46 protein-coding genes and 2 pseudogenes are annotated in these 57,671 nt (G+C 71.0%); 36 read left to right on the forward strand and 12 right to left on the reverse strand.

Annotated features, from left to right (window positions below):
* Together ACIBBH_RS22600 and ACIBBH_RS22605 are read left to right on the forward strand one after the other, a co-directional pair.
* The coding region (locus tag ACIBBH_RS22600; RefSeq protein ID WP_399407603.1) for an adenosylhomocysteinase at window positions 1-95 on the forward strand (95 nt) is incomplete at its 5' end.
* Window positions 96-378: 283 nt separating this feature from the next.
* On the forward strand, window positions 379-1,200 hold the full coding sequence (locus ACIBBH_RS22605; protein WP_399407265.1) for an SDR family NAD(P)-dependent oxidoreductase: 822 nt from the start codon (window positions 379-381) through the stop codon (window positions 1,198-1,200).
* Between the two features lie 380 nt (window positions 1,201-1,580).
* Here the strand turns inward: ACIBBH_RS22605 and meaB are convergent, their stop codons facing one another.
* The 4 genes from meaB to ACIBBH_RS22625 form a co-directional block, all read right to left on the reverse strand.
* Window positions 1,581-2,576, reverse strand: a complete 996-nt coding sequence (meaB, locus tag ACIBBH_RS22610; RefSeq protein WP_399407267.1) for a methylmalonyl Co-A mutase-associated GTPase MeaB — start codon at window positions 2,574-2,576, stop codon at window positions 1,581-1,583.
* Between the two features lie 6 nt (window positions 2,577-2,582).
* Window positions 2,583-4,757 carry a methylmalonyl-CoA mutase gene (gene scpA, locus ACIBBH_RS22615; RefSeq protein ID WP_399407269.1) on the reverse strand — a complete coding sequence of 725 codons (2,175 nt, stop codon included), beginning with the start codon at window positions 4,755-4,757 and terminating at the stop codon, window positions 2,583-2,585.
* Window positions 4,757-6,565: a methylmalonyl-CoA mutase family protein gene (locus ACIBBH_RS22620; RefSeq protein WP_399407271.1), complete on the reverse strand. Its 1,809-nt coding sequence runs from the start codon at window positions 6,563-6,565 to the stop codon at window positions 4,757-4,759. The genes scpA and ACIBBH_RS22620 overlap by 1 nt, the downstream gene beginning before the upstream one ends.
* Window positions 6,566-6,679: 114 nt before the next feature.
* Complete coding sequence (locus tag ACIBBH_RS22625) at window positions 6,680-7,174, reverse strand: MarR family winged helix-turn-helix transcriptional regulator (protein WP_399407273.1); 495 nt, start codon at window positions 7,172-7,174, stop codon at window positions 6,680-6,682.
* A 97-nt stretch (window positions 7,175-7,271) separates the two neighbouring features.
* On the opposite strand from ACIBBH_RS22625, the gene ACIBBH_RS22630 reads away from it, so the two are divergent.
* From ACIBBH_RS22630 to argF, 13 genes are all read left to right on the forward strand, one after another.
* On the forward strand, window positions 7,272-7,787 hold the full coding sequence (locus ACIBBH_RS22630) for a YceI family protein (RefSeq protein ID WP_399407275.1): 516 nt from the start codon (window positions 7,272-7,274) through the stop codon (window positions 7,785-7,787).
* A 344-nt stretch (window positions 7,788-8,131) separates the two neighbouring features.
* Window positions 8,132-8,521 (forward strand): cell division protein SepF, encoded by a 390-nt coding sequence (locus tag ACIBBH_RS22635; protein WP_399407277.1) that lies wholly within the window; start codon window positions 8,132-8,134, stop codon window positions 8,519-8,521.
* 120 nt (window positions 8,522-8,641) lie between these two features.
* The gene (locus tag ACIBBH_RS22640; protein ID WP_399407279.1) at window positions 8,642-9,943 is read left to right on the forward strand and encodes an AAA family ATPase; all 1,302 of its coding nucleotides are present in this window, start codon (window positions 8,642-8,644) and stop codon (window positions 9,941-9,943) included.
* 97 nt (window positions 9,944-10,040) lie between these two features.
* The gene (locus ACIBBH_RS22645) at window positions 10,041-10,382 is read left to right on the forward strand and encodes a nucleotide pyrophosphohydrolase (RefSeq protein ID WP_399407281.1); all 342 of its coding nucleotides are present in this window, start codon (window positions 10,041-10,043) and stop codon (window positions 10,380-10,382) included.
* Between the two features lie 222 nt (window positions 10,383-10,604).
* Window positions 10,605-11,075, forward strand: coding sequence for a DUF6099 family protein (locus ACIBBH_RS22650; protein ID WP_399407283.1), 471 nt, complete (start codon window positions 10,605-10,607; stop codon window positions 11,073-11,075).
* A gap of 98 nt (window positions 11,076-11,173) precedes the next feature.
* On the forward strand, window positions 11,174-12,094 hold the full coding sequence (locus ACIBBH_RS22655) for an LLM class F420-dependent oxidoreductase (RefSeq protein ID WP_399407285.1): 921 nt from the start codon (window positions 11,174-11,176) through the stop codon (window positions 12,092-12,094).
* Between the two features lie 98 nt (window positions 12,095-12,192).
* The gene (locus ACIBBH_RS22660; RefSeq protein ID WP_399407287.1) at window positions 12,193-13,662 is read left to right on the forward strand and encodes a 3' terminal RNA ribose 2'-O-methyltransferase Hen1; all 1,470 of its coding nucleotides are present in this window, start codon (window positions 12,193-12,195) and stop codon (window positions 13,660-13,662) included.
* Window positions 13,659-16,205: a polynucleotide kinase-phosphatase gene (locus ACIBBH_RS22665; protein ID WP_399407289.1), complete on the forward strand. Its 2,547-nt coding sequence runs from the start codon at window positions 13,659-13,661 to the stop codon at window positions 16,203-16,205. Before ACIBBH_RS22660 ends, ACIBBH_RS22665 begins: the two co-directional genes overlap by 4 nt.
* Before the next feature lie 95 nt (window positions 16,206-16,300).
* Window positions 16,301-16,423, forward strand: a complete 123-nt coding sequence (locus ACIBBH_RS22670) for a hypothetical protein (RefSeq protein WP_399407291.1) — start codon at window positions 16,301-16,303, stop codon at window positions 16,421-16,423.
* Window positions 16,424-16,428: 5 nt separating this feature from the next.
* On the forward strand, window positions 16,429-18,285 hold the full coding sequence (locus ACIBBH_RS22675) for a RiPP maturation radical SAM C-methyltransferase (protein WP_399407293.1): 1,857 nt from the start codon (window positions 16,429-16,431) through the stop codon (window positions 18,283-18,285).
* Window positions 18,282-18,824, forward strand: a complete 543-nt coding sequence (locus ACIBBH_RS22680; protein ID WP_399407295.1) for a DUF5825 family protein — start codon at window positions 18,282-18,284, stop codon at window positions 18,822-18,824. The genes ACIBBH_RS22675 and ACIBBH_RS22680 overlap by 4 nt, the downstream gene beginning before the upstream one ends.
* Before the next feature lie 92 nt (window positions 18,825-18,916).
* Window positions 18,917-20,140, forward strand: a complete 1,224-nt coding sequence (locus ACIBBH_RS22685) for an arginine deiminase (protein WP_399407297.1) — start codon at window positions 18,917-18,919, stop codon at window positions 20,138-20,140.
* A gap of 61 nt (window positions 20,141-20,201) precedes the next feature.
* A complete protein-coding gene (argF, locus tag ACIBBH_RS22690) occupies window positions 20,202-21,209 on the forward strand; it encodes an ornithine carbamoyltransferase (protein WP_399407299.1) in 1,008 nt (335 codons plus the stop codon).
* A gap of 78 nt (window positions 21,210-21,287) precedes the next feature.
* On the opposite strand, the gene ACIBBH_RS22695 is transcribed toward argF, so the two are convergent.
* Entirely contained in the window at window positions 21,288-21,740 is a 453-nt protein-coding gene (locus ACIBBH_RS22695) for an ATP-binding protein (RefSeq protein ID WP_399407301.1), read from the reverse strand.
* 308 nt (window positions 21,741-22,048) lie between these two features.
* On the opposite strand from ACIBBH_RS22695, the gene ACIBBH_RS22700 reads away from it, so the two are divergent.
* On the forward strand, window positions 22,049-22,876 hold the full coding sequence (locus ACIBBH_RS22700; protein WP_399407303.1) for an enoyl-CoA hydratase family protein: 828 nt from the start codon (window positions 22,049-22,051) through the stop codon (window positions 22,874-22,876).
* 7 nt (window positions 22,877-22,883) lie between these two features.
* Window positions 22,884-25,172 (forward strand): bifunctional salicylyl-CoA 5-hydroxylase/oxidoreductase, encoded by a 2,289-nt coding sequence (locus ACIBBH_RS22705; RefSeq protein ID WP_399407305.1) that lies wholly within the window; start codon window positions 22,884-22,886, stop codon window positions 25,170-25,172.
* Between the two features lie 42 nt (window positions 25,173-25,214).
* On the opposite strand, the pseudogene ACIBBH_RS22710 reads toward ACIBBH_RS22705, so the two are convergent.
* The 3 genes and pseudogenes from ACIBBH_RS22710 to ACIBBH_RS22720 all read right to left on the reverse strand — a co-directional run.
* Window positions 25,215-25,454: pseudogene (locus ACIBBH_RS22710) on the reverse strand (phosphoadenosine phosphosulfate reductase family protein); the annotation flags it as partial.
* A gap of 28 nt (window positions 25,455-25,482) precedes the next feature.
* Entirely contained in the window at window positions 25,483-26,295 is an 813-nt protein-coding gene (locus ACIBBH_RS22715; protein WP_399407307.1) for a PaaX family transcriptional regulator C-terminal domain-containing protein, read from the reverse strand.
* Between the two features lie 15 nt (window positions 26,296-26,310).
* Window positions 26,311-27,903 carry an AMP-binding protein gene (locus ACIBBH_RS22720; RefSeq protein WP_399407309.1) on the reverse strand — a complete coding sequence of 531 codons (1,593 nt, stop codon included), beginning with the start codon at window positions 27,901-27,903 and terminating at the stop codon, window positions 26,311-26,313.
* 145 nt (window positions 27,904-28,048) lie between these two features.
* Between ACIBBH_RS22720 and ACIBBH_RS22725 the strand changes: the two genes are divergently transcribed.
* From ACIBBH_RS22725 to ACIBBH_RS22740, 4 genes are all read left to right on the forward strand, one after another.
* Complete coding sequence (locus tag ACIBBH_RS22725; RefSeq protein ID WP_399407311.1) at window positions 28,049-29,176, forward strand: acyl-CoA dehydrogenase family protein; 1,128 nt, start codon at window positions 28,049-28,051, stop codon at window positions 29,174-29,176.
* On the forward strand, window positions 29,173-29,571 hold the full coding sequence (locus ACIBBH_RS22730; RefSeq protein WP_399407313.1) for a RidA family protein: 399 nt from the start codon (window positions 29,173-29,175) through the stop codon (window positions 29,569-29,571). Before ACIBBH_RS22725 ends, ACIBBH_RS22730 begins: the two co-directional genes overlap by 4 nt.
* A 67-nt stretch (window positions 29,572-29,638) precedes the next feature.
* Window positions 29,639-29,944, forward strand: a complete 306-nt coding sequence (locus ACIBBH_RS22735; RefSeq protein WP_399407315.1) for a hypothetical protein — start codon at window positions 29,639-29,641, stop codon at window positions 29,942-29,944.
* 38 nt (window positions 29,945-29,982) lie between these two features.
* Window positions 29,983-30,513 carry a DUF488 family protein gene (locus tag ACIBBH_RS22740; protein WP_399407317.1) on the forward strand — a complete coding sequence of 177 codons (531 nt, stop codon included), beginning with the start codon at window positions 29,983-29,985 and terminating at the stop codon, window positions 30,511-30,513.
* Between the two features lie 89 nt (window positions 30,514-30,602).
* Here ACIBBH_RS22740 and ACIBBH_RS22745 read toward each other — a convergent pair whose 3' ends face one another.
* Entirely contained in the window at window positions 30,603-32,132 is a 1,530-nt protein-coding gene (locus ACIBBH_RS22745) for a helix-turn-helix domain-containing protein (RefSeq protein WP_399407319.1), read from the reverse strand.
* A 64-nt stretch (window positions 32,133-32,196) separates the two neighbouring features.
* Window positions 32,197-32,394, reverse strand: coding sequence for a DUF4236 domain-containing protein (locus ACIBBH_RS22750; protein ID WP_399407321.1), 198 nt, complete (start codon window positions 32,392-32,394; stop codon window positions 32,197-32,199).
* A gap of 312 nt (window positions 32,395-32,706) precedes the next feature.
* On the opposite strand from ACIBBH_RS22750, the gene ACIBBH_RS22755 reads away from it, so the two are divergent.
* The 4 genes from ACIBBH_RS22755 to ACIBBH_RS22770 all read left to right on the forward strand — a co-directional run bounded on the left by ACIBBH_RS22755 (window position 32,707) and on the right by ACIBBH_RS22770 (window position 36,114).
* A complete protein-coding gene (locus ACIBBH_RS22755; protein WP_399407323.1) occupies window positions 32,707-35,505 on the forward strand; it encodes an aconitate hydratase in 2,799 nt (932 codons plus the stop codon).
* A gap of 134 nt (window positions 35,506-35,639) precedes the next feature.
* On the forward strand, window positions 35,640-35,768 hold the full coding sequence (locus ACIBBH_RS22760) for a hypothetical protein (RefSeq protein ID WP_399407325.1): 129 nt from the start codon (window positions 35,640-35,642) through the stop codon (window positions 35,766-35,768).
* A complete protein-coding gene (locus ACIBBH_RS22765) occupies window positions 35,765-35,899 on the forward strand; it encodes a hypothetical protein (RefSeq protein WP_399407327.1) in 135 nt (44 codons plus the stop codon). Before ACIBBH_RS22760 ends, ACIBBH_RS22765 begins: the two co-directional genes overlap by 4 nt.
* Window positions 35,899-36,114, forward strand: a complete 216-nt coding sequence (locus tag ACIBBH_RS22770) for a hypothetical protein (RefSeq protein WP_399407328.1) — start codon at window positions 35,899-35,901, stop codon at window positions 36,112-36,114. The genes ACIBBH_RS22765 and ACIBBH_RS22770 overlap by 1 nt, the downstream gene beginning before the upstream one ends.
* 226 nt (window positions 36,115-36,340) lie before the next feature.
* Here the strand turns inward: ACIBBH_RS22770 and ACIBBH_RS22775 are convergent, their stop codons facing one another.
* Entirely contained in the window at window positions 36,341-36,718 is a 378-nt protein-coding gene (locus tag ACIBBH_RS22775; RefSeq protein ID WP_399407330.1) for a hypothetical protein, read from the reverse strand.
* Window positions 36,719-37,013: 295 nt separating this feature from the next.
* On the opposite strand from ACIBBH_RS22775, the pseudogene ACIBBH_RS22780 reads away from it, so the two are divergent.
* A pseudogene (locus ACIBBH_RS22780) lies at window positions 37,014-37,349 on the forward strand (cellulose binding domain-containing protein); the annotation flags it as partial.
* 301 nt (window positions 37,350-37,650) lie between these two features.
* On the forward strand, window positions 37,651-40,914 hold the full coding sequence (locus ACIBBH_RS22785) for a GH92 family glycosyl hydrolase (protein WP_399407332.1): 3,264 nt from the start codon (window positions 37,651-37,653) through the stop codon (window positions 40,912-40,914).
* A gap of 69 nt (window positions 40,915-40,983) precedes the next feature.
* On the opposite strand, the gene ACIBBH_RS22790 is transcribed toward ACIBBH_RS22785, so the two are convergent.
* Window positions 40,984-44,787 (reverse strand): GH92 family glycosyl hydrolase, encoded by a 3,804-nt coding sequence (locus ACIBBH_RS22790; RefSeq protein ID WP_399407334.1) that lies wholly within the window; start codon window positions 44,785-44,787, stop codon window positions 40,984-40,986.
* A 377-nt stretch (window positions 44,788-45,164) separates the two neighbouring features.
* Between ACIBBH_RS22790 and ngcE the strand changes: the two genes are divergently transcribed.
* From ngcE to ACIBBH_RS22835, 9 genes are all read left to right on the forward strand, one after another.
* A complete protein-coding gene (gene ngcE, locus ACIBBH_RS22795) occupies window positions 45,165-46,616 on the forward strand; it encodes an N-acetylglucosamine/diacetylchitobiose ABC transporter substrate-binding protein (protein WP_399407336.1) in 1,452 nt (483 codons plus the stop codon).
* Window positions 46,617-46,645: 29 nt separating this feature from the next.
* Window positions 46,646-47,572: a carbohydrate ABC transporter permease gene (locus ACIBBH_RS22800; protein WP_399407338.1), complete on the forward strand. Its 927-nt coding sequence runs from the start codon at window positions 46,646-46,648 to the stop codon at window positions 47,570-47,572.
* 4 nt (window positions 47,573-47,576) lie between these two features.
* Entirely contained in the window at window positions 47,577-48,500 is a 924-nt protein-coding gene (locus ACIBBH_RS22805) for a carbohydrate ABC transporter permease (RefSeq protein WP_399407340.1), read from the forward strand.
* A gap of 481 nt (window positions 48,501-48,981) precedes the next feature.
* Window positions 48,982-50,181: an ROK family transcriptional regulator gene (locus ACIBBH_RS22810; protein ID WP_399407342.1), complete on the forward strand. Its 1,200-nt coding sequence runs from the start codon at window positions 48,982-48,984 to the stop codon at window positions 50,179-50,181.
* Window positions 50,182-50,315: 134 nt separating this feature from the next.
* Window positions 50,316-51,404, forward strand: coding sequence for a sugar ABC transporter substrate-binding protein (locus ACIBBH_RS22815; protein ID WP_399407344.1), 1,089 nt, complete (start codon window positions 50,316-50,318; stop codon window positions 51,402-51,404).
* A gap of 250 nt (window positions 51,405-51,654) precedes the next feature.
* Window positions 51,655-52,446, forward strand: a complete 792-nt coding sequence (locus ACIBBH_RS22820; RefSeq protein WP_399407345.1) for an ATP-binding cassette domain-containing protein — start codon at window positions 51,655-51,657, stop codon at window positions 52,444-52,446.
* On the forward strand, window positions 52,443-53,792 hold the full coding sequence (locus ACIBBH_RS22825) for a sugar ABC transporter permease (RefSeq protein WP_399407347.1): 1,350 nt from the start codon (window positions 52,443-52,445) through the stop codon (window positions 53,790-53,792). Before ACIBBH_RS22820 ends, ACIBBH_RS22825 begins: the two co-directional genes overlap by 4 nt.
* 271 nt (window positions 53,793-54,063) lie before the next feature.
* Window positions 54,064-55,992: a 1-deoxy-D-xylulose-5-phosphate synthase gene (gene dxs, locus ACIBBH_RS22830; protein ID WP_399407349.1), complete on the forward strand. Its 1,929-nt coding sequence runs from the start codon at window positions 54,064-54,066 to the stop codon at window positions 55,990-55,992.
* 144 nt (window positions 55,993-56,136) lie between these two features.
* Window positions 56,137-57,663, forward strand: coding sequence for an amino acid permease (locus tag ACIBBH_RS22835; protein WP_399407351.1), 1,527 nt, complete (start codon window positions 56,137-56,139; stop codon window positions 57,661-57,663).
* Window positions 57,664-57,671 lie beyond the last annotated feature (8 nt).

Raw genomic sequence — 57,671 nt, forward strand, 5'->3', positions numbered from 1 at the left:
TCGGCGTCAGGCTCACCACGCTGCGCCCGGAGCAGGCCGCGTACATCGGCGTGGACGTCGAGGGCCCGTACAAGCCGGACCACTACCGCTACTGATCCCTCACCCGAGGAGGAAGCCATGAACCGCGACCACCAGCAAGAAGCCCAAGCACCCGTGCTGCACCTGGCCGGGGTGGACGAGGATCCGGCCGAGTCCCACATCGTCCGGGGCATCGACTGACACGGCCGCCTTCCCGGCGTGGCGACGCCGAGGCCGCCGACCGCATCGCGTGACCGGCCAGGTCTGTCCCGCCTGGCTTGGCCGGAGGATCGCCCCCTCGAGTCCGCCCGGTCTAAGATCGGACGCGCTTGCTGATCTCGGAGGGGAGCCTGAACGACAGTGACGGACAGGCGAGTTGTCATCGTGACCGGCGGCGGTACGGGCATCGGGGAGGCCACCGCCCGGCTGCTGTGCGAGGGCGGCCACCACGTGGTCGTCTCCGGGCGGCGGACCGAACCGCTGCGACGTCTCGCCCGGGAGACCGGGGCGTTGGCGTATCCCTCCGACGTGGGTGACCCCGACGCCGCCGACGGCCTCGTCCGCACGGCCCTGGCCGCCCACGGCCGGCTCGACGGCCTCGTGCTGAACGCGGGCATCGGGCGCGGCGGCGCTGTCGGGGACCTGTCGCTGCGGGACTGGGACGAGGTGATGCGCACCAACGTCACCGGCCCGCTGCTGCTCCTGCGTGCGGCGATCCCGCAGCTGTTGGACACGGGCGGATCGGTGGTCGCGGTCGCCTCGGTGTCCGCACTGCGCAACGGCGCGAGCAACGCCCCCTACGCCACGTCCAAGGCGGCGCTGCTGCAGCTGTGCCGCTCCGTCGCCGTCGACTACGGACGTCAGGGGGTACGCGCCAACGTCGTCTGCCCCGGCTGGGTACGGACGGAGATGGCCGACCGGCGCATGGCGCGCTTCGCCGAGGAAGCGCGCCTGGAGGACGGCACCGTGGAGACCGCCTACGAGGAGGCGACCAGGCTCCTTCCCATGGGCCGGCCGGGCGAGCCGCGTGAGATAGCGGAGACGATCGGCTGGCTGCTCTCTCCGGCGGCGTCGTACGTCAACGGCTCCGTGCTCACCGTCGACGGCGGGGCGACGGCCCTCGACCCCGGGACCCTCGCGTTCGACTTCCATGTGGCGCCACGCGGCGGTGGGCAACCCTGACCGGGAGCGCGCGAAGTCCTCGGCCGTCAGCGGGGAGAACTCCGCCGGGGCCGCCGCAGGAGTCCGGCGGGCGGCTCTCGTCGGTCAGGTCGCCGTCCGAGGCCGGTGTGCCGTGGGTGCCCGGGACGTCGCAGGCGGTCAGCGCGGCGCACGCGGCGAGGAGAAGGGCAAGGGGGTGGATCTTCGCATCAGGCCAGTGGATCAGGCCGGGTTCACGGGTGCGGTGGTGGAGCCCACAGTTCCCGGGTGCCGCCCGGGGCGGGGCCGGGCGGCACGTCCGCTCTCGGCGAGCTGCCCGCGGGCTCACCGGCGGTGTCGCGCCGGGGTGACCGCCGAGGAGGCGATCACCGCTCCGTGGAATGCCGCGCGCGACGGTCCCGTCAGGGGGAGCCGGTCGTCCCCCGGAACGCCCCCAGAATCCGTTCCGCCGCCAATGTCGCCGTCAACGAGCCCTCCCGCACCGCCTGTTCCAGACCGGGCGCGACCTCCCGTACCGCCGGATCGGCGTGCAGCCGGCCGAGGAGTTCGTCGCGGACCATCGCCCAGGTCCAGTCGACCTGCTGGTCCCGGCGCTTGGCGGCGAGCCGTCCGGTGGAGTCCAGCAGGGTGCGGTGCTGTTCGAGCCGCTCCCAGACGGTGTCCAGGCCGGTCGACTCACGCGCGCTGCAACTGAGCACGGGCGGCGTCCAGAAGGCGTCCTTGCCGTGCATCAGCCTCAGCGCGCCCGCCAGTTCGCGGGCGGCGGCCCGGGCGTCGCGCTCGTGCGGGCCGTCCGCCTTGTTGACCGCGATCACGTCCGCCAGCTCCAGGACGCCCTTCTTGATGCCCTGGAGCTGGTCGCCGGTGCGGGCCAGCGTCAGCAGCAGGAAGGAGTCCACCATGTTGGCGACCGTCGTCTCCGACTGGCCGACGCCGACGGTCTCCACCAGGATCACGTCGTAGCCCGCCGCCTCCATGACCACCATGGACTCCCGGGTCGCCTTCGCCACCCCGCCCAGCGTGCCCGCGCTGGGGGAGGGGCGGACGAAGGCGTTCGGGTCCACCGCGAGGCGTTCCATGCGGGTCTTGTCGCCCAGGATCGAGCCGCCGGTGCGGGTCGAGGACGGGTCCACGGCCAGCACCGCCACCCGGTACCCCAGCGAGGTCAGCAGCGTGCCGAACGCGTCGATGAACGTCGACTTGCCCACGCCCGGCACGCCGCTGATGCCGATCCGCCGCGCCCGGCCGCTGTGCGGGAGCAGCTCGGTGAGCAACTCCTGTGCCAGCGCCCGGTGCTGCGGCCGGGTGGACTCGACGAGGGTGATGGCGCGGGCCACGATGGCCCGCTTCCCCTCGAGCACACCCTTCACATACGTGTCGAGATCGATCGCTGCCATGGGGCTCTACAGATCGTGGCCGAGATCGGCCGACAGCCGCTTCACCAGGTCGTACGCGGCGTCCGGGATCACCGTCCCGGGCAGGAACACGGCCGCCGCGCCCATCTCCAGCAGCACCGGCACGTCCTGCGGCGGGATCACCCCGCCAACCACGATCATGATGTCCTCGCGGCCCTCCTCGGCGAGCCGCTCGCGCAGCGCCGGTACGAGGGTGAGGTGACCGGCGGCCAGCGACGACACCCCGACCACGTGCACGTCCGCCTCGACCGCCTGGCGGGCCACCTCGTCCGGCGTCTGGAACAGCGGGCCGACGTCCACGTCGAAGCCGAGGTCGGCGAAGCCGGTGGCGATCACCTTCTGGCCGCGGTCGTGGCCGTCCTGGCCCATCTTGGCGACCAGGATGCGCGGCCGGCGCCCCTCGGCCTCCTCGAACGCGTCCACCAGGGCACGGGTGCGGTCCACGGACGGCGACTCCCCTGCTTCGTTGCGGTACACGCCGGAGATCGTACGGATCTGGCTCGCGTGCCGGCCGTACACCTTCTCCAGGGCGTCGGAAATCTCGCCGACGGTGGCCTTGGCGCGGGCCGCGTGCACCGCCAGCTCCAGCAGGTTGCCGTCGCCGTCGGCCGCCCGGGTCAGCGCGTCCAGCGCGTCCCGGCAGGCGGTCTCGTCCCGCTCCTCCCGCAGCCGCCGCAGTTTCTCGATCTGCTGGGCGCGCACGGAGGAGTTGTCGACCTTGAGGACCTCGATCTGCTCGTCGCTGTCCACCCGGTACTTGTTGACGCCGATCACCGGCTGCCGCCCGGAGTCGATGCGGGCCTGCGTGCGGGCCGCGGCCTCCTCCACGCGCAGCTTGGGGATGCCCGCGTCGATGGCCTGCGCCATGCCGCCCGCCTGCTCGACCTCCTGGATGTGCGCCCAGGCCTTGCGGGCGAGGTCGTACGTCAGCTTCTCCACGTACGCGCTGCCGCCCCACGGGTCGATGACCCGGGTCGTGCCGGACTCCTGCTGGATGAGCAGCTGGGTGTTGCGGGCGATGCGCGCCGAGAAGTCGGTGGGCAGCGCGAGGGCCTCGTCCAGGGCGTTGGTGTGCAGCGACTGGGTGTGGCCCTGGGTCGCCGCCATCGCCTCCACGCACGTCCGCGTGACGTTGTTGAACACGTCCTGCGCGGTCAGCGACCAGCCCGAGGTCTGCGAATGCGTGCGCAGGGACAGCGACTTGCTGTTCTTCGGGTCGAACTGGCTGACCAGCTTGGCCCACAGCAGCCGGGCCGCGCGCAGCTTGGCGATCTCCATGAAGAAGTTCATGCCGATCGCCCAGAAGAACGACAGCCGGGGCGCGAACGCGTCCACGTCCAGGCCCGCCTCCCGGCCCGCCCGGAGGTACTCCACGCCGTCCGCGAGCGTGTAGGCCAGCTCCAGGTCGGCCGTCGCGCCCGCCTCCTGGATGTGGTAGCCGGAGATGGAGATGGAGTTGTAGCGGGGCATCCGCTGGGAGGTGTAGGCGAAGATGTCGGAGATGATCCGCATCGACGGCTTCGGCGGATAGATGTAGGTGTTGCGGACCATGAACTCCTTGAGGATGTCGTTCTGGATGGTCCCGGCCAGTTTCTCCGGCGGTACGCCCTGTTCCTCCGCCGCCACGATGTACAGCGCCAGCACCGGCAGCACGGCGCCGTTCATCGTCATCGACACCGTCATCTTGTCCAGCGGGATCCCGTCGAACAGCTGCCGCATGTCGTAGATGGAGTCGATGGCCACGCCCGCCATGCCGACGTCACCGGTCACCCGCGGGTGGTCGCTGTCGTAGCCCCGGTGGGTGGGCAGGTCGAAGGCGACCGACAGGCCCTTCTGGCCGGCCGCCAGGTTGCGCCGGTAGAACGCGTTGGACTCCTCGGCGGTGGAGAAGCCCGCGTACTGGCGGATCGTCCAGGGCTGGTTGACGTACATCGTCGGGTACGGGCCGCGCAGGTACGGCGCGATGCCCGGGTACGTCCCCAGGAAGTCCAGGCCCTCCAGGTCACGGCCGGTGTACAGCGGCTTCACGCCGATGCCCTCGGGCGTCTCCCAGAGCGGTTCTTCGGCGCCGGCGGCCCGCTTGACGGCCGTACGCCACTCCTCGGCACTGCCGTCGACGGCCGGCGTCCCCAGCTCGATGCCGGAGAAGTCGGGGATTCCCATCAGGACACTCCCATGCGGTCGAGGGTCGCGGACAGGACGGCGACGGCGTCGCAGCCCGCGAAGACGTGACTGTCGACGCCGGCGTACTCGGCGGGACGGCCCGCCAGGAACACGTGCCGGGCGCCCGAGGCCTTCAGGGACTCGGCGACCTGCTCGGCCCGCTCCGCGTAGAGCGCGTCGCTGGAGCACAGCACGGCCTCGGTGGCACCGCTGTCCTCGAAGCGGCCCTTGGTGACCGGCTCTATGCCGCCCGCCTGGAACAGGTTGGCGGCGAACGTCGAGCGCGCGGTGTGGGCGGCGGCCGGTCCGATCGTGGCGAGGAAGATCCGGGGACGGGCGCCGGTCGCCGCGAGGTGGGCGTCGGAGCGGGCGCGCAGGGCCTCGTACGCCTCGTCGCGGCGCACCCGCGGCAGCCCGCCGGACGGCGGTTCGGGGGCGGGCTCGCGCTCCACCGGCTTCTCGGCCAGGAGCGGGAACTCGCTGACGCCGGTGATGGGTTCGCGCCGCTTGGCGAGCTTCTTCGAGCGCTCCGCCCAGGTCGTCGCCAGGTCCGTGCGGATGCGCCCGGAGCGCAGGGCGGCGGCCGGGCCGCCGTCGCCCTCGATCGAGCGGAAGTACCGCCAGCTCGCCTCGGCGAGCTCGTCGGTCAGCCGCTCCACGTACCAGGAGCCGCCCGCCGGGTCGATCACCCGGGCCAGGTGGGACTCCTCGACCAGGATCGTGGAGGTGTTGCGCGCGATACGGCGGGCGAACGCGTCCGGCAGGCCCAGCGCGTGGTCGAACGGCAGCACGGTCACGGAGTCGGCGCCGCCCACCCCGGCGGCCAGCGTGGCCACCGTCGTGCGCAGCATGTTCACCCACGGGTCGCGGCGGGTCATCATCACCGGCGAGGTCACGGCGTGCTGCACCTGCGCGCCCGCGCCCGGCGCCCCGCACACCTCCGCCACCCGCGCCCACAGCCGACGCGCCGCGCGCAGCTTGGCGATGGTCAGGAACTGGTCGGCGGTGGCCGCGTACCGGAACTCCAGCTGCCCGCAGGCCTGCTCGACGGTGAGGCCCGCCTCGGTCAGCTCCCGCAGGTAGGCGACACCGGTCGCCAGGGACAGGCCCAGCTCCTGCGCGGCCGAGCCGCCGGCCTCGTGGTAGGGCAGCGCGTCCACGGTGAGCGCGCGCAGCCCCGGGTAGTCCTCGGCGCACCGCTTGGCGAGCGCGGCGGCCGGCGCGAAGTCCAGGGCGGTGCCGGTGCGGGCCTGGTACCCCAGCGGGTCGGCGCCGAGACCGCCGCGCACCGCCTTCGGGTCGACGCCCTTGTCGTCGTACAGCCGCAGCAGCACCTCCGCGGCGGCCTCCACGTCCCGGCCCGCGTCGAGCACGACCGGCGCCAGGTCGAGGTAGACCCCGTCCAGGACCCGGCCGATCGAGGCCACCGGGATGCCGCCCTCGCCCACCACGAGCCAGAGCGAGGTGACGCCGTTCTCCAGGTCGGTCAGGACCGCGCCGTCCTCGGCCGCCGCGTGCCGCTGGCGTACGTCCCAGCCGCCCGCGGTGTTGCCTTCGGGGCGGCCGCCGCGTACGAACGGGGCGAAACCGGGCAGGCCGGGGTCGGGCGCGGCATCGCGCGCGGTGTACAGGGGGCGGGTGCGCAGCCCGTCCTCCAGCGTGGTGGACAGGGCGTCCTCAGCTGCCGCGCCCGAGACTTCCTTGCCCGACTTGCGCAGCACACCCTCGACCAGGGCTTGCCACTGCTCGTGTGTCGCGTCAGGGAACTCGGCGGCCAGTGAGAGCCCGTCGTCAGGCAGGACCGTCATGGCTCGGATGCTAGGGCAGGGCGCTTGCGTGAGAGCAGCGCAGGGGTTGTGACGTTGCCCTCGCGTCGACTGTGACCTGGGCCTCCCCGGGCCCGTACGGCCGGTTCCGGGCGGTCAGGGCGCCTCGTCCGCGAGGTCCGGAACCAGCGCGCACAGGGCCGCGCGCTGGGTCGGGCCGATGGTCTGGGCGAGGGCCTGTCCGACGGTCTCCGCGAGCAGGACGGAGGTCTCCCGCAGGCGGCTGCGGGCCTTGTCGGTGAGGGTGACCTCGACGCCCCGCCTGTCGCCGCACACGGACTTGCGGGTGACCAGGCCGGCGTGCTGGAGGCAGGCGATCTGGTAGGTGAGCCGGGTCTTGGGGCGGCCCAGGAGGTCGGCGACGCGGGTCATGCGCAGGCCTCCCGGCTGCTCGGCGAGCAGGCAGAGGATCAGGAACTCGTCGTGCGAGACGTCGAGGGCCTCCTTCACCACCGAGCGCAGCCGCTGCTCCACCGCCCCCGTTGCCGCCAGCAGGACCATCCAGGCGCGCAGCTCGTCCGGGAGCAGTCCGCCGCCCTCCGTCGAAGGGCATTCGGGCTGGTCGGCGGGGTGCTCGTCACGGGCGGCCATGACAGCGATCCTACCTGTTGTTCAAATTTGGATGATGGGCTAGCGTGAGCTCGTCCAAATTTGAACCAACCTTGAACCGTCGAAGTGGAGCACCCCCATGACCGTTGCCGTGGAAACAGGTCTCTGGCAGCTGGACCCGACCGCCTCCGCCGTTGCCCTGCGCCACCGGACCTTCTGGGGTCTGGTCACCGTGAAGGGCACCTTCACCACCGTCGGCGGCCGGGGCACGGTCGCGGCCGACGGCTCCGCCACCGGCACCGTGACCCTGGACGCCGCCTCCCTGGACACGGGGAACGCCAAGCGCGACACCCACCTGCGCTCGGCCGACTTCTTCGACGCCGACCACCACCCGGAGATCACCTTCGCCGTCCGCGGCGCCGAACTCCGCGACGGCGACGCCGTGCACATCACCGGTCAGCTGACCGTCCGCGGCATCAGCAGGCCGCAGAACCTCACCGCGCGCCTGACGGGCGTGGCCGCGGACGCGCTCACGCTGGAGACGGAGTTCACCGTGGACCGCGACGAGTTCGGCATGGCCTGGAACCAGCTCGGCATGATGCGGGGCCTGACGACGGTGGCCGCCACGCTCCGCTTCTCGCGCGCGACGGCCTGACGTTCCCCAGCGCCCCGCCTCGGCGAGCCGCACGTCGTGGCTGGACAGCGTCTGCGGGTCCGCGGTGAAGGCGCGCAGCCGGACGCGGACGCCCGGGCGGGGGGGCGGCGAACCGCCCGCCCGGCTGGAGGTGAAGAGTCCGGTGTGAGAGCGGTAAGAAGCCTCGGTCCGGCAGGAACCGGGGGAGAACGGTGTGGACGGATGATTTCTCCCATGTCCCGCCTTGTGGTTGAACGCGGCCGGCGGATCGGTCGCGCTTCGTGTCGCTGTTGGGCCGAACGGGTGACTTGGCGTAAGAATTGACCGGTGCAGGCAATGAGTGCGAGTCAGGTCGGGGGGAGCCGGTGAACCGTTACGACGTCACCGATGAACAGTGGGAAGGGCTCGCCCAGGTCGTGCCGCTGCGGGGCCGTGACGCCTGGCCGTCCGCGGTCGGCCACCGGTCCCTGCCGGACGCGGAGACCGAGACCCGCCGCCGGTTCGTGGTCCTGCGGGTCAACGTGTTCGCGGACGCCCGCGAAGTGGCCGAGACGCTCATGGCGGGCGTTCCCGTCCTGCTCGACCTGTCCAGCGCCGAGACCGAGGTCGCCAAGCGCGTCCTGGACTTCAGCACCGGCGTCGTCTTCGGTCTCGGCAGCGGGATGCACCGCGTCGACCGGAACGTGTTCCTGCTCACTCCGCCGGGTACGGAGGTCAGCGGGCTGATGGAGGGGGCGGGGATGTCGGGCACGTGAGCCCGGGCCTGCGGCGCGGGAAACTCCCAGGGCGCCTGGCAGCGTCCCTGGTCCCCCGATCGTAGGAAGGTCTTGGGGACGGAACGGTTCGCCGTGCCGGCGGAGCCCTACGGTCCGGACATGGCCGTGTCCTCCGCTTCGTCCGCATCCGTCCCGCCGCCCACCGGGGCTGCCGATCCCGGCCCCCGGGCCGGGGCGACCCGGCCGCCGAACCCCCCGCCGTCCGCCGCCGACCGGCGACGGGCGCCCGCGCTGGTCCCGCCCGTAGCGCCGGCGGACCCGGCCCGTACCGGGGGCGGCGTCGAGTTCCCGGACCGGCCGCGTCTCACCGAGCTGCGGCTCTCCGCGTTCGCCGGGCACCGCAGGGCCCGGTTTCCGCTCGGGCCGCTCACCCTCGTCGCCGGGCCCAGCGGCAGCGGCAAGTCGACGGCGCTGGAGGCGTACGAGGCGCTGGCCCGGCTCGGAGGCGGCGCCCCGCTCGCGGAGGTGTTCCCGGACCCGGTCGCCTGCGTGCCGGAGCGGGCCCGGCCCGATGCGCAGCGGCGCCGCGGCTTCCGCATCGGCTGTACGGCCGACGGCGCCGAGGGCCCGGTCCGGCTCGACGTCGCCGTACAGGCGGAACCGGAACTGCGCATCGTGGGCGAACGGCTGACGGCAGGCGGGGTGGTCCTGCTCGAGACGGCCCTGCGCGATCCGGGGCGCAGGACGGTGCAGGCCGCCTGGCACACGGCGGGCTCGTCGCCGGTGACCCGCGCCCCGCTCCCCGACGACCGGCTGGGCACGCCGCTGCTTCCGCTGCGGGTGGCCGGCAAGACGGACGGGCAGCGCCAGGTGCTCGCCGCCGCCGAACAGGTGGTCGTCGCCCTGCGCTCCGTCTTCGCCTGCCACCCCCGGCCCGACGGGATGCGGGCCGCCGTCCCCATGGGCTCCGGCCGGCTCCTGTCCGGCTGCGACAACCTCGCCGACGTCCTGTGGCGCACCCGGTCCGAGTGCGGCCGCCGGCACGCGCAGCTGGTCGCGGCGGTACGCGCCGGATGCGCGGGCCCCGTCACCGACCTGCTCGCCGAACCGCTCGGCGACGGCACCGTCCGCGCGGTCCTGGACCGGGGCGACGGCATCCGTACGCAGCTCGGGCGGCTCGGCGACGGCGAACTCAGGTTCCTGGCGCTGGCCCTGGTCCTCCTCACGGGACCGGGCGTCCTGGACGTCGACCCGCCCGGCGAGATCCCCCCGGCCATGCGGACGCTCACCGTCCTCGCCGACGGTCTGGACCGGGCGCTGGACAGCCGGCAGCGGGCGGAGCTGTTGCGGCTCGCGGTGTGGACCTGCGGAGCGGGGCACATCCGGTTCCTCGGGACGGTCAGCGACGCGTCCTGGGCCGCGGGAGTGGAGGGCGTCACGGTGGTGGAGCCGGCGCGCTGACGGGAGTCCGGGGCGGGTATGTCCGGTTTCCCAGGAGGGTCACCGACCCGTCCTCGCCGCCGCGGGCGGACGGCATCCCGGTGGTACACCTGGAACCGTGACGGAACACCTGGACCTGGCGAAACTGCAGCGCCGGCTGGCCGAGTTCGCGGCCGCGCGGAACTGGCAGCCGTACCACACCCCCAAGAACCTCGTGGCCGCCCTCAGTGTGGAGGCCTCCGAACTGGTCGAGATCTTCCAGTGGTTGACGCCCGAGGAGTCGGCCCGCGTCATGGACGACGCCGACACGGCGCACCGCGTCACGGACGAGGTCGCCGACGTGCTCGCCTATCTGCTCCAGCTGTGTGAGGTGCTCGGCATCGACCCGCTGGCCGCGCTGGACGCGAAGATCGACCGGAACGAGCGGAGGTTCCCGGCGCCGGGAGGCGGGGGCGCGTAGGCCCGCCACGCGCGCGGCGTCGAACACGGAGCGTCACATGCCGGAGTGCCCTACTCCGTTCTTACTCTCCGGAGTCAAAAAGCCTGCCGAATCCGAATTGTTGTCCGCAGATTTCCGTCTTCCTCTGGCTTTTCGTCTCAACACCCTTCACTCTGGGTAGTGAAGAAGGTGAGTTCGGGCGGACGGACGTGCGAGAGCACGTCGGACGGACGGGGGCAGCGCATGGACGCGGTGCGACTCATCGTGACGAGCAGGCGTGCCCTGGCGGCCAGCGGCGAGGTACCGGAAACCCTGACGGAGGTGTGGCAGGCACAGGCCCTGGCCCAGGCGATCGGCAGTCGACTCGCGGTCTCCGGCCCACCGGAACTGCGCGGTGAGGCACTGGGCCTGACCGAGCTGGCGGGCCGGGGCTGCGGCGTCCTGGACACACCGGCCCTCGACCCCGGCGACCTGCGCGCCGCCCAGCTCACCGAGCTGGACGACGCCCGCCGGACCCTGCTGTGCCTGGGCGGCCTGCTCGGCGAGGTCGGCATCGCCCTCGTCGGCATCGCCAGCGCCGCGGCCGACGAGGCGACGTACTGGCAGTGCATGGAGGCGATCGACGCGGCGGACGAATCCCGGGACCGCGTCCTGGAGATGCTGCGGAAGCTGGCGGCCAGGGAGGAGGCGTTGCCGGAGAGGGAGGCGGGATGAGGGCGTGACGTCCCGGCTCCGGCCGTCCCCGTTCGCGCGGACGGGGACGGCCCGGTACCGGTGGGGTTGACGGGACCGCAGCCGTGCAGGATGGAGGCATGGACCTCCGAATCTTCACCGAGCCCCAGCAGGGGGCCACCTACGACACCTTGCTCACCGTGGCAAAGGCCACCGAGGACCTCGGGTTCGAGGCGTTCTTCCGCTCGGACCACTATCTCCACATGGGCGACGTGGACGGCCTCCCCGGCCCCACCGACGCCTGGATCACCCTCGCCGGCCTCGCCCGGGAGACCAAGCGCATACGTCTCGGCACGCTGATGACCGCCGGCACCTTCCGGCTGCCCGGCGTGCTCGCCATCCAGGTCGCGCAGGTCGACCAGATGTCCGGCGGCCGGGTCGAACTGGGCCTGGGCGCCGGCTGGTTCGAGGCGGAGCACAAGGCGTACGGCATCCCGTTCCCGAGGGAGAGGTTCGCCCGCCTCGAGGAGCAGCTGGCCATCGTCACCGGGCTGTGGCAGACCAAGGCCGGCGACACCTTCGACTTCCACGGCGCGTACTACGACCTCACCGGCTCGCCCGCGCTGCCCAAGCCCGCCCAGGAGAAGATCCCGGTCCTGATCGGCGGCAACGGCGCGACCCGCACCCCGCGGCTGGCCGCCCGGTACGCCGACGAGTTCAACATGCCGTTCGCCTCGGTCGAGGACAGCGAGCGCCAGTTCGGCCGGGTGCGCGCCGCCGCCGAGGAGGCCGGCCGCCGGGACGAGCTGACGTACTCCAACGTCCTCGTCGCCTGCGTCGGCAAGGACGACCAGGAGGTCGCCCGCCGGGCCGCCGCGATCGGCCGCGAGGTCGACGAGCTGAAGACCAACGGCCTGGCGGGCTCCCCGGCCGAGGTCGTCGACAAGATCGGCCGGTACGCCGAGATCGGCTCCCGGCGCATCTACCTCCAGATCCTCGACCTCGCCGACCTCGGCCACCTGGAGCTGATCTCCGCCCAGGTCCAGTCGCAGCTGTCCTGACCGCATCGCGCGGGCGGAGTTCCCGTCCCCGCGGGAGACGGCTCCGCCCGTTATGAAAACCGCTGGTCACCGAGGGCTGAGCCCGGGAGACTCGGGGCATGTTCCTGACCATCGGCACCACCGGCACCCCGGAACGCCCCGCCACCGACCTCGGCTTCCTGCTGCACAAGCACCCCGAGAAGGCGCAGGCGTTCTCCACCTCCTACGGCACGGCGCACGTCCTCTACCCCGAGGCCGCCGCCGAGCGCTGCACGGCGGCGCTGCTGCTGGAAGTGGACGCGGTGGCGCTGGTGCGGCGCGGGAAGGGCAAGGGGCGTGGCGGGGCTCCCGACGCGGCGCTCGCGCAGTACGTCAACGACCGGCCGTACGCCGCCTCCTCGCTGCTCGCCGTGGCGCTGAGCGGCGTCTTCTCCAGCGCGATGCGCGGGGTGTGCAACGCCCGGCCCGAGCGGGCCGCCGAGCCGCTGCCGCTGCGCATCGAGGTGCCCGCGCTGCCCGCCCGCGGCGGCCCCGCCCTCGTACGCCGCCTCTTCGAGCCGCTCGGCTGGGCGGTGACCGCCGAACCCGTCGCGCTGGACGCCGCGTTCCCGCAGTGGGGGGAGTCGCGGTACGTGCGGCTCGTGCTGGAGAGCTCGGAGCTCACCCTCGCGCAGGCGCTGCGGCACCTGTACGTGCTGCTGCCCGTCCTCGACGACGCCAAGCACTACTGGGTGTCGTCCGACGAGGTCGACAAGCTGCTGCGGGCCGGGGAGGGCTGGCTGCCCGGCCACCCGGAGCAGCAGCTGATCACCAGCCGGTATCTGTCCCGCCGCTGGTCGCTGACCCGGCAGGCGAGGGAACGGCTGGAGCTGGTGCGGCTCGCGGAGGCGGACGACACCGAGGTCGAGGCGATCGACAACGCCGTCGCGGACGAGGGGGAGACGGAGGAGAAGCCGACCCCGCTCGCCGTGCAGCGGCGGGACGCGATCATCGAGGCGCTGGGGGAGTGCGGCGCCGCCCGGGTGCTCGACCTCGGCTGCGGCCAGGGCCAGTTGGTGCAGGCACTGCTGAAGGACGTGCGGTTCACGGAGATCGTCGGCGTGGACGTGTCGATGCGGGCGCTCACCATCGCCTCCCGGCGGCTGAAGCTGGACCGGTTGGGGGAGCGGCAGGCGTCCCGCGTCCGCCTCCTCCAGGGTTCCCTCGCCTACACCGACAACCGGCTCAAGGGCTACGACGCCGCCGTGCTCAGCGAGGTGATCGAGCACCTCGACCTGCCCCGGCTGCCCGCCCTGGAGTACGCGGTGTTCGGCTCCGCCCGGCCCCGGACGGTCCTCGTGACCACGCCGAACGTCGAGTACAACGTGCGCTGGGAGACCCTCCCGGCCGGGCATGTCCGGCACGGCGACCACCGGTTCGAGTGGACCCGGGAGGAGTTCCGGGCGTGGGCCGAGGCGGTGGCCGGACGGCACGGCTACGGCGTGGAGTTCCGGCCCGTCGGGCCCGACGACCCCGAGGTGGGACCGCCCACCCAGATGGCCGTGTTCGAGATCAGGAACGTGAACGAGAAGGAGGCGAAGGCCGCATGACCACCGAGCCGCAGGTGAAGGGGCGCACCCTGCCCGTCACCGACCTCTCCCTCGTGGTGCTGATCGGCGCCTCCGGATCGGGCAAGTCCACCTTCGCCCGCAGGCACTTCAAGCCGACCGAGGTGATCTCGTCCGACTTCTGCCGCGGTCTGGTCTGCGACGACGAGAACGACCAGAGCGCGTCCCGGGACGCCTTCGACGTCCTGCACTACATCGCCGGCAAGCGGCTGGCCGCCGGCCGCCGCACCGTCGTCGACGCCACCAGCGTGCAGCAGGACGCCCGCCGGCAGCTGATCGACCTGGCCAAGAAGTACGACGTGCTGCCCATCGCCATCGTGCTCGACGTGCCCGAGGAGGTGTGCGCCGAGCGCAACGCGGCCCGCACCGACCGGGCCGACATGCCGCGCCGCGTCATCCAGCGGCACATCCGCGAACTCCGGCGATCCCTGAGGCACCTCGAGCGCGAGGGCTTCCGCAAGGTGCACGTGCTGCGGGGCGTGGACGAGGTCGACAACGCCACCGTCGTCACCGAGAAGCGGTTCAACGACCTCACCCACCTCACCGGTCCCTTCGACATCATCGGCGACGTCCACGGCTGCTCGAACGAACTCGAGGCCCTGCTCGCCAGGCTGGGCTACACCGACGGCGTCCACCCGGAGGGCCGTACCGCCGTCTTCGTCGGAGACCTCGTCGACCGGGGCCCGGACACCCCGGGCGTGCTGCGCCGGGTGATGGGGATGGCCGAGTCCGGCAACGCGCTGTGCGTGCCGGGCAACCACGAGAACAAGTACGGGCGTTACCTCAAGGGCCGCAAGGTCCAGCTCACTCACGGGCTCCCCGAGACCGTCGCGCAGATGGAGGGGGAGAGCGAGGAGTTCAAGGAGCGGGTCCGCGCGTTCCTCGACGGGCTCGTCAGCCACTACGTCCTCGACGGCGGACGGCTCGTCGTCTGCCACGCCGGTCTGCCGGAGAAGTACCACGGCCGGACCTCGGGGCGGGTGCGCTCGCACGCGCTGTACGGCGACACCACCGGCGAGACGGACGAGTTCGGCCTGCCGGTGCGCTACCCCTGGGCGGAGGACTACCGGGGCCGTGCGGCCGTGGTGTACGGCCACACTCCGGTCCCGGAGGCCACGTGGCTGAACAACACCATCTGCCTGGACACCGGCGCCGTCTTCGGCGGCAAGCTGACCGCGCTGCGCTGGCCGGAGCGCGAGCTGGTCGACGTACCGGCCGAGCGGGTCTGGTACGAGCCGGCCAAGCCGCTGCGCAGCGAGGCGCCCGGCGGGCACGACGGGCGGCCGCTGGACCTGGCGGACGTGCACGGCCGCCGGATCGTGGAGACCCGGCACGCGGGGCGGGTCTCGGTCCGCGAGGAGAACGCGGCGGCGGCCCTGGAGGTCATGAGCCGGTTCGCGGTGGACCCGCGACTGCTTCCGTACCTCCCGCCGACCATGGCGCCGACCGCCACCTCGCACGTCGACGGCTACCTCGAGCACCCGGCCGAGGCCTTCGCGCAGTACGCGCAGGACGGCGTCGCGCGGGTGGTGTGCGAGGAGAAGCACATGGGCTCCCGGGCGGTCGCGCTGGTGTGCCGGGACGCGGACGTGGCGCGGAAGCGGTTCGGCGTGGACGGGCCCACCGGGTCGCTCTGTACCCGCACCGGCCGGCCCTTCTTCGACGACCGGGAGGTGACCGAGGAGATCCTCGGACGCGTGCGGTCGGCGGCCGACGCGGCCGGTCTGTGGGAGGAACTCGCCACCGACTGGCTGCTGCTGGACGCCGAGCTGATGCCGTGGTCGCTGAAGGCGTCCGGCCTGCTGCGCTCGCAGTACGCGGCCGTGGGCGCCGCCTCCGGCGCGGTGTTCCCGCCCGCCCTGGCCGCCCTGGAGGGCGCGGCGGCGCGCGGGGTCGACGTCACCGCGCTGCTGGCACGGCAGCGGGAACGGGCCGCCGACGCCGCCGCGTTCACCGACGCCTACCGGCGCTACTGCTGGACCACCGACGGCCTGGACGGCGTACGGCTGGCACCGTTCCAGCTCCTCGCCGTCCAGGGCCGCAGTCTGGCCGCCGTGCCGCACGACGAGCAGCTCGCGCTGATCGACCGGCTCGTCGAGCACGACGGCACCGGGCTGCTGCAGACCACGCGGCGCCTGTACGTCGACACCGGCGATCCGGAGTCGGTGCGGGCGGGTGTCGACTGGTGGCTGGAGATGACCGGCCGGGGCGGCGAGGGCATGGTCGTCAAGCCGGTCGGCGCGGTGGTGCGCGCAGAGAACGGCCGGCTGGTCCAGCCGGGCATCAAGTGCCGGGGCCGCGAGTACCTGCGGATCATCTACGGACCCGAGTACACCCGCCCGGACCACCTCGACCGGCTGCGGCAGCGGTTCCTGGGCCACAAGAGGTCCCTCGCGATCCGTGAGTACGCGCTGGGCCTGGAGGCGCTGGACCGGCTCGCGGACGGTGAGCCGCTGTGGCGGGTGCACGAGGCGGTGTTCGGCGTGCTCGCGCTGGAGTCGGAGCCGGTGGACCCCCGACTGTGAACCCCGGACGGTGAATCCCGCCCGCGAGGTGTCCCAGAACACCCTTGTGCCACACAGGTAACCGTCCATATGGTGGACTCCCGTATGGCGCAAGGGTGTTCGAAGCGACGCGTCCCTGGGGAGTGGTGCACATGGAGATCAAGAAGGTCGTCGTCCGCGAGGACGACCGGAGCACCAGTCGCCGGCCGGCGATCCTGGAGAAGCGGCCGACCCGCTGACCGGTATGCGTATCCATCTGGTGACGATGCCCTGGCATCCGATCGACCTGCCCTCGCTGCAACTGGGCCTGCTGCACCGGCTGGTGCGGCAGGCCCGCCCGTGTGACGAGGTGAGCGAGTTCCACGGCTCGCTGCGCTGGGCGGAGTTCCTGCTGGAACGCTCCGGCGGACGGCTGCGGCCCGGCGACTACGTGGAGGTCGGCAGCGACTCGATCTTCCACGGCCTCGGCGACTGGGTCTTCTCCGGCGTCCTGTACGACGACCCCGGCTGGGGCGAGGCGCGACTGCGGGACTACGCGGCCGAGCGGGGCGTCTTCATCGACACCGCCCTCGCCATGCGCCCGTACGCGGCGGAGTTCATCGCCGGGTGCGCGGCCGAGGTGCTGGCGGCCGAGCCCGATGTCGTCGGGTTCACCAGCACCTTCATGCAGAACGTCGCCTCGCTCGCCCTGGCCCGGGAGCTCAAGCGCCGCCGCCGCGGGCTCACCGTCGTCTTCGGCGGCAGCAACTGCGACGGGCCGATGGGACACGCCCTGCACCGCAACCATCCCTTCGTGGACCACGTGGTGCGCGGCGAGGGGGAGTACGCCTTCCCCGCCCTCTTACGCCACCTGGACGAGGGCACACCCCCCGCAGACGTACCCGGCCTGTGCTGGTGGGACGGCGACACGTCCCGCGCCAACACCGAGACCCGGCGCACGGTGGCGCCGGCCGACATACCCTCGCCGGACTACGACCAGTGGCAGGCCGCGCTGGACGCCTCCCCGGTGGTGGAGTACGTCCATCCGAAGCTGGTCGTCGAGGGGGCGCGGGGCTGCTGGTGGGGCGAGAAGCACCACTGCACCTTCTGCGGGCTCAACGGCTCGTCCATGGCCTTCCGCGCCAAGCCGGGTCAGCGGCTGTGGCACGAGATCGACCACCTCGTCAGGCGCCACCGCATCCTCGACGTCGTCACCGTCGACAACATCATCGACATGGCGTACTTCCGCGACTTCCTGCCCCGCGTCGTCGACAGCGGCTGGGACCTGCGGCTGCACTACGAGGTCAAGTCGAACCTCACCCGCGACCAGATCGGCCTCCTCGGCCGCTCGGGCACCGTGCACATCCAGCCCGGCATCGAGAGCCTGGGCAGCCGGGTCCTCGACCTGATGGACAAGGGCGTCACCGGCGCCCGCAACGTCCGCACGCTCAGGGAGTGCGAGAACCATTCGCTCACCTGCTCCTGGAACCTCCTCTACGGCTTCCCGGGCGAGACCGCCGAGGACTACGACCCGGTGATCGACCAGCTCCCGGCGCTCGTCCACCTCCAGCCGCCCAGCGGCGCCCACCGCATCCAGCTGGAGCGGTTCAGCCCGCACTTCACCGACCCGGGCCTCGGCTTCGGCAAGCGGCGCCCGGCCGAGATGTACCGGCACGTCTACGACCTGCCCGAGGAGGAACTCACCGACCTGGTCTACCTGTTCGACACCGAGGACGCCGGCATCGGCGGCCCGGTCGAGCGGCGCCTGAAGGAGGCGGTCGCCGAGTGGCGGGCCGGACACGCGCACTCCCGCCTGGAGTACGAGGAGGACGGCGCCGACCTCCTGGTGCACGACCGCCGGCACGGCCGGCCGCCCACCACCCACCGCTTCACCGGCTGGCCCGCGACCGCCCTGCGCCGCCTGGAGGACGGCCGCACGGAGCCCGCCCTGCGCCGTCTGCTGACCGCCGACGGCCACGACGTCCCCGCCGCTGCGCTCACGGCCTGGCTCGAAGAAGCCCTCTGCCTCGGCCTGTTGTTCCGTGACGGCCGGACATACGTCTCCCTGCCCACCTGGGACGCGCCGGTCCGCCTGCCCGACGGCACCGGGGTGGCCGGATGACCGGGCTGCCCACCGCCGTCCCGCACCGCGTCACCGGCCGCTGGGTCGAGGTGACCGAGCCGCTGCGGCTGGGTGCGGGGGGCCGGGAGACGGCGGAGGCGGTGCGGTTCCTGCGGGAGTGCCAGGGGCTGGGCCTCACCGTCGCCTGGGAGGCGGCCGGTGCGGAGATCCCGTACGACGTCCGGCACCTGCGCCACTTACCGCCCCCCGGGGAACACCCGGGCGAGGCGGACGAGTTGCGCGACTGGCGCGCCGGCCACTCCCACGGGCTGCTCTACCACCGGCGCGGCCCGGACTTCGTCACCGTCCTCGACCGCAGGCAGCCCGGCAGCGCGGCCCGGCTCACCCTCGACCACCCCGACCTGGTCGCCGCCTTCCGTACGCTGCTGGAGCCGACGCCCCTCGCCGCACTGGACTCCGCCCGGCGAACGGCCACCGACCTGCTGGCGGCCGAGCGCCTGGCGCTGATCACCGAGGGCTGGGCGGTGACCCTGCCACCGCGGATCCGGCGCTGGCCCGTGCCGTGCACGGCGATCTGAGGAGTCGGCCGACCAGGATTGTCGTCAGTGGGACGAGAACAAGAAGGTGAAATGCGAGGGTGAAACGAGAAGCCGGTGGTCAGGATGGAGGCATGGGATTCCATGTCGACTCCGAGGCCGGGCGGCTGCGCCGCGTCATCCTGCACCGGCCGGATCTGGAGCTCAAAAGGCTCACCCCCAGCAACAAGGACGCCCTCCTCTTCGACGACGTGCTGTGGGTGCGCCGGGCGCGCGCCGAGCACGACGGGTTCGCCGACGTGCTGCGCGACCGCGGGGTCACCGTCCACCTCTTCGGCGACCTGCTCGCCGAGACCCTGGACATCCCCGAGGCGAGATCGCTCGTCCTCGACCGGGTCTTCGACGAGAAGGAGTACGGTCCCCTCGCCACCGACCACCTGCGGGCCACCTTCGAGTCCCTGCCCGCGCGGGAACTGGCCGAGGCCCTGGTCGGCGGCATGACCAAGCGGGAGTTCCTGGAGGCGCACGCGGAGCCGACCTCCGTCCGCTTCCATGTGATGGACCTCGACGACTTCCTCCTCGGCCCGCTCCCCAACCACCTCTTCACCCGCGACACCTCCGCCTGGATCTACGACGGGGTCGCCATCAACGCCATGCGCCTGCCCGCCCGGCAGCGCGAGACCGTGCACTTCGAGGCGATCTACCGGCACCACCCGCTCTTCCGTGACGAAACGTTCCGCGTCTGGTCCCGGGGGCAGGCCGACTACCCGTCCACCATCGAGGGCGGCGACGTCCTGGTGATCGGCAACGGCGCCGTCCTCGTCGGCATGAGCGAGCGCACCACTCCGCAGGCCGTGGAGATGCTGGCCCACAAGCTGTTCGCGGCGGGCTCCGCCGGCACGATCGTGGCCCTCGACATGCCCAAGCGGCGTGCCTTCATGCACCTCGACACCGTGATGACCATGGTCGACGGCGACACCTTCACCCAGTACGCCGGGCTCGGCATGCTCCGCTCGTACACCATCGAACCGGGCGTCGGCGACAAGGAGCTCAAGGTGACCGACCACCCGGCCGAGCACATGCACCGCGCGATCGCCGCCGCGCTGGGCCTGAGCGAGATCCGGGTGCTCACCGCCACCCAGGACGTGCACGCCGCCGAGCGTGAGCAGTGGGACGACGGCTGCAACGTGCTGGCGGTCGAGCCGGGGGTCGTCGTCGCCTACGAGCGCAACTCCACCACCAACACCCATCTGCGCAAGCAGGGCATCGAGGTGATCGAGATCCCGGGCAGCGAGCTGGGGCGGGGACGCGGCGGCCCGCGCTGCATGAGCTGTCCCGTCGAACGGGCGGCCGTATAGAAATGTCGAGCATCGTATAGACTTCCAGAGTTCCCCGTTCCCGTCCCCCCGGAGCGCCCCCATGGCGACAGTCCCGACCGCCCTCGCCGGCCGCCACTTCCTCAAGGAGCTGGACTTCACCGAGCAGGAGTTCCTCGGTCTGGTCGAGCTGGCCGCCGAGCTGAAGGCCGCCAAGAAGGCGGGGACCGAGACGCAGTACCTGCGGGGCAGGAACATCGCGCTTATCTTCGAGAAGACCTCGACGCGCACGCGCTGTGCGTTCGAGGTCGCCGCCGCCGACCAGGGCGCCTCGACGACGTACCTCGACCCGTCGGGCTCGCAGATCGGGCACAAGGAGTCGGTGAAGGACACCGCGCGTGTGCTCGGCCGGATGTTCGACGCCATTGAGTACCGGGGCGACAGCCAGGCCCGTGTCGAGGAGCTGGCCGCGTACGCGGGCGTCCCCGTCTACAACGGCCTCACCGACGACTGGCACCCCACCCAGATGCTCGCCGACGTGCTGACCATGACGGAGCACTGCGCCAAGCCGCTCAGCGGGATCAGCTTCGCCTACCTCGGCGACGCCCGCTTCAACATGGGCAACTCCTACCTGGTCACCGGCGCCCTGCTCGGCATGGACGTGCGCATCGTCGCGCCCAAGGAGTACTGGCCCGCCGACGACGTCGTCGCCCGGGCCCGCGAACTGGCCGAGGGCAGCGGTGCCGGCGTCCTGCTCACCGAGGACATCGCCGAAGGTGTCGCCGGCGCCGACTTCGTCGCCACCGACGTCTGGGTCTCCATGGGCGAGCCCAAAGAGGTCTGGGCCGAGCGCATCGGCGCGCTGACGCCGTACTCCGTGACCATGGACGTGCTGCGCGCGACCGGCAACCCGGACGTGAAGTTCCTGCACTGCCTGCCGGCCTTCCACGATCTCGGCACCAAGGTGGGACAGGAGATCCACGAGACCTACGGACTGGCAGCGCTGGAAGTCACCGACGAGGTCTTCGAGTCCGCCCACTCGGTCGTCTTCGACGAGGCGGAGAACCGGCTGCACACCATCAAGGCGATCCTGGTCGCCACCCTGGCCTGATCCACTTCGCCAGGTCGCACGCCCTCCACGGGCGCCGGAACTCGCGGCTGGCCGCCGCCGAGGCGGCCGGGGCCCAGGTCACGCCGGACGCCGCTGAGCCGGTACCACAGGGAGTCTGAACCACACCGCCTTCCCCGCCTCGGTGGGCCGGTGACCGCAGGACGAGCTGAGGGCCTGAATCAGCAGCAGGCCGCGCCCGCCCTCCTGCCAGGGATCGGGTTCCTCGATGACGGCACGGGTGAGACGGCCGGGCGGCGCCGGGTCCGGATCGTGCACCTCGACCCGGCAGCCGGTCGGCGCCACCTCCACCACCAGTTCGATCGGGCCGGTGCCCGCGGTGTGCTCCACCGCGTTGGCGACCAGTTCCGCCGTGAGCAGTTCCGCGGTGTCGCAGTCGGCCGCGTGCTCCTGCTCGGCCAGCGCCGTGCGGACCAGCGCACGGGCCACGGGCACCGCGGCGGCGGTGTGCGGCAGCGCGATGCGCCAGGAGGCGGGGGCTGAGGGGCGTTCGTACAAGGCGGGTCCGTTCATGGAGCAGGCTGTCCTGCTTTCAACCTCAGAAATGGTACGGGGCCCGGCTACAGCGTTCCTCGACGGGCACCGCACGGAGCCTTCGGCCCCGGTACCGGGCGGCTTACCCGGTCCAGCGCCCGGCCTCGCGCCCCTGGTCCCGCTGTTACCGGAGTGTCGACGTCCCGTGACGGACGTGACCGGACCCGGGGGCGCGGGCACGTGCTGTCGCGTAGTCGTGACGATAGTCACAAATAGGTGATAGCTTCTCGGGGTAGAGCCAAGCAGAGCTACGTGAGGCACCGCCGCCCCCGAGGAGGCCGCACGTCATGAGTCCCTTCACCGGCTCCGCCGCCCGCACCTCCCACTGGGAGCACCTGCGCGTCGAGCTCGCCGACGGGGTCGCCACCGTCACCCTGGCCCGCCCCGACAAGCTCAACGCCCTCACCTTCGGCGCCTACGCCGACCTGCGCGACCTGCTCGCCGAGCTGTCCCGGGAACGGTCGGTCCGGGCCCTGGTGCTGGCCGGCGAGGGGCGCGGCTTCTGCTCCGGCGGTGACGTCGACGAGATCATCGGCGCGACCCTCGCCATGGACACCGCCCAGCTGCTCGACTTCAACCGGATGACCGGGCAGGTCGTCCGGGCCGTACGGGAGTGCCCGTTCACCGTGATCGCGGCCGTGCACGGGGTGGCGGCCGGGGCGGGAGCCGTGCTGGCGCTGGCCGCCGACTTCCGCGTCGCGGACCCGAGCGCCCGCTTCGCCTTCCTCTTCACCCGGGTCGGCCTCTCCGGCGGCGACATGGGCGCGGCCTACCTGCTGCCGAGGGTCGTCGGCCTCGGACACGCCACCCGGCTGCTGATGCTGGGCGAGCCGGTGCGGGCGCCGGAGGCCGAGCGGATCGGCCTGATCAGCGAACTGGCCGAGGAGGGCGGCGCCGACGCGGCCGCGCGGGCCCTGGCCCGCCGCCTGGCCGACGGCCCGGCCCTCGCGCACGCCCAGACCAAGGCCCTGCTCACCGCCGAGCTGGACATGCCCCTGTCGGCGGCCGTCGAGCTGGACGCCGCCACCCAGGCGCTGCTGATGAACGGCGAGGACTACGCGGAGTTCCACGCGGCCTTCACCGAGAAGCGCCCGCCGAAGTGGCGGGGGAGGTGACCCGGCCGTGAAGGTCGCGGTCATCGGTGGCGGTCCCGGGGGCCTGTACGCGGCGGCGCTGCTCAAACGCCTGGACCCGTCCCGCGAGGTCACCGTCTGGGAGCGCAATGCCCCCGACGACACCTTCGGGTTCGGAGTCGTCCTCTCCGACGAAACCCTCGGCGGCATCCAACACGCCGACCCGGTGGTCTACGAGGCCCTCCAGAGGGACTTCGTCCGCTGGGACGACATCGACATCGTCCACCGGAACACCCGGCACACCTCCTCAGGACACGGCTTCGCCGCGCTGGGCAGGCACCGGCTGCTGGAGATCCTGCACGAGCGCTGCCGCTCCCTCGGCGTGGACCTGCGCTTCTCCAGCGAGGCGCCCTACCCGGCCCGGCTCTCGGAGGCGTACGACCTCGTCATCGCCGCCGACGGTGTGCACAGCACCACCCGCGAGGCCTACGCCCATGTGTTCCGGCCCCATGTGGCCAGCCACCACTGCCGCTATATCTGGCTCGCCGCCGACTTCGCCTTCGACGCCTTCCGCTTCGAGATCGCCGAGACCGAGCACGGCGTGATGCAGCTGCACGGCTACCCCTACGCGGCCGAGGCCTCCACCGTGATCGTGGAGATGCGCGAGGAGGTGTGGCGGGCCGCCGGGTTCGAGGAGATGGACGAACAGGAGTCCCTCGAGCGGTGCGCCAAGACATTCGCCGACGCGCTCGGCGGGCGCCCGCTGCGCTCCCACAGGTCCGCCTGGACCACCTTCCGCACGGTCGTCAACGACCGCTGGTCGTACGGCAACGTCGTCCTCCTCGGCGACGCCGCCCACACCGCCCACTTCTCCATCGGCTCCGGCACCAAACTCGCCGTCGAGGACGCCCTCGCCCTCGCCGCCTGCCTGGAGGAACAGCCGTCCCTGACCGAGGCGCTGACCGCCTACGAGGAGGAGCGCAGGCCCGTCGTCGCCTCCACCCAGCGCGCCGCCCGCGCCAGCCTGGAGTGGTTCGAGAACCTCCGGCTCTACCTCGGCCAGCCGCCCCGCCAGTTCGCCTTCAACCTCCTCACCCGCAGCCGCCGCGTCACCCACGACAACCTCCGGCTGCGCGACGCCCACTTCACCGAGGCCGTGGAGCGCGCGTTCGGCTGCCCGCCCGGCACGCCCCCGATGTTCACCCCGTTCCGGCTGCGCGGCCTGACCCTGCGCAACAGGGTCGTCGTGTCGCCCATGGACATGTACTCGGCCAAGGACGGCGTCCCCGGCGACTTCCACCTCGTCCACCTCGGCGCCCGGGCCCTCGGCGGCGCCGGGCTGGTGATGACCGAGATGGTGTGCGTGAGCGAGGAGGGCCGGATCACCCCCGGCTGCACCGGCCTCTACACCGGCCGGCAGACCGAGGCCTGGCGGCGGATCACCGACTTCGTGCACACGCACGCGCCCGGCACGGCGATCGGCGTGCAGCTCGGCCACTCCGGCCGCAAGGGCTCGACCAGGCTGATGTGGGAGGGCATCGACGAGCCGCTGCCCGACGGCAACTGGCCGCTCGTGGCCGCCTCCCCGCTGCCGTACAAGCCGGGCAGCCAGACCCCGCGCCGGCTCTCCCGCGCCCAGCTGACGGACATCCGCGAGCAGTTCGCGGCCGCCGCCCGGCGGGCCGCCCGCGCCGGGTTCGACCTGCTCGAACTGCACTGCGCCCACGGCTACCTGCTCTCCGGCTTCCTCTCCCCGCTGACCAACCTGCGCACGGACGCCTACGGCGGCTCACTCGCCGGGCGGCTCCGTTTCCCGCTGGAGGTCTTCGACGCCGTACGCGGGGTGTGGCCGCAGGAGAAGCCGATGACCGTGCGGATCTCCGCCACCGACTGGGCCGAGGGCGGTACCACCGGCGAGGACGCCGTGGAGATCGCCCGCGCCTTCGCCGCGCACGGCGCCGACGCGATCGACGTGTCGACCGGGCAGGTGGTCGCCGAGGAGAGGCCGGAGTACGGGCGGTCGTACCAGACGCCGTTCGCCGACCGCATCCGGAACTCGGTGGGCGTCCCGGTGATCGCGGTCGGCGCGATCTCCTCCTGGGACGACGTCAACTCCCTGATCCTGGCCGGCCGTACGGACCTGTGCGCACTGGCCCGCCCGCACCTGTACGACCCGCACTGGTCGCTGCACGCGGCGGCCGAGCAGGGGTACGAGGGCCCGGGCGTCGTCTGGCCCGCGCCGTACCGGGCGGGCAGCCGCCGCCCGCGGACCGGACGTACGGACGCCCCCAAGCCCCGCCTCACCCTGGGCGGCCGGCCTCCGCCGTGCCCGCGGTGAGCGTCGCGCCGTCCGCCGGGTCGATCACCATCGCGGCCCTGCGGCGACCACACGGTCCCGGTACTCCAGGACCTCGGAAGTTGTGTCCCGTGTCGACGTGCGGCAGCGGGAAGGGGATCGCCGCGGGGGCGAACGCCTTCGGCGCCAGATGCAGCATGACGATGGAGTCCTCGCCCCGGAGAACGGGATCACCGGGTTCTCGGACTCACCCGCCGCCTCGCGGAAGATGATCTGCACGGCCTCGGACTCCAGCGCGTCGAGACGCGACAGGGAGTGGCTCACACCTTAGGGGCGCATGATGTGGTTGGGATCACACCCCGACAAAGGCCGCCCCGGCGTCCCTGAGCCGCTCGTGCAGCCCCCGGAACACCGCCACCGAGCGCGCCCCCGGCCAGCCGGCGGGCAGCAGCCGGGCGGGCAGCCCGGGGTCGGTGTACGGCAGGTGGCGCCAGGAGTCCAGGGCGAGGAGGTAGTCGCGGTAGGCCTCCTCCGGCGGGGTGGCCGTGCGCCGCTCCCAGGCGTGCAGCACGGGGGCGTGCTCGTCGAGGAACGCCTCGTGCGCCTTGGCGATCGCCGCCAGGTCCCACCAGCGGGCCACCGCGTCGACGGTGGGCGCGAACCCGAGGTGCTCGCCCCTGAAGAAGTCCACGTACGGGTCCAGCCCGAGGCGCCGGAGGGTGTGCCGGGTCTCCTCGTACAACCGGGCCGGGGCGATCCACACCCCCGGGGCCGCCGTGCCGAAGCCCAGGCCGGCCAGCCGGGAGCGCAGCACGTGCCGCTTCTGCCGCTCCGACTCCGGCACCGAGAACACCGCGAGCACCCATCCCTCGTCCTCGGGGGCCGTGGTCGCGTAGATGCGCCGGTCGCCGTCGTCGAGCAACTGGCGGGCCCCGGGGGAGAGTTCGTACCCGGCCGCACCCTCGGCGGTCCGGGCCGGCAGCAGCAGGCCGCGCCGTTTCAGGCGCGACACCGACGAGCGCACGGAGGGCGCGTCCACGCCGACCGCGGCCAGCAGTCTGATCAGCTCGGCGACGGGCACCGGGCCGGGCATGAAGCGGCCGTACGCGCCGTAGAGCGTGACGATGAGGGACCGGGGGGCGTGCTGCTCGGACACATTGATCATTTTAGGTCTTCGGCATCACTGCCGGTCGCCTTCGGTGCGCAGGCGAAAACGCTGGACCTTGCCGGTCGCGGTGCGCGGCAGCGCGTCCAGGAAGTCGATCTCGCGCGGGCACTTGTACGGCGCCAGCTCCGACTTGACGAACGCGCGCAGCGCCTCGGCGTCCCGCTCCGCGCCCTCCTTCAGCACGGCGTACGCCACCACCACCTGCCCGCGCGCCACGTCCGGCCGGCCCACGACCGCCGCCTCGACCACGTCCGGGTGACGCAGCAGCGCGTCCTCCACCTCCGGGCCGGCGATGTTGTACCCGGCGGAGATGATCATGTCGTCGGCGCGGGCCACATAGCGGAAGTACCCATCGCTTTCCCGTACATACCTGTCACCGGTGATGTTCCAGCCGTCGCGCACGTACTCCCGCTGCCGCGGGTCGGCGAGGTAGCGGCAGCCGACCGGTCCGCGCACCGCCAGCAGGCCCGGCTCGCCGTCGGGCACCGGCTCGCCGCGCTCGTCCTGCACACGCGCGTGCCACCCCGGTACCGGCATGCCCGTCGTCCCGGGCCTGATGTGCTCGTCGGCGGCGGAGAGGAAGATGTGCAGCAGCTCGGTGGCGCCGATGCCGTTGATGACGCGCAGGCCGGTGCGCTCGTACCAGGCCCGCCAGGTGGCGGCGGGCAGGTTCTCGCCGGCCGAGACACAGCGCCGCAGCGACGACAGGTCGTACCCGGCCGGCTCCTGGAGCATCGCGCGGTACGCGGTCGGCGCGGTGAACAGCACCGACACGCGGTGTCCGGCGACGGCGGGCAACAGCTGCTTGGGGCCGGCCTGTTCGAGCAGCAGGGCGCTGGCCCCGGCCCGCATCGGGAAGACCACCAGCCCGCCGAGCCCGAAGGTGAAGCCCAGCGGGGGACTGCCCGTGAAGACGTCGTCGTCACGGGGCCTGAGCACATGCCTGGAGAAGGTGTCCGCGACGGCGAGCACATCCCGGTGGAAGTGCATGCACCCTTTCGGCCGACCGGTGGTGCCGGAGGTGAACGCGATCAGCGCCACGTCGTCGGAGGCGGTGTCCACGGCCGGGTACGGCGTGCCGGGCGCCGTGCGGTTCAGCAGGTCGTCCGGCGCGTCACCGCCGTACGTCGTGATCCGCAGGCCCGGTATCCCGGCCTTCGCGAGGTCGTCCACCGCCCGGACGTCGCACAGCGCGTGCTCCACCCGGGCGATGCCGCACATCGTCGCCAGCTCGTGCGGGCGCTGCTGGGCCAGCACGGTGACGGCGACCGCGCCCGCCTTCAGCACCGCCAGCCAGCAGGCCGCGAGCCACGGCGTGGTCGGGCCGCGCAGCAGCACGCGGTTGCCGGGGACCACGCCGAGGTCGCGGGTGAGGACGTGGGCCACGTGGTCGACCCGGGCGCGGAGGTCGCCGTACGTCCACGACGGGCCCGAGAGCGTGTGGAACACCGGACGGCCGGGGTCGGCGTGGTCCAGCAGCTCGGCCGCGCAGTTCAGCCGGTCGGGGTACCGCAGCTCCGGCAGGTCGAAGCGCAGCTCGGGCCACTCGCCGGGCGGCGGGAGGTGGTCGCGCGCGAAGGTGTCGACGTGGGCCGAGACGTTCATGGCGGTGCGCCCCCTTGCCGGGTCGGCCAGGGCTAGCCCCAGGCGGGCCGGCATCAGGAGCGTATCGTGTCGGTGACGACAGTCAACGGTACGCGATACCGTCGGGCGAGGGGTCGTGGCGGCCCGTCGTGGAGGGAGACCGGCAGTGCCCGCATTCTCACTCGCACCCGAACAATCCGCCTGGTGCGCCGACCTGCGCGCCCTGGCCGCCGAACGGCTGCGCCCGCTCGCCGAGAAGGGCGAGCCGGGCCGCGTCAACCGCCCGCTCGTCACCGAACTCGGCCGACTCGGCCTGCTCTCCCGCCTGTTCACCTGCGGTGCCCTCGGCCTCTGCCTGATGCGCGAGTCCCTGGCCTACGCCTGCACCGAGGCCGAGACCGCCCTCGCTCTCCAGGGCCTGGGCGCCCACCCCGTCCACGCCCACGGCGCCCCGGCCCAACGGGAGCGCTGGCTGCCCCGCGTGGCCGACGGCGGCGCGGTGGCCGCGTTCGCCCTGAGCGAGCCGGGGGCGGGCTCGGACGCGGCGGCGCTGTCGCTCACGGCGGAACCCGACGGCCCCGCCCGCTGGCGGCTCACCGGCGAGAAGTGCTGGATCTCCAACGCCCCCGGGGCCGACTTCTACACCGTGTTCGCACGCACCACCCCCGGTGCCGGCGCCCGCGGCGTGACCGCCTTCCTGGTGCCCGCCGACCGGTCCGGGCTGACCGGCACCGCGCTGGAGATGCTCTCGCCGCACCCCATCGGCAGCCTCGGCTTCGACGCCGTACCCGTCACCGCGGACGACGTCCTCGGCGAGGTGGGCCGCGGCTTCCGGGTGGCCATGGGCACCCTCAACCTCTTCCGCCCCAGCGTCGGCGCCTTCGCGGTCGGCATGGCGCAGGCGGCGCTGGACGCCACCCTCGCCCACACCGCGCGACGCGACGCCTTCGGCGGCAAGCTGAGGGACCTTCAGGCCGTCGCCCACCAGGTCGCGGAGATGGCGCTGCGCACGGAGGCGGCCCGTCTGATGGTGTACGCGGCGGCGACCGCGTACGACGACGGCGCCCCGGACGTCCCCAGGCGCTCCGCGATGGCGAAGCTGCTCGCCACCGAGACCGCGCAGTACGTCGTCGACGCGGCCGTCCAGCTGCACGGCGCCCGTGCCCTGCGCCGCGGCCACCTCCTCGAACACCTCTACCGCGAGGTGCGCGCCCCACGCGTCTACGAGGGCGCGAGCGAGGTCCAGCGAGGCATCATCGCCAAGGAGTTGTACGCCACCGTGGAGGCACGATGACCGTCGAGCGTGTCAACCCGCCCGAGCTCTCCCCGCCGACCGGCTTCTCCCACGCCGTCGTCGCCGCGGGTGGCCGCATCGTCTTCCTGGCGGGCCAGACCGCGCTGGACCCCCACGGCAAGGTCCGCGGCGACACCCTCCCCGGACAGTTCGAGCAGGCCCTCGCCAACCTCCTCACCGCCCTGCACGCGGCCGGCGGCACCCCCGCCGGCCTCGCCCGCGTCACCGTCTACACCACCGACGTCGCCGCGTACCGCGTCCACGCGCGCGAACTCGGGGGCATATGGCGGCGGCTGGCCGGCCGTGACTACCCTGCGATGGCCGTCGTGGAGGTCGTACGCCTGTGGGACGACCAGGCGATGGTGGAACTCGACGGGTTCGCCGTGCTGCCGTAGCCAGGGGCAGTCTCACCTGCGACCTGCGCGCCGACCACCGGGTGATCTGCCGCCGGCACCGGACGGCGTGAACGAGCTGATCGTGGAGTTCCTCGACCGCATCGGCCTCACCGACGTCACGCTCGCCGAGAGCGACTGCGGGCGTGCCCAGACGGTGGCGGCCCGGCATCCCGAGGGGCTCGCCCGGCTCCTCCTGATCTCCTGCGAGGCCTTCGGCAACCGCCCGCGCGGCCTGCCCGGCGAGCCGATCACCCCGGGGTGCCGGGTGCCCGGCGGTGTCGAGCTGCTGGTGCGCGTCCTGGGCGGTGTTCTTCGCGCAAGGTGGCGCAGGCACGTCACGGCGAGACAGCTCGGAACATGTGCGAGAGGGTGAGTGAGGGGGCGGGATGCTACGCGCCAAGGGACCGGCACATGACTGCACCTCTGCTGACGTTCGGGCACAGCACCGCGAGCCGTGAACGGTTGACCACCCTCCTGCACGGCGCCGGGGTCGTGGCAGTCGTCGATGTGCGCACCGCCCCGGGCAGCCGGCGGAACCCGGATGCGGGCAAGGAAGCGCTCCGGGACTGGATGCCCGGACAAGGGATCGCCTACCGGTGGGAGAAGAGACTCGGCGGCTTCCGCAAAGCCGCGCCGGACTCGCCGGACGTGTTCTGGGAGAACGCCTCCTTCCGGGGGTACGCCGGACATACGAGGAGCGCTGACTTCCTTGCCGCGATGGAAGAACTGCTGGCGCAGGCAGCGACGGTGCGTACGGCGGTCATGTGCAGTGAGGCGGTGTGGTGGCGGTGCCACCGGCGGATCATCGCGGACTTCGCCGTACTCGCCCGGCGGGTCCCGGTGCTGCACCTCGCACACGACGGGCGGCTCAGCGAGCACAGGCCGACGGCCGGGGCCCGCCTGCGCGACGACGGCCTGATCGTCTACGACCACGAACCTTGAGGCCCCGGACGACAGCGGCTCACAGGTGCCGCCGCGTCCCTCCCGGCCTGCATCCGGCAGGTCGGACGGGGTACGGCGGCACCCGCCCGTCAGATGTCCCGGAAGATCTCGATCTGTGCCCCGATCGAGTTGAGGCGCTCGGCGAGGTCCTCGTAACCCCGGTTGATGACGTACACGTTGCGCAGCACCGACGTGCCCTCGGCCGCCATCATCGCCAGCAGGACGACCACGGCGGGGCGCAGCGCGGGCGGGCACATCATCTCGGCGGCGCGCCAGCGGGTCGGGCCCTCGACCAGGACCCGGTGCGGGTCGAGGAGTTGGAGACGGCCGCCGAGGCGGTTGAGGTCCGTCAGGTAGATCGCGCGGTTGTCGTAGACCCAGTCGTGGATCAGCGTCTGGCCCTGCGCGACCGCCGCGATCGCCGCGAAGAAGGGGACGTTGTCGATGTTCAGGCCCGGGAACGGCATCGGGTGGACCTTGTCGATCGGCGCCTCCAGCTTGGAGGGCCGGACGGTGAGATCCACCAGGCGCGTACGGCCGTTGTCCGCGAAGTACTCCGCGCTGCGGTCGTGGTCGAGGCCCATCTCCTCCAGGACCGCCAGCTCGATCTCCAGGAACTCGATCGGCACCCGGCGCACCGTCAGCTCCGACTCGGTGACCACGGCGGCGGCCACCAGGCTCATCGCCTCGACCGGGTCCTCGGAGGGGGAGTAGTCCACGTCCACGTCGATGTCCGGCACGCCGTGCACGGTGAGCGTGGTGGTGCCGATGCCCTCGACCTTGACGCCCAGGGCCTCCAGGAAGAAGCAGAGGTCCTGGACCATGTAGTTGGAGGACGCGTTGCGGATGACCGTGACGCCGTCGTACCGGGCGGCGGCCAGCAGCGCGTTCTCGGTGACGGTGTCTCCGCGCTCGGTCAGTACGATCGGCCGGTCCGGCCGCACCGAGCGGTCCACCACCGCGTGGTACTGGCCCTCGGTGGCCGCGATGTCCAGCCCGAACCGGCGCAGCGCGATCATGTGCGGCTCGATGGTCCGCGTGCCCAGGTCGCAGCCGCCGGCGTACGGCAGCTTGAAGCGGTCCATGCGGTGCAGCAGCGGGCCGAGGAACATGATGATGGACCGCGTCCGTACGGCGGCCTCCGCGTCGATCGCCGCGACGTCCAGCTCGGCCGGCGGCACCAGCTCCAGGTCGACGCCGTCGTTGATCCAGCGGCTGCGCACCCCGATGGAGTTGAGCACCTCCAGAAGGCGGTACACCTCCTCGATGCGCGCCACCCGGCGCAGCACCGTGCGCCCCTTGTTGAGCAGCGAGGCGCACAGCAGGGCCACGCAGGCGTTCTTGCTGGTCTTCACATCGATGGCGCCGGAGAGCCGGCGGCCGCCGACCACGCGCAGGTGCATCGGGCCCGCGTAGCCCAGCGACACGATCTCGCTGTCCAGGGCTTCACCGATTCGGGCGATCATCTCAAGGCTGATGTTCTGGTTGCCGCGCTCGATGCGATTGACGGCGCTCTGACTGGTGCCGAGCGCCTCCGCGAGCTGCGCCTGTGTCCAGCCTCGGTGTTGCCGGGCGTCACGGATGAGCTTACCGATGCGTACGAGGTAGTCGTCTGCCATGGGGTTGAGGCTATCTCAGATATGAGATGGCGCCTGTTGGGGGGTCCGTTCGGGTGACGGGCCGTCAACCCTTCCTGGCCGTATGGGTCCGCCGCCATCCGAAAGGTCCGAGCAAATCCACCGATGTCGTACGACGTCCCGTGCTGCTGTGCGTGTGCCGCGGTCCGTTCTTCCCGCCCGTGGTGAGGGACCAGGAGCGCTTGTTGATGTTGAGGCGCACGCCGGGAAGGATCCGGAAGCTCTTGCGGAACGTGAGCGGCATGGGGCTGCCTCCGTTCGGGATCGTCCGGTTTCACGTTCCCTTCGGGTACCCCGACTTCGCGTACTGATGGGCGAGGAGCGCGGGCTCGTCGAAGCGGGGCGTCGGCGCCCGGCCCGGCCTCCGGCGGCCCGGGCATGACCATCCCGCCCCCATGTACTAGAGTTATCTCGACATCGAGATATCTGCCGAAGGTGCACCGCAGCCGCCACCCCGGTAAGGGCTACCTAACTTAGCCTTGCCTTAGCGGATCGGCCGAGATGCCGTGGCGGCAGGATCGTGGTGAGTACGCGCACATCAATGAAGGAGACTGTCGTGTCGGCGAACAGCTTCGACGCCCGCAGCACGCTGCAGGTGGGCGACGAGTCGTACGAGATCTTCCGGCTGGACAAGGTGGAGGGCTCGGCCCGCCTGCCGTACAGCCTCAAGGTCCTGCTGGAGAACCTGCTCCGCACGGAGGACGGCGCGAACATCACCGCCGACCACATCCGCGCCATCGGCGGCTGGGACTCCCAGGCACAGCCCAGTCAGGAGATCCAGTTCACGCCGGCCCGCGTGATCATGCAGGACTTCACCGGCGTGCCCTGTGTCGTCGACCTCGCCACCATGCGCGAGGCCGTCAAGGAGCTCGGCGGCGACCCGGCGAAGATCAACCCGCTGGCCCCGGCCGAGCTGGTCATCGACCACTCCGTGATCGCCGACAAGTTCGGCACCAACGACGCCTTCAAGCAGAACGTCGACCTGGAGTACGGCCGCAACAAGGAGCGCTACCAGTTCCTGCGCTGGGGTCAGACCGCCTTCGACGAGTTCAAGGTCGTCCCGCCGGGCACCGGCATCGTCCACCAGGTGAACATCGAGCACCTGGCCCGCACGGTCATGGTCCGCAACGGGCAGGCCTACCCCGACACCCTGGTCGGCACCGACTCGCACACCACCATGGTCAACGGCCTCGGCGTCCTCGGCTGGGGCGTCGGCGGCATCGAGGCCGAGGCCGCCATGCTCGGCCAGCCGGTCTCCATGCTCATCCCGCGCGTCGTCGGCTTCAAGCTGACCGGCGAGCTGAAGCCCGGCACGACGGCCACCGACCTCGTGCTCACCATCACCGAGATGCTCCGCAAGCACGGCGTCGTCGGCAAGTTCGTCGAGTTCTACGGCGAGGGCGTGGCGGCCACGAGCCTCGCCAACCGCGCCACCATCGGCAACATGTCGCCGGAGTTCGGCTCCACCGCCGCGATCTTCCCGATCGACGACGAGACCATCAAGTACCTGAAGCTCACCGGCCGCTCCGAGCAGCAGCTCGCGCTCGTCGAGGCCTACGCCAAGGAGCAGGGTCTCTGGCTGGACCCGAAGGCCGAGCCGGACTTCTCCGAGAAGCTGGAGCTCGACCTGTCGACGGTCGTGCCCTCCATCGCCGGTCCGAAGCGCCCGCAGGACCGCATCGTCCTCGCCGAGGCCGCCCAACAGTTCGCGAAGGACGTCCTCAACTACGTCGAGGCGCCCGTCGCGCAGCAGGCCGCCGCCGCGGCCTCCCCGGTCGACGAGGCGAGCGACGAGTCCTTCCCGGCCTCCGACGCCCCGGCCTACGGCCACCAGGAGAACGGCGCCGGCGCCCCGCAGCACGCCGCCGGCACCGGTGCCGCCGTCCCGTCGAACCCGGTCACCGTCACCGCCCCCGACGGTACGAAGTACGAGCTGGACCACGGCGCGGTGACGGTCGCGGCCATCACCTCCTGCACCAACACCTCCAACCCGTACGTCATGGTCGCCGCCGCCCTCGTGGCGAAGAAGGCCGTGGAGAAGGGCCTGACCCGCAAGCCGTGGGTCAAGACCACCCTCGCCCCCGGCTCCAAGGTCGTCACCGACTACTTCGACAAGGCGGGCCTGACCCCGTACCTCGACAAGGTCGGCTTCAACCTCGTCGGCTACGGCTGCACCACCTGCATCGGCAACTCCGGCCCGCTGCCGGAGGAGGTCTCCAAGGCCGTCAACGACCACGACCTCGCCGTCACCTCGGTCCTCTCCGGCAACCGCAACTTCGAGGGCCGTATCAACCCCGACGTCAAGATGAACTACCTGGCGTCCCCGCCGCTGGTCGTCGCGTACGCCCTCGCGGGCTCGATGAAGGTGGACATCACCCGGGACGCCCTGGGCACCGACCAGGACGGCAACCCGGTCTACCTGAAGGACATCTGGCCCTCCGAGGCCGAGGTCAACGACGTCGTGGCGAACGCCATCGGCGAGGACATGTTCAACAAGTCCTACCAGGACGTCTTCGCGGGCGACGCCCAGTGGCAGGCGCTGCCGATCCCGACCGGCAACACCTTCGAGTGGGACCCGCAGTCCACGTACGTCCGCAAGCCCCCGTACTTCGAGGGCATGACGATGGAGACCACCCCGGTCTCGGACATCACGGGCGCCCGTGTGCTGGCCAAGCTGGGCGACTCGGTCACCACCGACCACATCTCCCCGGCCGGCGCGATCAAGGCCGACACCCCGGCGGGCAAGTACCTGACCGAGCACGGCGTCGAGCGCCGCGACTTCAACTCGTACGGTTCCCGCCGCGGCAACCACGAGGTCATGATCCGCGGTACGTTCGCCAACATCCGCCTGCGCAACCAGATCGCGCCGGGCACCGAGGGCGGCTACACGCGTGACTTCACGCAGGAGGGCGGCCCGGTCTCCTTCATCTACGACGCCTCGCAGAACTACCAGGCCGCCGGTATCCCGCTGGTCGTCCTGGCCGGCAAGGAGTACGGCTCCGGCTCGTCCCGCGACTGGGCGGCCAAGGGCACGGCCCTCCTCGGCGTCAAGGCCGTCATCGCCGAGTCCTACGAGCGCATCCACCGCTCCAACCTCATCGGCATGGGCGTGCTCCCGCTGCAGTTCCCGGAGGGCCAGTCCGCCGAGTCCCTCGGCCTGACCGGCGAGGAGGCCTTCTCCATCTCCGGCGTCACCGAGCTCAACGAGGGCACCACGCCGCGCACGGTCAAGGTCACCACCGACACGGGCGTCGAGTTCGACGCGGTCGTCCGCATCGACACCCCGGGTGAGGCCGACTACTACCGCAACGGCGGCATCATGCAGTACGTGCTGCGCAGCCTGATCCGCAAGTAAGCGGTCCGGTACGGCAGTCGAGGGCCGCGCCCCCGGTCATGGGGGTGCGGCCCTTCGCCGTGTCCGCCCCAGGTCATCACCGGCCCTCAGGGTGAACACAGGGTTCCCCCAGGACACCGGGACACAATCGCTGCATGACGGGCACCCCTGGCCCCCGGACCGGCCGCCTCCGCGTGCTGATCGCCGACGACGAGCCCGGCCTCCCGATCCCCACCCTGCGCGGCACGGGGTACGGCGTCCGGGCCGGGGAGGACGGGAGATGACCGCCGGACTCCCGGCCAGGCTGAGGGCCCGCTCACTGCGCACGCGGCTGCTGGTGTTCATCACCGCCACGCTCGTCTGTGTGTGCGCCGCGCCGGCCCTCACCACGGTCTTCGCCCAACGGCCTACCTGATGGGCAATCTGGGCGACCGGGTGAACTATGCGGCCGAGCGCAGTGTGGGCGGCGCGGCGCCGCACCCGCGGCTCAGCGGCGACCTGACCTTCCTCAGCGAGAGCGGCCGTCCGGCGGGCATGCTCGCGGCCCGGCTCGACGCGAACGGCGGGATCCTCTCCGCGGTGGACCCGCCGACCGGTCCCGTTCCCTGCGCTCGTCCGCCCACCCGGTGACGGCGCCCGACCGCTCCACCCAGGAGGCGCCCTGCGGCAGCCCGTCGGGCTTCGGCGCGACCCGTTCGGCGAGCACGACGACCGGCCGCACGCCGCCGTCCCCGGCCTCGTCGGCCCGCACCGTGCTCCGTCCCCCACGGGTCGGCAGGCGCCATCCCCTCCGTGATCTCCCTCGCCCGGGAGCGAAGCGGCCGGCCCGTGACCGTGCCCGCTCCCGAAGACGCGCTCACTGATCCGAGTAGCTGATGTCCCCGACCGTCCAGGCACTGACATCCGCCAGGGCGACCCGGTACATGCCGCCCGTGTCCGGGATGCCGAAGCTGCCCTGGAGGATCCGCGCGACGTGGAAGTGCAGGTGGGTGGGGCGGGCGTGCGGCTTTGGCGGCTCACCGCTCCCGTCGGACGAGACGAACGCGCTGGAGAAGGAGCCCAGTTGCGAGGAGCCCCGCAGCACCTCTGCCACGCGCTCCTTCCACATGGCCTCGGGGGCCAGCCGTCCCGTGATGACGGCTCCCGGGACCACCACGGTGAGAGACATCCGACTGTGTTGCTCCGACTCGACCATGGCGGCGATGTCGACGAGCAGGTCATCAGGGTGTGACATGGTTCAGGAGACTACTACGACGGCCTGTACGGAATCCGATCGGCAAGGGCGAGCACCGGGATCAGGCAGCCGCACACACCGACTCCCTGCGGCTCGAAATCGGCGAGCCCGGCGACGGCAGGACCGTTTACATCTGACGCGCCGCAAGCTAGCTTCCCAGGGAAGTGGGGTGGGAGCGCTCCCATCGACGGACCGGAACCCGTCTTCGGGCTCGCTCCCGCCCCGCCCAACCCACCTCGCACCCGCAACCCGCACGGCCGTCAACCCGGGCTGATATGTCATGTCTACGACAATAACCGAGCTCTCGCCCGGCACCTGCGCGGCCACCCGGAAGGCCACCGGCAGCTGCCCCGGCGGCTACCGGCCCGAGGTGACCGTCACCGACAGCGGCGACGTGCCGATGCTCGGCTGGATGGTCGACTGGACGCTGCCGAGCGGGCAGCCGGTGGTCGGTCTGTGGAACGGCAGCGCGACGTACGGCGGACAGGGCGTGAGGGTCCACAGCGTCGACCGGAACGGCTCGTTGAGTCGGGGGCAGAGTGCGACGTTCGGCCAGAGGGCGACGTTCGGGTACGTCGTGCAGGGCTCGGGCGGTGACAGCACCACGACCCTTCCCCGTCAGGTTGGCTGAACGACTGCTCCGTGCGGGCCCCGAAGGGGGTGGGGCCCGCACGGAAGTTGCGTGGCTTGAGGCGACGGCGTGATGCGACAACGTTGTCTGATTGGTCTGTGCATGACGCTCCGACACGACTCTACCGCCGCAGCAGACAACGATGTCAAGGTATTCGGAGAATCGCCCCACCGGGTGATCCCCGCGCGTGCCCGCGGAAAGCGCACGCGGTCTTCCGCGGTACGGCCGGCGCACGCTACTGTCCCTGCGGCTTGTGCGACCCGTGGTGCGCGACCCGTCCGTCAGGAGGAAGGGCCGCGTCATGCGTTTCCGTCCCACGTCCCTGCTGCTGGCCGCGGTGCTCGCGACCAGCACCACCCCCGCCCTCGCGGCGACCGCCGCCCCGCCAGACCTCGTCAAGGACCCCACGGCGTACGTCGATCCGCTGATCGGCACCAAGAACGGCGGCGACGTCTTCCCGGGCGCCGTCGTCCCGTTCGGCATGCTCTCCTTCAGCCCGGAGAACACCCGCGGCGACGCGACCAGAACGGCCGCGCCCGGCGGCTACCAGTACGACGCCACCCGCGTCCGCGGCTTCAGCCTGACCCACATGTCCGGTACGGGCTGCGCGGGCGGCAGCGGCGACATCCCGTTCTTCCCGTACGCCGGTGAGGTCACCTCCTCCCCGGCGAGCGACACCAAGGACGCCGTCTACGCCGCCGACTTCAGCCACGCCGACGAGACCGCCGAGCCCGGCCACTACAAGGTGGGCCTCGCCTCCGGCGTCACGGCCGACCTCACGGCGACCGCGCGCACCGGTACGGCCCGCTTCACCTTCCCGGCCGGCAAGCCGGCCTCGCTGCTCGTGCGCACCGCCAACTCGGAGGTCGGGTCCACCGATTCGACGGTGACCATCGATCCGGAGGCCCGTACGATCTCCGGTTCCGTGACGTCCGGCGACTTCTGCGGTTACCTCGACCCCGAGGGGCAGCGCGCCTACTACACCCTCTACTTCACCGCCCACTTCGACCGCGCCTTCCAGGCCACCGGCACCTGGCGGGACGACACCCTGAACCCCGGCTCGACGACCGCCTCCGGCGGCACCGGCGGTTTCTCGCACGGCGGGCGGCCGGTCGCGGGCAAGGGGGCGGGCGGATACGTCGAGTTCGCGCCCGGTACCGACCCGGTGAACGTGAAGGTCGGCATCTCCTACGTCAGCCAGGCGGGCGCCGAGGCCAACCTCATGGCCGAGAACCCGCCGCGGCGCTCCTTCGAGGCGGTGCGGGACGCGGCCCGCCGGGCCTGGCGCGACCGGCTCGACGCGATCCGGGTGGGCGGCGGCACGGACGCCGACCGCACTACCTTCTACACCGCGCTCTACCACTCCCTGCTGCACCCGAACGTCATCAGCGACGCCGACCGCCGCTACCGGGGCAGCGACGGCAAGGTACACGAGGTGGGCCGCGGCCGGGGGGCCCAGTACGGCACCTTCTCCGGCTGGGACGTCTACCGCGATCAGGTGCAGCTGCTCACCCTCCTCGACCCGCGCACCGGCTCCGACATCGCCCAGTCGCTGTACGAACTCGCCCGGCAGAACGGCGGGGTCTGGGACCGCTGGCTGCACGGCGCGAGCGGCACGCACGTGATGAACGGCGACCCCTCGCCCACCGCGCTGGCCGGTATCCGCGCGTTCGGCGGCACGGACTTCGACCTGGACGGCGCGCTGGACTCCCTGGTGAAGGCGGCCTCGGTCCCGACGGAGCAGGACCTGTCGGCGGTGGGCAAGCCGGTGCTGTCGGTCGGCCAACGCCCCTCCCTCGACAAGTACCTCCAACTGCACTACATGCCCAGCGTCTCCAACGCCTGGGGCGGTGCCGCCGAGACCCTGGAGATGTCCACCGCCGACTTTTCACTCTCCCAACTGGCGGCGGCGGCAGGGGAGAAGGACACGGCGGCCGCCTTCGCGCGCCGCGCCCAGTGGTGGCAGAACAACTTCAACATCGCCGCCGGTCCGAGCGGCGGCTACATCGCCAACCGCAAGGCCGACGGCAGCTGGGTCACCGGCTTCACCCCCGACACCGGCAACGGCTTCGTGGAGGGCACGGCGGCCCAGTACACCTGGATGGTGCAGCACAACCCGGCGGGCCTTTTCGCGGCGATGGGCGGCACGGACAAGGCGCTGGCCCGGCTCGACGACTTCTTCCACGACGCCGACGGCGGCTGGGCCTTCACCGGCAGCGGCGGCACCAAGTCCGAGCTGGACAACGAGCCGTCGCTCAACGTCCCCTACCTGTACGACTACGCGGACGCCCCCTACAAGACGCAGGAGACCGTCCGCGCGGCGATGCGGCAGCTGTGGTCGACCGAGCCGGGCGGCATCCCCGGCAACGACGACCTGGGCGCGATGTCGTCCTGGTACGTCTTCTCGGCGCTCGGCATGTACCCGCAGGTGCCGTCCCGGGCCGAACTCGTCCTGGCCTCACCGCTGTTCGAGCGCGCGGAGATCGACCGCCCGTACGGCAACGACATCTCCATCCGGGCGCGGGGGGCGGCGGCCGACGCGCCGTACGTCCAGTCCCTGAAGGTCAACGGCCGCACCAGTGACCGGCCTTGGCTGCCCGCGTCCTTCGTCCGGGACGGCGGCCGACTGGACTACACCCTCTCCGGCATCCCGAACCGCACCTGGGGCACGGGCGAGGCGCCGCCGTCCTTCCGGGCGGGCGAGCAGCCGTACCAGATCGGCGTCGGCCCGACCGCGGCCACCCTGGCGCCCGGCGGCAGCACGAAGGCCGTCATCCGCGCCCTGTCCCTGGACGGGGGCACCGGCCCCGAGGTCCGCTTCCGCGTCGTGACCCCGGACGGAATCGAGGCCACGCCCGCCGAGGGCACCGTGACCGACGGCTCCCAGGAGGTCACCCTCAGCGCCGCCGACGGCATCCGGCAGGGCTTCTACGACGTCAGGATCACGGTCACCTCGGGCGACACGTCGTACGAGCAGCCGGTCTCGCTGACCGTGGCCGCCCCCGGAACCCCCCTCGCCGCCTACAACAACACCGGTATCTCGGACGACACCGGCGACCACGACGAGGCCGACTACGACGGCGGCGGCTGGAGCTACTCCCGCCAGGCCCTCGCCGAGGCGGGCCTGACCCCCGGGCACCGGGGAACGGTCGAGGGCCTCACCTTCACCTGGCCCGACTCACCGGCCGGCCGCCCCGACAACGCGTCGGCGGCCACCCAGACGATCGAACTCCCCACCCCCGCCGCCAAGCTGTCCTTCATCGGCAGCGCGGTCAACGGCAACCAGCAGACCAAGGCGACCGTCACCTACACCGACGGCACCACCGACACCCTCGACCTCTCCTTCACCGACTGGACCGTCGGCGGCGGCGCCGGCACCGTCCAGTACGGCAACGAGACCGTCGCCAAGGCCGCGTACCGCAACGTCGCGGGAGCGGACAAGGACCCGGTGGCGACGTACGTCTTCGCCACCAAGCCGTTCGAGGCCCCGGCCGGGAGGACCATCAGGAGCGTCCGGCTCCCGGACAACGCGGACCTGCACGTCTTCACCCTCGCCACCGGCTGAGAGCCGGCCGTACAACGGAACGGGCGGGCCCCGCGAGGGACCCGCCCCTTCCGCTGCCGTCGGCGGGGGTCAGGCCAGCAACTCCACCTCCGCCAGCGTCGACTCCCCGCCGAGCACCAGCCGGTATCTCTCATGGGCGCCCGGCGACGCGATGGTGAACGCCCGGGTCTGCCGGTCCCAGCGGAACGACTGGGCGGAGCGGTGGTCGAGGGTCTGCCAGGTCTCGCCGTCGTCGGAGCCCTGGAGGGTCCAGGCCGTGGGGGCCTTGGTGCGGTCGGTGGAGGACGTCAGGGTGTACTGGACGGACTTGACGGAACCGTCCACCGGCAGGTCCACCGAGGTGACCGTCGCGTCCGTCGCCGAGGTGTTGTCGAACAGTGGGCCGTCGCCCTTCAGGACGTCCGCGCGGGGCGTGGGGACCTGGTCGTCCTGGGTGATGGAGACGGGCGCCGCGTTCCGGCCCGAGCCCCAGGTGGACGGCCTGGAGCCCAGGTGGAAGTCGAGGACGGCGCCCTTGGCGAGCAGGGAGTGCGGGAGGGACGTCGAGGTCCACGGGCGGCCGTTGACGGTCAGGCCCTGTACGTAGACGTTCTTCGCGCTGTTCCCCGGCGCCCGCACCACCAGGTCCCGGCCGTTGTCCAGGTGGACGGTCGCCTTCTTGAACAGCGGGGAGCCGATGGCGTACTCGCCGCTGCCCATGACCAGCGGGTAGAAGCCGAGCGCGGAGAAGAGGTACCAGGCCGACTGCTCGCCGTTGTCCTCGTCGCCGTGGTAGCCCTGCCCGATCTCGCTGCCCGTGTAGAGACGGGAGAGCGCCTCGCGGACGTGGCCTTGCGTCTTCCAGGGCTGGCCGGCCGCGTCGTACATGTAGATCACGTGGTGCGCGACCTGGTTGGAGTGACCGTACATCCCCATCCTGACGTCCCGCGCCTCGGTCATCTCGTGGATGACACCGCCGTAGGAACCGACGAAGTCGGGGGAGGCCGTCTCCGGGTTGGCGAAGTACGCGTCGAGCTTGTCGGCGAGGCCGTCACGGCCGCCGTAGAGGTTGGCCAGGCCCCGGCTGTCCTGCGGGGCGGTGAAGGCGTAGCCCCAGCCGTTGGTCTCGGTGTAGTCGTAGCCCCACACGCGCGGGTCGTACCGCGGCGACTCCACCCGCCAGTCGCCCTTCTCGTCCCGGCCCTGGAAGAAGTCCGCCTTGCTGTCGAAAAGGTTCACGTAGTCCCGGGCGCGGTTGAGGAAGTACTCCGACTCCTCCTTGTAGTGCTTCTCGCCCGTCCGGCGGTACAGGGCCTGGCCCATCCTCGCGATGCCGTAGTCGTTGACGTAGCCCTCCATCGCCCACGACAGGCCCTCGTGCGTGTCCGTGCTGGTGTAGCCGAGGAAGGGTGAGGTGCTCATGCCCTTGCGGCCCACGCCCGACATCGGCGGGACGACGGTCGCGTTCTTCAGGGCCGCGTCATAGGCGGCCTCCGCGTCGAAGCCGACGCCCTTGACGTACGCGTCGGCGAAGGCCACGTCCGAGGAGGTGCCGGTCATCAGGTCGGCGTAGCCGGGGGAGGACCAGCGGGAGGTCCAGCCGCCGTCCTTGTACTGCTGGACGAAGCCGTCCGCCATCTCGCCCGCCTGCCCCGGTGTCAGCAGCGCGTACGCCGGCCAGGTGGTGCGGTAGGTGTCCCAGAAGCCGTTGTTGACGTACACCTTGCCGGCCACGATCTTCGCGCCCGTGTGCGTCGGGGTGTCCGGGCCCGGCATGGGGGAGAAGGGGGAGGCGTACTGGTAGGTGCGGCCCACCTTCTCGAAGCCGGAGTTCGGGTACAGGTACAGCCGGTACAGACCCGAGTAGAGGGTGGTCAGCTGGTCCTGGGTCGCGCCCTCGACCTCGACCCGGCCGAGCAGCTGGTCCCAGGTCCGCTGCGCCCGCGCTTTCACCGTGTCGAAGGAGATGCCGTCCGGGATTTCCTGGCGCAGGTTGTCCTTCGCCTGGTCGACGCTGATCAGCGAGGTAGCCAGGCGCAGGGTGACCGTGTGGTCGGCGCCCGCGTCGAAGCGGAGGTAGCCCTTGACCCCGCCCGCGCCGCCGTCGGTGACCGGCTTGTCGAACTCGCCGTACACGAACAGCCGGGTCGCGCCCGTCGACAGGCCCGACTTCACGTCGGAGTAGCCGGTGACGATTCCGTTGTCCTTGTCCAGCGTGAGGCCGGCCTGCTCGGTGACGTTGTCGAAGAGCACGCTCGCGTCGTTGCCCGGATAGGTGAAGCGCAGCACCGCCGCGTGGTCGGTCGGCGTCATCTCCGCCGTCAGCCCGTTCTCGAACCGCACCCCGTAGTAGTACGGTCGCGCGGTCTCGTTCTCGTGCCGGAAGGCCAGCGCCCGGGCCGCGCGCCCGGTGTCCGGGGTGCCTGCGGCGGCGGACGGCATCAGCTGGAAGGTCTGCCGGTCACCCATCCAGGGGCTGGGCTCGTGGCTCGCGCTGAACGCCTGGATCGTCGGCAGGTTGTCGTCGTTGTTGGCCCGCGCGTACTCGTAGAGCCAGCTCAGCGAGGACGCGTTGGTCACGGGCGTCCAGAAGTTGAAGCCGTGCGGCAGCGCGGTCGCCGGGAAGTCGTTGCCGCGTGAGAAGCTGCCGCTGGAGTTGGTGCCGCGCGTGGTCAGCGCGTAGTCGGACAGGTGCGCCTCGGGCTTTGCGGGCGCGACCGGCTTTATCGCCACGTCGTCCAGCCAGCCGCGGAACTTCGCCGGCCCGTCCGGGGAGTCGTATGCCAGCAGTATCCGGTCGACCGTCTTCCCCGCCGCGACCGACCCGATCCGCGAGGCCACGTCGTTCCACTGGTTGACGTAGAGCACCTTCGCCGCGCCCTGCCCTTCGGGTGACAGCGTGAAACCGTGCTGGTCGGTCGCGCCCAGGTCGCTCAGGTAGGTGCCGTCGGTGAAGGCCAGGTCCACGGAGACGTTGGTGGCGTCGTAGTCGCGGTCGCCGTCGGCCATGGAGGGGAAGAGGCGGTACGACAGCTGGGTGTCCCGGCCGACCCGCACGTCCACGTCGAAGACCTTGTTGTACGAGTACGCCCGGCCGCCCGCCGTGTGGCGTCCGGCGTAACGCAGGGCCCGCTTTCCGGTGAATCCCGCCCGGGCCTTCGCGGTCGGCGACCCGCTCGGGCCACGGTCGACCAGCGAGAGCATGTCCTGCGGGACCGGGCCGCCCCCGCCGCCCGTGGAGAACTGCACGTCGGCGAGCTGCACGATGTCCGGTGCGCCGCTGTTCCCGGTGATCTCCAGCCGGAAGTGCTGGTACTCGGCCGGTTCGGCGAGGTCGTACGACTTCGTCAGGAACCGTTCGCCGAAGGACTCGCCCGAGCGGGTGTCGACGGTCTTCCAGTCCTTGCCGTCGGTGGAGCCCTTCAGGGTCCAGTCCCGCGGGTCCCGCTCGGCGAAGTCATTGGCCGAGGTGAGGGCGTACGTCACCATCTTCATCGGTTTGTCGAGGTCGAACTCGACCCAGCCGGTGGGCTCGAAGGTCAGCCACTTGGTGCCGGGCTCGCCGTCGACGAGGTTCTCCTTCACCTCGCCCGCGCCCGCGTTCTCGCCGCTGGCCCGCAGGTCGGTGACATGATCGGTCACATTGCCCGGAATGCCGGTGCTGTACCCGCCGTCGACACCCGAGGCGCGCCTGGCGCCGTCCGGCCCGGTGTCGACGGTGTTCAGCCAGTCCGGCGCCGGGTCACCCGGTTCGAACGAGGAAGCGAACTCCTGGTCCGCGGCCGGAGCCTTGGCGGACAGGGCGACCGCGGCCCCCTGCGAGCCGACTGCCATGACGAAGGCGGCCGCGAGGACGACCGCCGGACCGCATCTGTGCCTGGCTCTCCGCTGCATCTACGGAAACCCTCCCTGCGCCCGATCGCCGGACAACGTTGTCAATTGCGGAACGCAGGAACCAGTAGGTGGTCAAGTGGGTGGTGGTGTCAAGGGTGTTGGGTGTGGCATTCAGGCCTGATGGCGGGGATTTTTCCGGGCCCGAACGCACAGGGGTCTCATATTTCCGCGAGGTCTCAACTCGGAAAAGACCCGTGGCCAACCTTGCATTCGATCTTGCTCCGTCGGCAAGAAGTGGACTATACCTGTCGGCGTTTCCTGTACGACATCGGCGTTTCCCGCACGACGCGTTTCCTGCACGACCCAGCGCTACCCGACCGCGGTGCCGGGAGGATCCGGTTCACCGCCTGAGTCCTGGAGAAGGCGAGGACTTGAGCATGGGATCCACTTCCGCAGCGAACCACGGTGCCGACGGCGTAGGCCGACGGGATCTGATCAAGCGGTCCGCCGCACTCGGTCTGCTGAGCGTGCCCGCGGCGGGTTTGCTGTCCGCGTGCGCCAGCAGCGGCGGCGACGGCCAGGACAAGGCGAAGGCGGGCAAGAAGACCTCGAAGAACCCGCTCGGTGTCAACAACACCGCCGGGATGGAATTCGTCCTGTTCGACGGCGGTTTCGGCAAGGAATACGCCCAGGACGCCGTGAAGGTCTACGAGGAGGACTTCCCGAAGGCGAAGGTGAAGTTCTCCGCCACCCAGAAGATCCAGTCCACCCTCCAGCCCCGCTTCAACCAGGGCACCCCGCCCGACCTCATCGACAACTCCGGCGCCGAGCAGATGGACATGGGTGTCCTGGTCGGCAAGAAACAGCTCGCCGACCTCACCCCGCTGCTGGACGCCCCGTCGTACGACGACCCGGACAAGAAGGTCCGCGACACGCTGCGCCCCGGCATCGTCGAAATGGGCCAGTTCGACGGCAAGCCGGTCTGGATCCTCTACTACGCCTACACGGTCTACGGCGTCTGGTACTCCCGGAAGGCCCTGGACTCGCTGGACGAGAAGTACCCCGAGACCTGGGACGAGATGCTCAAGGTCTGCGAGAAGGCCAAGAAGAAGGGCATGGCGGGCTGGACGTACGCCGGCAAGTACCCGTACTACATCCCCTTCTCGCTCTACCCGATGATCGGCAAGGTGGGCGGCCGCGAGGTGCTCGACGCCATCGACAATCTCGAGCCGAACGCCTGGAAGCACCCGGCCGTCAAGGCGTGTTTCGAGGCCTACTACGAGCTCTACAAGAAGGGTTACATCCTCAAGGGCACCCCGGGCCTGGACCACATCCAGTCGCAGACCGCCTGGGCCAAGGGCAAGGCGCTGTTCCTCCCGAACGGCTCCTGGGTGGAGAACGAGTCGGCGAACGTCATCCCGTCCGACTTCGGCCTCGCCGTCTCCGCGCCCACCGGCATCGACTCCTCCGACAAGATGCCCTTCGGTACCATCTGGGCCTCCGGCGGCGAGCCCTTCGTCGTCCCCGCCAAGGCCAAGAACCCCGAGGGCGGCATGGAGCAGCTGCGCATCATGCTCAGTGAGGCGTCCTCGAAGAACTTCACGGCCAAGGTGAAGTCACTGACCGCGTACAACGGCGGCACCAGCGGAATCACCCTCACCCCGGGCCTGAAGTCGGGCGTCGCCGCGCTGGAGAAGGCGGGCGACAATGTGGTGAACCCGCGTCTGCAGGACTGGTACGTGCAGTTGCAGAAGGAGCAGATCGGTGTGGCCGGTCTCGGCGAGATGATGGCCGGCCGGGCCACCCCGGCGGAGACCATCAAGAAGATCCAGGGCTTCGCCGACGCGGCCGCCAAGGACACGACGATCAAGCACTACAAGCACCAGTAGCCCGTATTCCTATCGGCACCGGAGTGGCGATGCAGCACGGCAAGTACCGGTTCATCGTGGGGTTTCTGGCGCTGCCCCTGGGACTGTACGCGCTCTTCGTGGTCTGGCCGTTCATCCAGTCCATCTACTACTCGTTCACGGACTGGACCGGCCTGAGCCCCGAATTCAAGATGGTCGGCGTGGACAATTACACGAGGATGCTCAGTGATGAGATCTTCTGGAAGTCCTTGCAGCACAGCTTGATGTTCGCGGTCGTGCTGCCGCTGGTGACGATCAGCCTGGCGCTGTTCTTCGCCTTCATGATCAATGTGGGCGGACGCAGAAGGAAGGGCGGCCCGGTGATCTCGGGCGTCCGGGGCTCTTCCTTCTACAAGATCGTCTATTTCTTCCCGCAGGTGCTGTCGATCGCGATCGTCTCGCTTCTGTTCGCCTTCGCGTACAACCCCGACAGCGGCGCGGTCAACTCGCTGCTGCGCGGGATCGGCCTCGGCCACGTCCAGCCGCTGTGGCTGGGCGACCCGAACCTGGCCCTGTGGTGCGTGATGGCGGTGCTCGTCTGGTCCACGGTCGGCTTCTTCGTGGTCCTGTTCTCGGCGGGCATGGCCTCCATCCCGGCGGACCTGTACGAGGCGGCGCTGCTGGACGGCGCCGGCCGCTCCACCACCTTCTTCCGCATCACCCTGCCGCTGCTGTGGGACACCGTGCAGTCCGGCTGGGTCTACATGGGCATCCTCGCGCTGGGCGCCGAGTCCTTCGCGGTCGTGCAGATCATGACGACCGGGCCGGGCGGCCCAGACTACTCGACCACGGTGATGGTCCTGTACGTGTACCAGAAGGCGTTCCGGGACGGTCAGGCCGCCTACGCCACCACCATCGGCGTCGCCCTGCTCGTCGTCACGCTGGCCTTCGCGGCGGTCGTGATGCGGCTGGGCCGTCGCGAGCGGCTGGAGTTCTGATCAGATGAAGACGACCGAGACCCCCGCCCCTGTACCGGCCGAGTCCGGTGGTCGCGTCGCCAAGGTGGACGCGCCGGCCGGAGCGAGGCCCGAGCGGAAGAAGGAGGGCGGTGTCCTCAACGTCTTCTCGCACGGCGTCCTGGTCATCTGGGCGATCATGGTGGTCATGCCGCTGGTGTGGGCGGTGATGACCTCCTTCAAGGACGACAGCTCCATCTTCGGCTCACCCTGGTCGCTCCCGGACAAGCTGCACTTCGACAACTGGGCGCGGGCCTGGACCGACGCCAACATGAGCGACTACTTCCTGAACACCGTCCTGGTGGTGGGCGGTTCGCTCATCGGCACGCTGGTGCTCGGCTCCATGGCGGCGTACGTGCTGGCCCGGTTCGACTTCCCCGGGAACCGGTTCATCTACTACCTCTTCATCGGGGGCATGAGCTTCCCGGTCATGCTGGCGCTGGTCCCGCTGTTCTACGTCGTGAACAACATGGGCCTGCTGAACACCATCCACGGCCTGATCCTGGTCTACATCGCCTACTCGCTGCCCTTCACGGTCTTCTTCCTGACGGCGTTCTTCCGCACCCTTCCCGCATCGGTGGCGGAGGCGGCCTTCGTGGACGGCGCCTCCCACACCCGCACCTTCTTCCAGATCATGCTGCCGATGGCCAAGCCCGGCCTGATCAGCGTCGGCATCTTCAACTTCCTGGGCCAGTGGAACCAGTACATGCTCCCCACGGTCCTCAACACCGACCCCGACAAGCGCGTCCTCACCCAGGGCCTGGTCCAGCTCGCCGTCAGCCAGGGCTACAAGGGCGACTGGTCGGGCCTGTTCGCGGGCCTGGTGATGGCGATGCTCCCGGTGCTGGCCGCGTACATCGTGTTCCAGCGGCAGGTGGTGCAAGGGCTTACCGCGGGGGCGCTGAAGTAGGAGCCCCGACGCGGTGGGCGCCGTCGTGCTGCCTCGCCCCCGCCAGGCGCCCGAGCCCCACCCGGCCCCCTCCCGTACCCTGCCCTTCGCACTCGCGTACCCTGCCCTTGGCACTCGCGATTCGCCCACCCGTCCGTCCCGCCCCCGTGCGATCTCCGGCGCATTCCGCGCCTGAACACTCCCGGCCCGCCCGCCGCCGCCTCCCGGGCACCTTCCCGCACCCCTCGCCATGGGCCCGCAGGGCTCGCCCAGCCGCCTCATGCGGCAACTCCGACCTGCTCCGCCATGGCGTAGCGGTGTCCGGCGGGTGCCGGGAACGGAACACAACAAGCGAGAGCGATTTCCGTCAAGGACTTGACTGCGGTAACCCGTTCAGCAGAGCTTGGAGTTCATAACTTGTAAGTGGCCCGGTTACGCAGATGTGACCTGGCCCACGGGCGGCGCTGGGGCCGCCCGGCCGATGGCGGGAGTGGATGGGTCGATGGAGACTCCGGGGTCGCAGTCGTCGCTGCACCGAGCCAACCTGGAACGGGTCGTACGGGCGGTACGGCTGGCCGGGTCGCTCACGCAGGCCGAGATCGCGAGGACGACCGGCCTGTCCGCCGCGACGGTCTCCAACATCGTGCGGGAACTGAAGGACGGCGGAACGGTCGAGGTCACGCCCACCTCGGCGGGCGGCCGACGGGCCCGCAGCGTCTCGCTGAGCGGTGACGCCGGCATCGTCATCGGCATCGACTTCGGCCATACCCACCTGCGCGTCGCGATCGGGAACCTCGCGCACCAGGTGCTGGCCGAGGAGTCCGAGCCGCTGGACGTCGACGCCTCCTCCACCCAGGGCTTCGACCGGGCGGAGGAGCTGGTCAACCGCCTGGTCGAGGCGACGGGCGTCGGTCCTTCCAAGATCGCCGGAGTCGGCGTCGGCGTGCCCGGCCCGATCGACGTCGAGTCCGGGACACTGGGCTCGACCGCCATCCTGCCGGGCTGGACCGGCGCCCGGCCGGCGGAGGAGCTCGGAGCCCGGCTCGGCGTCCCCGTGCACGTGGACAACGACGCCAACCTCGGCGCCCTCGGCGAGCTGGTCTGGGGCAGCGGACGCGGCGTACGCGATCTCGCCTACATCAAGGTCGCCAGCGGTGTCGGCGCCGGTCTGGTGATCGACGGGAAGATTTACCGCGGCCCGGGCGGCACGGCGGGTGAAATCGGACATATTACACTCGACGAATCCGGACCGGTCTGCCGCTGCGGGAACCGCGGCTGCCTGGAGACCTTCGCGGCCGCGCGCTACGTGCTCCCGCTCCTCCAGTCCAGCCATGGCACCGACCTGACGATGGAGGGCGTCGTACGGCTGGCGCGGGACGGTGACCCGGGCTGCCGTCGGGTGATCGCCGACGTCGGCCGCCACATCGGCAGTGGAGTGGCCAATCTCTGCAACCTGCTGAACCCGAGCCGGGTGGTCCTCGGCGGTGATCTCGCCGAGGCCGGAGAACTGGTCCTCGGGCCGATCAGGGAGTCCGTCGGCCGCTACGCCATCCCCAGCGCCGCGCGCCAGCTGTCCGTGCTCCCAGGGGCCCTCGGGGGCCGTGCGGAAGTGCTCGGAGCGCTCGCCCTCGCCCTCAGCGAGATGGGTGATTCAACCCTTTTGGACGGCACGCTGGCCGTGGCGACACCCGCCTTCACTTAGAGAACGAATGACGCCGTTGCCATCTCGTTAAGTATTTACTTCTTGACGTCGCACGTGTGGCCGAGTTGACTTCCAGCCACCTCGGCCGCAGCGTTGCGGCCCTGTCAGGGAGGCACCCCCAAATGAACGCAACGATGCGTAGAGTCGTCATCGGTACCGCGGCGGTCTCGATGGCCCTTTCGATGGCCGCCTGTGGCAAGGCCGGCGACAAGAAGGACGACTCCGGCAGCAGCTCCTCCGGCGGCGGCAAGACCATCGGCCTGCTGCTTCCCGACAGCGTGACCGCGCGCTACGAGAAGTTCGACAAGCCGTACTTCGAGGCCAAGGTCAGCGCGCTGTGCTCCGACTGCAACGTCGAGTACGCGAACGCGGCCGGTGACACGGCCAAGCAGGCGCAGCAGGTCAGCAGCATGATCACCAAGGGCGTCAAGGTCATCGTGATCAGCGCCCAGGACGCTGCCGCCATCAAGACCTCCGTCCAGACCGCCGTGAACAAGGGCATCAAGGTCGTCGCCTACGACCGCCTCGCCCAGGGCCCGGTCTCCGCGTACGTCTCCTTCGACAACGTCAAGGTGGGCGAGCTCCAGGGCCAGGCGCTGCTCGACGCGCTCGGCTCCAAGGCCACCAAGAAGTCCAAGGTCGTCATGATCAACGGTGACGACGCCGACCCGAACGCCGGCCAGTTCAAGAAGGGTGCCCACAACGCCCTCGACGGCAAGGTCGACATCGCCTACGAGCAGTCCGGCCTGTGGAAGGACACCGTCGCCGCGCAGAAGATGAAGGCGGCCATCACCCAGCTGGGTGCCAAGAAGATCGCGGGCGTCTACGCCGCCAACGACGGCATGGCCGGTGGCATCGCCACCACCCTCAAGGGCGCCGGCATCAGTGGCATCCCGCTGACCGGTCAGGACGCGGAGCTCGCGGGCATCCAGCGCATCGTCGCGGGCACGCAGTCCAGCACGGTCTACAAGGCCTTCAAGCCCGAGGCGGAGGCCGCCGCCCAGCTCGCGGTCAACCTGCTCCAGGGCAAGGACATCAAGTCCCTCGCCAACCAGACGCTGACCAGCGGCTCCGGCGACAAGGTGCCCTCGCAGCTGCTGACCCCGGTGTCGGTCACCAAGGCCAACATCAAGGACACGGTGGTCAAGGACAAGCTGTACACCGTCCAGGACATCTGCACCGCCGAGTACGCCAAGGCCTGCAAGGCCGCCGGCCTCGAGTAGTCGCCCGCTCTCACCAGCGACCACCCGCCGGAACCGACCGCTCAGCGGCAGTGACCGGCCGGCGGTACCGCGAAGCCCCTCCGACGCCCGCCCCGGCTTTCATACCCCGCTGCCGGGCGGGCGTCGGACGGAACCGTTGCCAACGGCAGCGAATTCGCGCATGTTCATCTTGTAAACCACGTGCATTCGCACGTCCCTCCGCGTTTGTTCCCCCAAGCGCGGCATCCCCGCCGGTCAGGCGGCGAAGGAGATGGTTCACGTGTCCGCTACGCCCGTGCTGGCGTTGCGCGGAGTCTCCAAGCGATTCGGTGCGGTCCAGGCCCTCACCGACGTCGAACTGGAGGTCCACGCCGGAGAAGTGGTCGCCCTGGTAGGCGACAACGGCGCAGGAAAGTCCACCCTGGTCAAGACGATCGCCGGTGTCCACCCCATCGATGAGGGCGTCATCGAGTGGGAGGGCAGGCCGGTCAGCATCAACAAGCCGCACGACGCCCAGGGACTCGGCGTCGCGACGGTCTACCAGGATCTCGCCCTGTGCGACAACCTCGACGTGGTCGGCAACCTCTTCCTGGGGCGCGAGCTGCTGCACCGGGGCGTCATCGACGAGGTGTCGATGGAGAAGCAGGCCCGCGAGCTGCTGAGCACGCTCTCGATCCGCATCCCGAGCGTGCGCATCCCGATCGCCAGCCTCTCCGGCGGTCAGCGTCAGGTCGTCGCCATCGCCCGCGCGCTCATCGGTGACCCGAAGGTCGTCATCCTCGACGAGCCCACCGCCGCCCTCGGCGTCGAGCAGACCGCGCAGGTCCTCGACCTGGTCGAACGGCTGCGCGAGCGCAACCTCGGCGTCATCCTGATCAGCCACAACATGGCCGACGTGAAGGCGGTCGCGGACACCGTCGCCGTCCTGCGCCTGGGCAAGAACAACGGCTCCTTCCCCGTGAAGAGCACCAGCCACGAAGAGATCATCGCCGCGATCACGGGCGCCACGGACAACGCCGTGACCCGTCGTGCGGAGCGTCGCACCACGGAGGCGGCAAAGTGAGTGACACGTCGAAGACCGTCAAGGGCGAGGAATCGCCCAAGATCGAGAAGACCGGCTCCATCGCGGAGTCCCAGACCACGGTGGCCCCCGCCGACGACCCCACGGCCGCTCCGGTTGCGGTGGTCGATCCGCGCCTGTTGGTCCGCGAAGAGGGCCTGAAGGGCTACGTCACCGAGTTCAAGCGGAAGATCAAGGGCGGCGAGCTCGGTTCGCTGCCCGTCTTCATCGGTCTGATCATCATCTGGACCATCTTCCAGCTCCAGAACGGCCGGTTCCTGAGCGCCGACAACCTCTCGAACATCAGCTACTTCCTGTCGGCCACCGGCATGCTCGCCATCGGCCTGGTGTTCGTGCTGCTGCTCGGTGAGATCGACCTGTCGGTCGGCTCCGTGAGCGGCCTGGCCTCGACGGTGTTCGCCGTGTTCGTGGTCAACCACGGCATGAACGGCTGGCTGGCCCTGGCCCTCACCGTCCTGACCGGTATCGGCATCGGCGCACTACACGGCTGGTTCTTCGCGAAGATCGGCGTGCCGGCGTTCGTCGTCACCCTGGCCGGCTTCCTCGGCTGGAACGGTCTCATGCTGTGGCTGCTGGGCTCCAGCGGCACGATCAACATCCCGGACGACTCCGGCCCGGTGCACCTGTTCGGCCAGAACTCCTTCTTCATGGACCAGGCCATCATCGGCGCCTACCTGCTGGCGGGCCTCGCTGTCGTGCTGACCCTCGTGGGCTCGTTCAGCGAGCAGCGCCGCCGCCGGGCGGCCGGGGTGCCCTTCCGGCCCACCAGCGAGATCCTGATCCGGGTCGGCCTGCTCGCCGTGGTGTCCTTCGCCGCCGCGGCCGTGCTGAACAACTCCGCCGGTGTCTCCAACGCCCTGGTGATCTTCCTCGCGGCGCTGGTCGTCGTGGACTTCGTGCTCCGCCGTACGACGTACGGCCGCAAGGTGTTCGCGGTCGGCGGCGGCATCGAGGCGGCCCGTCGTGCCGGTATCAGCGTGCCGATGGTGCGGATCACCGTGTTCGCCATCTCCGGCGGCTTCGCGGCGATAGGCGGCATGTTCTTCGCGGGCCAGACCGCGAGCGCCACGCTCAACGCCGGCGGCGGCAACACCCTGATGCTCGCCATCGCGGCGGCCGTCATCGGTGGTACGAGCCTCTTCGGCGGCCGGGGTTCGGTGTGGTCCGCGCTGCTGGGCATGCTGGTCATCCAGTCGATCCAGACGGGTCTGGACCTGCTGAACATGAACACATCGATCCAGTACATGATCACTGGCGCGGTGCTGCTGGGTGCGGTGGTCATCGACTCGGTTTCGCGTCGCAGCCAGAAGGCCGCGGGACGGGCGTAAACGATTCGCCTGGTCGCCGCAGGGGGGCGGTGGTTCTGCGAGTGCCGGTCCGTTGTGGCTGGTCGCGCAGTTCCCCGCGCCCTTGCGGGGCGCTCGATGTGCCCGGTGCCTTCAAGGTGCCGGGCATTGTCGTGCCTTGGGAAGGGCGTTGACGGGTACCGCCGATCGCGTGACCCATGACTCACGGCCCGGACGCCGCCCGCTACGGCGGAACATTAGACTCGACACGCCCGGCAACAGCTCGATCAGCTTTTACTGCAAGGAGGCACGGGTGCCGCTGCTGACCCGCATCAGGGGACCGCGCGATCTGGACCGGCTCAGCCTGGAGGAGCTGGACCAGCTGGCAGGGGAGATCCGGACCTTCCTCGTCGACGCCGTGTCCAAGACCGGTGGCCACCTCGGCCCCAACCTGGGCGTGGTCGAGCTCACCATCGCCCTGCACCGCGTCTTCGAGTCGCCGAAGGACAAGGTGCTGTGGGACACGGGACACCAGTCGTACGTGCACAAGCTGCTGACCGGTCGGCAGGACTTCTCCCGGCTGAAGATGAAGGGCGGCCTGTCGGGCTATCCCTCGCAGGCCGAGTCCGAGCACGACGTCATCGAGAACAGCCACGCCTCGACGGTCCTCGGCTGGGCCGACGGCATCGCGAAGGCCAACCAGCTGCAGAAGAGGGACAGTCACGTCGTCGCCGTCATCGGTGACGGCGCCCTCACCGGCGGCATGGCCTGGGAGGCGCTGAACAACATCGCCGACGCCAAGGACCGCCCACTGGTCATCGTCGTCAACGACAACGAGCGGTCGTACGCCCCGACCATCGGCGGCCTCGCCAACCACCTTGCGACGCTCCGGACGACGGACGGCTACGAGCGCTTCCTGGCCCGCACCAAGGACCTGCTGGAGCGCACCCCGGTCGTGGGCAGGCCGCTCTACGGAACGCTGCACGGCGCCAAGAAGGGGCTGAAGGACTTCATCGCCCCGCAGGGCCTCTTCGAGGACCTGGGCCTGAAGTACGTCGGCCCGATCGACGGCCACGACATCGAGGCTCTGGAGTCGGCGCTGGCACGGGCGAAGCGCTTCGGCGGGCCCGTCATCGTGCACTGCCTCACCGAGAAGGGCCGCGGCTACCAGCCCGCTCTCCAGGACGAGGCGGACCGCTTCCACGCCGTCGGCAAGATCCACCCCGACACCGGTCTGCCGATCGCCTCCTCCGGCGCCGACTGGACCTCGGTCTTCGGCGACGAGATGGTCAGGCTGGGCGAGGAGCGGCAGGACATCGTCGCCATCACCGCCGCGATGCTCCAGCCGGTCGGCCTCGACAGGTTCGCCAGGGCCTTCCCCGATCGGGTGTACGACGTCGGCATCGCCGAGCAGCACGCCGCCGTGTCCGCGGCGGGTCTCGCCACGGGCGGCCTGCATCCGGTCTTCGCGGTGTACGCCACCTTCCTCAACCGTGCCTTCGACCAGGTCCTGATGGACGTCGCCCTCCACAAGTGCGGTGTGACGTTCGTACTGGACCGGGCCGGCATCACCGGCACCGACGGTGCCTCGCACAACGGCATGTGGGACATGTCGGTCCTCCAGGTCGTGCCGGGGCTCCGGCTGGCCGCGCCGCGCGACGCCGACCAAGTGCGCGCGCAGCTGCGCGAGGCCGTCGAGGTCACGGACGCGCCGACCGTGGTGCGCTTCTCGAAGGGCGCCGTCGGCCCGGCCGTACCGGCCGTCGGCCGCGTCGGCGGCATGGACGTACTGCGCGAGCCCGGCACCGACCGGCCCGACGTCCTGCTCGTCTCCGTCGGCGCCCTGGCCCCCATGTGCCTGGAGATCGCCGGCCTGCTCGACAAGCAGGGCATCTCCACCACGGTCGTCGACCCGCGCTGGGTCAAGCCCGTCGACGAGGCCATGGCCCCCCTCGCCGAGCGGCACCGGGTGGTCGTCACCGTCGAGGACAACAGCCGCGTCGGCGGCGTCGGCTCGGCGATCGCCCAGGCCCTGCGCGACGCGGGCGTCGACGTGCCGCTGCGCGACTTCGGCATCCCGCCCCGCTTCCTCGGCCATGCCTCGCGCGCCGAGGTCATGGCCGAGATCGGGCTGACCGCTCCGGACATCGCCCGCCAGGTCACCGGCCTGGTCTCCCGGCTGGACGGCAGGTTCGACCGTCCGGCCGCCGAGGTCGACTCGGTGGAGCCCGCGCGCGACTGACAAGGCCACACGCCCGGACGGGCCGGTTCTCCTCCGCAAAGGGTGGTGAAACCGGCCCATCTGCGTGAATCCGCTCGCGCCGGGGCATACGTACCACGCCCCCTCTCGATCATGTCGAGGACACCGAGCGTGGGAGGTACGCCCGTGAGCAGCACCCTCTTCAGGACAAAAAGGGTCGAACAGTCCATCCTCGATACCGAGGAGCCCGAGCACGCGCTCAAGAAATCCCTGTCCGCGCTGGACCTGACCGTCTTCGGTGTCGGGGTCATCATCGGCACCGGCATCTTCGTCCTGACCGGCAAGGTCGCCAAGACGAACGCGGGCCCCGCGGTCTCCCTGGCCTTCGTAGCGGCCGGCGTCGCCTGCGCCCTGGCCGCCCTGTGCTACGCGGAGTTCGCCTCCACGGTCCCGGTGGCGGGGTCCGCGTACACCTTCTCGTACGCCTCCCTCGGTGAACTGCCCGCCTGGATCATCGGCTGGGACCTGGTCCTGGAGTTCGCGCTCGGCACGGCGGTGGTGGCCGTCGGCTGGTCCGGCTACGTCCGCTCGCTCATGGACAACGCGGGCTGGCACATGCCCGAGGCGCTGAGCGGCCGGGAGGGGGCTTCGGGCTTCGGCTTCGACATCCTCGCCGCCGCCCTGGTGCTGGTGCTCACCACCATCCTCGTCATCGGCATGAAGCTGTCCGCGCGGATCACCTCGCTCGTCGTCGCCATCAAGGTGACCGTGGTGCTCATCGTGATCATCGCGGGCGCCTTCTTCATCAAGGGCTCCAACTACCAGCCGTTCATCCCGAAGGCCGAGGCGGTCCCGGCCGGGGGCAGTCTCAAGGCGCCGCTGATCCAGCTGATGTTCGGCTGGGCGCCCTCCAACTTCGGCGTGCTGGGCATCTTCACCGCCGCCTCCGTCGTCTTCTTCGCCTTCATCGGCTTCGACATCGTGGCCACCGCCGCCGAGGAGACCAGGAACCCGCAGCGCGACATGCCCCGCGGCATCCTCGGCTCCCTGCTCATCTGCACTGTGCTGTACGTGGCGGTGTCGGTCGTGGTGACCGGCATGCAGAAGTACACTGCGCTGTCCGTGGACGCCCCGCTCGCCGACGCGTTCAAGGCCACCGGACACCCCTGGTTCGCGGGCGTGATCAGCTTCGGCGCCGCCGTCGGCCTGACCACCGTCTGCATGATCCTGCTGCTCGGCCAGACCCGGGTGTTCTTCGCGATGAGCCGCGACGGACTGCTGCCCCGCTTCTTCTCCCGCGTCCACCCGCGCTTCCGCACCCCGCACCGGCCGACCATCCTGCTCGGCGTGATCATCGCGATCGTGGCGGGCTTCACCAGCCTGAGCGAGCTGGCCGAACTGGTGAACATCGGCACGCTGTTCGCGTTCGTCGTCGTCGCGATCAGCGTGATCATCCTCCGCAGGACCCGCCCCGACCTGCACCGCGCCTTCCGCACCCCGTGGGTGCCGGTCATCCCGGTCCTGTCCGTGTGCGCCTCCCTGTGGCTGATGCTGAACCTGCCCGCCGAGACCTGGCTGCGGTTCGCCATCTGGATGGTGATCGGCTTCTTCGTGTACTTCCTGTACGGCCGCTCGCACAGCCGTCTCGGACAGCACGAGGAGACCACGGTCGACGAGGTCCACGGCCACCCGCCGGAGGGCGGCAATCCGTAACCGGTGTG

The sequence above is a fragment of the Streptomyces sp. NPDC051636 genome, assembly GCF_044453765.1.
Classification (GTDB): Bacteria; Actinomycetota; Actinomycetes; order Streptomycetales; family Streptomycetaceae; genus Streptomyces.

Excerpts from the sequence above, each read along its gene's own strand:
- ACIBBH_RS22785 (WP_399407332.1), top strand. The coding sequence starts at position 37,651 with ATGCGTTTCCGTCCCACGTCCCTGCTGCTGGCCGCGGTGCTCGCGACC.
- ACIBBH_RS22720 (WP_399407309.1), bottom strand. The coding sequence starts at position 27,903 with ATGAACGTCTCGGCCCACGTCGACACCTTCGCGCGCGACCACCTCCCG.
- ngcE (WP_399407336.1), top strand. The coding sequence starts at position 45,165 with ATGGGATCCACTTCCGCAGCGAACCACGGTGCCGACGGCGTAGGCCGA.
- ACIBBH_RS22805 (WP_399407340.1), top strand. The coding sequence starts at position 47,577 with ATGAAGACGACCGAGACCCCCGCCCCTGTACCGGCCGAGTCCGGTGGT.
- ACIBBH_RS22800 (WP_399407338.1), top strand. The coding sequence starts at position 46,646 with ATGCAGCACGGCAAGTACCGGTTCATCGTGGGGTTTCTGGCGCTGCCC.
- ACIBBH_RS22700 (WP_399407303.1), top strand. The coding sequence starts at position 22,049 with ATGAGTCCCTTCACCGGCTCCGCCGCCCGCACCTCCCACTGGGAGCAC.
- ACIBBH_RS22730 (WP_399407313.1), top strand. The coding sequence starts at position 29,173 with ATGACCGTCGAGCGTGTCAACCCGCCCGAGCTCTCCCCGCCGACCGGC.
- ACIBBH_RS22625 (WP_399407273.1), bottom strand. The coding sequence starts at position 7,174 with ATGGCCGCCCGTGACGAGCACCCCGCCGACCAGCCCGAATGCCCTTCG.
- ACIBBH_RS22790 (WP_399407334.1), bottom strand. The coding sequence starts at position 44,787 with ATGCAGCGGAGAGCCAGGCACAGATGCGGTCCGGCGGTCGTCCTCGCG.
- ACIBBH_RS22820 (WP_399407345.1), top strand. The coding sequence starts at position 51,655 with ATGGTTCACGTGTCCGCTACGCCCGTGCTGGCGTTGCGCGGAGTCTCC.
- ACIBBH_RS22750 (WP_399407321.1), bottom strand. The coding sequence starts at position 32,394 with ATGCCGCTCACGTTCCGCAAGAGCTTCCGGATCCTTCCCGGCGTGCGC.
- ACIBBH_RS22740 (WP_399407317.1), top strand. The coding sequence starts at position 29,983 with ATGACTGCACCTCTGCTGACGTTCGGGCACAGCACCGCGAGCCGTGAA.
- ACIBBH_RS22810 (WP_399407342.1), top strand. The coding sequence starts at position 48,982 with ATGGAGACTCCGGGGTCGCAGTCGTCGCTGCACCGAGCCAACCTGGAA.
- ACIBBH_RS22685 (WP_399407297.1), top strand. The coding sequence starts at position 18,917 with ATGGGATTCCATGTCGACTCCGAGGCCGGGCGGCTGCGCCGCGTCATC.
- ACIBBH_RS22765 (WP_399407327.1), top strand. The coding sequence starts at position 35,765 with ATGACCGCCGGACTCCCGGCCAGGCTGAGGGCCCGCTCACTGCGCACG.
- ACIBBH_RS22745 (WP_399407319.1), bottom strand. The coding sequence starts at position 32,132 with ATGGCAGACGACTACCTCGTACGCATCGGTAAGCTCATCCGTGACGCC.
- ACIBBH_RS22640 (WP_399407279.1), top strand. The coding sequence starts at position 8,642 with ATGGCCGTGTCCTCCGCTTCGTCCGCATCCGTCCCGCCGCCCACCGGG.
- argF (WP_399407299.1), top strand. The coding sequence starts at position 20,202 with ATGGCGACAGTCCCGACCGCCCTCGCCGGCCGCCACTTCCTCAAGGAG.
- ACIBBH_RS22760 (WP_399407325.1), top strand. The coding sequence starts at position 35,640 with ATGACGGGCACCCCTGGCCCCCGGACCGGCCGCCTCCGCGTGCTGATC.
- ACIBBH_RS22620 (WP_399407271.1), bottom strand. The coding sequence starts at position 6,565 with ATGACGGTCCTGCCTGACGACGGGCTCTCACTGGCCGCCGAGTTCCCT.
- meaB (WP_399407267.1), bottom strand. The coding sequence starts at position 2,576 with ATGGCAGCGATCGATCTCGACACGTATGTGAAGGGTGTGCTCGAGGGG.
- ACIBBH_RS22815 (WP_399407344.1), top strand. The coding sequence starts at position 50,316 with ATGCGTAGAGTCGTCATCGGTACCGCGGCGGTCTCGATGGCCCTTTCG.
- ACIBBH_RS22695 (WP_399407301.1), bottom strand. The coding sequence starts at position 21,740 with ATGAACGGACCCGCCTTGTACGAACGCCCCTCAGCCCCCGCCTCCTGG.
- ACIBBH_RS22650 (WP_399407283.1), top strand. The coding sequence starts at position 10,605 with ATGGACGCGGTGCGACTCATCGTGACGAGCAGGCGTGCCCTGGCGGCC.
- ACIBBH_RS22630 (WP_399407275.1), top strand. The coding sequence starts at position 7,272 with ATGACCGTTGCCGTGGAAACAGGTCTCTGGCAGCTGGACCCGACCGCC.
- ACIBBH_RS22680 (WP_399407295.1), top strand. The coding sequence starts at position 18,282 with ATGACCGGGCTGCCCACCGCCGTCCCGCACCGCGTCACCGGCCGCTGG.
- scpA (WP_399407269.1), bottom strand. The coding sequence starts at position 4,757 with ATGGGAATCCCCGACTTCTCCGGCATCGAGCTGGGGACGCCGGCCGTC.
- ACIBBH_RS22675 (WP_399407293.1), top strand. The coding sequence starts at position 16,429 with ATGCGTATCCATCTGGTGACGATGCCCTGGCATCCGATCGACCTGCCC.
- ACIBBH_RS22665 (WP_399407289.1), top strand. The coding sequence starts at position 13,659 with ATGACCACCGAGCCGCAGGTGAAGGGGCGCACCCTGCCCGTCACCGAC.
- ACIBBH_RS22660 (WP_399407287.1), top strand. The coding sequence starts at position 12,193 with ATGTTCCTGACCATCGGCACCACCGGCACCCCGGAACGCCCCGCCACC.
- ACIBBH_RS22775 (WP_399407330.1), bottom strand. The coding sequence starts at position 36,718 with ATGTCACACCCTGATGACCTGCTCGTCGACATCGCCGCCATGGTCGAG.
- ACIBBH_RS22715 (WP_399407307.1), bottom strand. The coding sequence starts at position 26,295 with ATGATCAATGTGTCCGAGCAGCACGCCCCCCGGTCCCTCATCGTCACG.
- ACIBBH_RS22770 (WP_399407328.1), top strand. The coding sequence starts at position 35,899 with ATGGGCAATCTGGGCGACCGGGTGAACTATGCGGCCGAGCGCAGTGTG.
- ACIBBH_RS22655 (WP_399407285.1), top strand. The coding sequence starts at position 11,174 with ATGGACCTCCGAATCTTCACCGAGCCCCAGCAGGGGGCCACCTACGAC.